We start from the raw sequence: 57,671 nt of genomic DNA, 5'->3' as shown, positions 1-57,671 counted from the left end.
TCTGGACCCTGAGACATCCAAGTCCATTATTCCGACCGATTGGCTCCAGCGCTATGAGCGCGACCAGGCCAAGGCGAAACCGATCTGGACTTGGGAGCATATGGTCATTGACTATATTGCAGGCATGACCGATGCTTTTGCTGAAAAAATTTATAATGAGTTATATGGCCTGAAGGTAGGTTCTATCTATGACCTGGACTAACGTTTTAATTTAACCCTATATAGTAGAAGAAACTTGTTTAGAACGGATAGAAGGGAGAGAAAAAGGCGCATATGCAACCTCAGTCTTTAGCTACTAACTCGTTGAATCTCGGTGTGCTTGATATGGTACCGCTGCTGTCTGGCAATCGCCCGGAGCAAGCAGTTCAATGGGCGGTAAAGCTGGCGAAACAGGCGGAAGCATGGGGATATACACGCTACTGGACCTCCGAGCATCATGACATGGAGGGGCTGGCTTCTTCCAGTCCAGAAGTGCTGTTGTCTCATATCGGGGCGGTGACGACGACCATCCAACTGGGTGCGGGTGCTATTTTGCTCCCGCATTATAGTCCAGTCAAGGTCGCCGAATGGTTCCATCTGCTGGCAGCTCTCTATCCGGGCAGAGTCGAATTGGGCCTGGGGAGGGCCCCTGGTGGGGGACCTCATGCTTCGATGGCACTAAGCGGCAATTTTCTTCAACATGTGACCGAGCTGCCACAGAAGATGGAAGCTCTATTGGCTTTGTTGGAAGGCTCATATGAATATGAACAGACCCCCGTGTTTGCCCGTCCAATGCCAGAACAGCCGCCAGCGCTGTGGATGCTGGGTACCAATCGAAAAAGTGCCGAATATGCTGCGCAGTATTCAACGGGCTATGTATTCGGCCAATTTATGAGTGAACAACATACGGAAGAAATGCTAAGTATTTACCGCTCCAGCTTTCAGCCATCCACACGGATGGACAAACCACGTACTATGGTTGCTGTAGGAGCAGTATGTGCCTCGACAGATGAGTTGGCGCAGCAATGGGCTGCTCAGATTTCATTAGGCGATCCGGCGATACGGGCCAGTTGGCTGGTGGGAACACCATCGCTTATTGCCGAACGGTTGCGTAGCTTGCAGGTCAAATATGATAATGATGAGTTTCTGTTGGTCACGCCCATTCCCGATTATGAGCAGCGGCTTCATTCCTACCAACTGATAGCGGAGGCTGTGAATTGTAGTCTTGATTCCAAATGAAAAGATGAAAAGAGATCTGACATGAATAAACACAAAATTAATACAGATGAAATGAAACCAAGCTACATATATACCTATGCGTATCATGAAACCGAGCGTGAGTTGTGTCTATTGGAACTAAAATGCTTGTTCGGTCAGCAGCCTGTGCATAGTTCCATGCTGTTGTCCCATCTTCGGCTGGAGCCGGGGACCAGTCCGTTTATCCATCTTCGTCTGGATATCGTCACCGATGCGGACACGCTGGAAGAGCTATGCGAAGCGGCTTCCAGGTTACAGCTTGAGGAAGGAAAGACCTTTAAGGTGCTGTGCCTTAAAGAAGGGGACAATGAGGCTGACTATGACGAGCGGCGCGGGATAGAACGCCGGATTGGCGCACGTATTCAGGGGCAGGCGCAAATGAAGACACCGGATGTAATCCTAGGAGTCATACGAGTAGGAGAGCGATGGCTAATGGGCATATGCGAGTATAGCGACAGATCGTGGCAGGAACGTCGTCAGAAACCGCAAAACTATTCTACTGGCCTACCCGTTCTGGTAGCTAGAGCACTTGTGAATTTGGCAGCAAATGATCAATTTGCATCTAAGGGAAAGTCAGACTCCTTGAAACTGCTGGACCCGTGTTGTGGTATGGGCAATGTGATGATTGAGGCATTGAGTATGGACAAGAATATTCGCGGCTGTGATATCAATCCGTTGGCGGTACGTGGGGCACGAGTAAATTTACGTCATTATGGGTATGAAGAAGATCTGGTGAAACTGGGGGATATGAATATGCTCGCAGGCACATACGATGCGGCTATCTTGGACATGCCCTATAACCTGTGCTCCGTGCTCCCTGCTGAAGAACAAAAAAAGATGCTGCGCAGTCTGAGACGCCTGGCCGCGCGGGCAGTGATCGTGAGCACGGAGCCGATGGCAACATTGCTATCCGAGTCAGGTTGGACCATTACGGAGCAATGCCGTATATATAAGACAGGTATGAGTCGGGAAATCTGGATCTGTAAGTAGCTTGTTAATACTGGGTTTTGTAGTTAACCAAATTCAGCGGCAGCTCCTGACCAGTAGCATAGGCTTTTAAATTAGTAAGAAAAATATCTACCGCTCGTTCAGCATATCGGTCTGTATCCCCTGCAATATGCGGCGTAATCAGGACGTGCTCTAGGCCCCATAGTGGATGTGACGCAGGTAGCGGTTCTTCCTCGAATACATCCAGTCCGGCAAAGGCAATATGTTTTTGTTCCAGAGAACGTACAAGCGCATCTGTATGAACAGTCTTGCCGCGACCGACATTAATGAAGAAGGTTCCTTTACGCATCGCTGCAAATGCTTTTTCGTCAAAAAAGTGATGGGTCTCTTCAGTGAATGGTAAAATATTAACTACAATATCCGCAACGCCCAATGCTTCATGTAATTGTTCGTTTGTGTACATGTGTTCTACATGGGGAGCTTCCTTGCCGGAACGGCGAACCCCGATCACCCGCATGCCAAAGGCTTCTGCAATTCGAGCGGTTTCACGGCCAATTTCGCCAACACCTGTAATCAACAGCGTTTTGCCACGTAATTCCGTCAGTTGACCTTCCGGTGGCTGCCATGTTTTCTGACGCTGTAAGAGAGCCGCTTGCTGTAAATAACGGGTATGCGATAGCAGCATTCCAAAGATCTGCTCTGTGATTGGAATTGCATGCACACCACTCGTATTCGTGAGTGCTATGTTGCGCTTTTCCAGTTCGGTAAGCGGGAGCTTATCAATCCCAGCCGACCAGGTTTGTATCCACTTCAGCTTGCTGTCTGGATGTAATGCCTCCTCGGCAATATGCTTGGACCAGCCTAGAATAACCTCGGCCTCACGGATTTGTTCAGACTCCAATTCCTGGGCTTTGCCAATAATCAACTCGTAGCCCGGAGCCGCTGCACGAACCTGTTTTTTTTGATCTTCCGTCAGTTGATGTAAACTTAAAATGCTTCCCATGATTCATAGCCTCCTCGATGTTTGATTCCTTGGAGTTTCCAATATATTCTGGCGAACCATCCCTTCAAGGATAACAGATTGCCGAAAAATTTGCATAATAAGGGTAGAAACAAGCTCGCGGTGTCATTATATATAACAACAAGTGGCTTTACCCTGATCAGGGACCAACCAAACAGCTACTTTTTGGGATAGGTACAGGATATGTATAAGAAAGGAGAAGAGGTTGATGAAAGATGAATCGCAAAGGCTCTTTACAGCGATCGCTCTCCCGGACGAGCACAAGAAGAAGTTACGTCATTGGGTGGAGCAGGATTTGAATCATTTGTCTTTTCGCAAATGGAGTGACTTCAGAGATTATCACGTGACACTTCAGTTTCTGGGTGATGTGGAGACCTCGGTTATTCCAAAACTTGAGCAGGCTTTAGTTCATGCTGCAGCTGAGCATCGCCCGTTCACGCTTGGCATGGGTGAAGCGGGCTTTTTTGGACGTGAAGACTTTCCGCGTGTACTGTGGAGGGGGGTGACCGGACAGCGAGAGTCGCTGGATCAGTTGCACCAGTCGATACTTCGAGCTACCGAGCCGCTGGGTTTTAAACCCGAGGAACGACCTTATCGACCCCATATCACCGTAGCACGTTCGTATACAGGAGGGGAGCCTGTTTCAGCATCTATGTGGCAGTCAAATGACCGAAGCGGCGAGCCTTGGGAAGTGGGGGAATTTGTGTTATATGCAACACGAATGGGGCAAAAACCAATGTACCAAATAATTCAAACATTCCCATTAATGAGGTGAAACCCTTGATCTATCAGCAAATTTAGTGATATAGTGTTTCAGCGTTATTCAAAAAGCGCATTTTGGGTTACATATCTGAGGAATGTGCTTAAAGTTAACGGGAGGAACATTATGGAAATCGTTAAAGAACATCGTTGGTTTGCACCTCTTTTGAGTGTGCTGCTTGTTTGTATATTGGGGATAGGCCTCTACGCTGAGGTTCAGCAAACACAGAATAATCATAAAAATGCACCTATGCAATCTCTGAGCTGGTCAGGGAACACTTCGGTTCCTACATATGGTGACAGGATGGGGACCCATAACGGGTCAAACAGGACAAGCCCCATCTTTGTCGCTGCTCATGGGCAGCCAAGCTGGAAAGAAATCATGCCGACTCCGTTACCCGCTTCCCAGATGAAGCAGGTGGAACAAGCTCGGAATAACGCTGTTACAGGCAAGAAAAAGCCTGAGGTCCAGCATAGCAAGTCCGCAATCCTAACCCCTCCTACAACCATCTACTTTACGAAGACAAAAATGCTCACTCAGGATGACAAGGCGTTGTCTACCTGGAGCTATCCTGTCTCCGCTAAAGAACTGCTCCTGCTGCAAAAAATAGTGATGGCAGAAGCAGAAGGCGAACCGTACGAAGGCAAAGTGGCAGTTGCCAACGTTGTCTTAAACCGGCTGCGGTCAGCCTCATTTCCCGATACGATTCAGGCAGTGATTTATCAAAAAGCGCAATTTAGTCCGGTTGCGAACGGGCGTCTTCGTCGTGTTCAGCCTAACCAGGACTGCATCCGTGCAGTTACGGCCGCTTTGAATGGTCATAAAGCCGTGCCTGATAACACCTGTTTTTTCCTTTCGCTTACGTTGGCCCAGGACCTTACGGTTCATCATTCGCGTACCAAGGTGAAAACAATCGGTCATCATACCTTTTATAAATGAGCATTTTGTATAAATCCCAAAAGCGACAAATAACAGCCCTTTCTAAACAACAGGGTTCAGCTTTGTGAGCGTATTTTGTGTGCGCAGGTGAAGCCAGTATGCAAAAGAGGTATAATTGGTAAAGGAAAGTAACCTAAATAATGAAAGTGATAAAGGAGACGTAAATGTTATGAAAATCACATATTATGGACATTCAGTTGTGTTGGTGGAGGCAGAGGGGAAACGGATTATTATCGATCCTTTTTTGACGGGGAATCCTAAAGCAACCATACAGGCCGAAGATATTCAGGTGGATGCAGTGCTGTTGACACACGGTCACGCCGATCATTTTGGGGATGCAGTTGAAATTGCCAAGCGCAATGATTGCCCTGTGATCGCGGTGGCGGAACTGGCTGAATATTGTTCATCCTTGGGGACCAAAGCTCACGGTATGAACCTGGGTGGAGGTCACCAATTTGACGGTTTTCATGTGAAATTTACGCTGGCGTTCCACAGCTCCTCTTTGACAGTGAACGGACAAACCATCTACATGGGAGAGCCAGCGGGGATTTTATTGACCATGGGAGGCAAAACATTTTTCCATGCAGGGGATACTGGCTTGTTTGGCGATATGCGTCTCATTGGAGAAACCAACTCCATCGATGCCGCAGTATTGCCGATCGGAGATGGTTATACAATGGGACCGGAGGATGCCTTGCTGGCAGCGAAATGGCTGCGGGCAAGCCGCGTGATACCGGTGCATTACAATACTTTTCCCGGTATAGAGCAGGACGGAGATGGCTTCTGTGACCGTCTTCATAAAGAAGGTATTGAAGGGAAAGCATTGAAGCCCGGCGAAAGTCTCGAATTTTAATACGGTTTATCGCTTTGCGGGAATATACATGATGGTCCGTATGTACATCAAAATTCCTTTGTCAGCCTTTTCTATTCTTTAAGGGATAGAAAAGGCTGACTTTTTTAATGAATATTTATACATAAAAATGATATATTCTTGCATTGATACGTTGAAGCTGTAATGTAAAAGATTTATTATCACAATCATAAAAACTTTGAATTGCTAACACAATAGGTCAATGATAAAATGATAGAACTAATTAGATTCATCAGTGGAATCGACGTGTTTTTCAAGTCAAGCCATTGCATAATTATTGAAAAACATACGCATTCGGCGGACCGTACCGCCTTGAATACGTTTTATGTTTTTGTCCCCCATTCCTCGTAGTTGTTCTTTGATTTACCTCTTGTTGCCACTGTCTTCTATTCGGCCGCCTGTATTTCAGGCCAGCATGACTTTATAACAGAAAGGTTGCGTTCCATGAGACAGACAGGTTTACCACCCAAACAGGGACTATATGATCCCCAATTCGAAAAAGACGCCTGCGGCATGGGCTTTGTTGCCCACATCAAGGGAAAACCATCGCACGATATTGTAAGTCAGGCTTTGACCATGCTCGTAAACATGGAGCATCGGGGCGGTCAGGGAAGTGAACCAAACTCCGGTGACGGAGCAGGGATCATGATTCAGGTTCCTCATTTGTTTTTTCAAGAGGAAGCAGAGCGATTGGGCTTCAAATTGCCAAAGGCCGGACATTATGGCGTAGGCATGCTTTTTGTATCCAATGATTCAAAAGTTCGTGAGATGCATGAGCAGAAGCTCAGAGAAATCATTATGGACGAAGGTCAAAACTGTTTGGGCTTTCGCGATGTTCCAACTTATGACGAAATGCTGGGTAAATCGGCAAAAGCAGCTAAGCCAGGTGTGCGTCAGGTGTTCATCGGCCGCAGTAGCGATTTGAAGGAAGAGCTGGACTTTGAACGGAAACTGTATGTCATTCGTAAACGTGCAGAGCTTGCTATTCGCTATAACCAAGAGGATGTGAATGGTGAGTCGTTCTATATTCCAAGTTTGTCATGTCGCAAGGTTGTATACAAAGGAATGTTGACAACCGAGCAGGTAGGCAAATTTTATCTGGATTTGCAGGATGAGCGAGTGACATCGGCGATTGCGCTGGTCCATTCCCGTTTTAGCACAAATACGTTCCCCAGCTGGGATCGTGCGCATCCTTATCGTTTTATGATTCACAATGGTGAAATTAATACCATGCGTGGCAACGTAAACTGGATGCATGCGCGTCAGGCACAGTTTGAAAGTGAAGCGTTTGGTAACGATATCAAGAAGGTAAAACCTGTCATCAACCCAGATGGCTCGGATACAGCCATGTTTGATAATACGCTGGAGTTTCTGTATCTGAGTGGCCGTTCGCTTCCTCATGTAGCCATGATGATGGTGCCTGAGCCTTGGAACAAGCATGAAACCATGGATCCGAAGAAGCGGGCATTTTATGAATATCACAGCACCATGATGGAACCGTGGGACGGACCTGCTGCGATGGCGTTTACAGACGGTATCCAAATCGGGGCGATTCTTGACCGCAACGGCCTGCGTCCTGCACGTTATTATGTGACCAAGGACGATCTGATCGCACTGTCATCTGAGGCGGGTGTATTGGATATTGCTCCTGAAAATGTGCTTTATAAGGATCGTCTCCGTCCAGGGCGTATGCTACTGGTGGATACCCAAGAAGGCCGCATCGTTTCTGATGAAGAGTTAAAGGAGCGTATCGCATCCGAAGAACCCTATCAGCAGTGGCTGGATGAGCATTTGATTGATCTGGATGATCTACCTGAAGCACTGGAGCAGCCAGAGCCGAAACATGAAAATGTAAATCAGTTGCAGCTCGCTTTTGGGTATACGTTTGAAGAACTGCGCAAACTTCTGGAGCCGATGGCACTTACAGGTGCGGAACCGATTGGCTCAATGGGGTATGATGCTCCACTGGCGGTATTGTCTGACCGTCCGCAACGTTTGTACAATTACTTTAAACAAATGTTTGCTCAGGTTACCAACCCGCCAATTGACGCCATTCGCGAAGAGATAGTGACGTCAACTGCAACGACGATTGGACCAGAGCGCAATTTACTACACCCAGAACCGGAAAGCTGTCGCCAGATTCGGTTGGATTCACCGGTGTTGTCTAATGAAGAGTTTGCCAAAATTCGTCACGTACACCGTCCAGGCTTCAAATCCATGACCATTCCGATCTTCTTTGAAGCAAAAGAAGGTGCTGAGGGCTTATACAAGGCGCTGGAAGGACTGTTTGAGGCAGCTGACCGTGTCATTGACAAAGGTCATAATATTCTGATTCTGTCTGACCGTGGAGTGGATGCGGAAAATGCAGCCATTCCGGCGTTGCTAGCTGTATCCAGCTTGCATCACCATCTGATTAAGCAGGGTACACGCACACGTGTGAGCATTTTGCTGGAATCCGGAGAGCCAAGAGATATTCACCATTATGCGGTGCTTCTGGGCTACGGTGTGAGCGCGGTTAATCCGTATCTGGCGTTTGAAACGCTGGATGTCATGATTCAACAAGGCTTGCTGCGCGGCATCTCACACGAAAAGGCAGTTAAAAATTATATTAAAGCGGCAACCAAGGGCGTCGTTAAAATATTGTCCAAAATGGGTATTTCCACGATTCAGTCGTACCGTGGAGCGCAAATTTTCGAGGCCGTAGGTCTGAAGCAGGATTTTGTTGACCGTTATTTCACTTGGACACCTTCCCGCATTGGCGGTATTGGTCTGGAGGAAGTGACGATGGAAGCGTTGGCCCACCATAACCGTGCTTTCACTGATAAGGACGGCAATGACAAGGTGCTCGATTCGGGCGGTGAATACCAATGGCGCAACGATGGAGAAGAGCATTTGTTTAACCCGCAAACGGTGCATTTGCTCCAGCAATCGGTTCGTTCGGGAGACTACGAGCTTTACAAGAAGTACACCAAGCTGGTACAGGGTGAATCTGAACAACATTTGACGATCCGTTCCATGCTTCAGTTGAAGCCTGCTGGTGAGCCTGTGCCGCTGGATGAAGTGGAATCTGCTGCATCGATTATGCGTCGCTTTAAAACAGGGGCTATGTCTTTCGGCTCCATTAGCCAGGAAGCGCATGAAGATTTGGCGATTGCAATGAATCGAATCGGTGGCAAAAGCAACACGGGTGAGGGCGGGGAGAACCCTGCGCGTTTTACCCCGGATGCTAATGGCGATTCACGTCGCAGTTCGATCAAGCAGGTGGCCTCTGGCCGATTTGGTGTAACGTCGAACTACTTGGTGAACGCCGACGAAATTCAGATCAAAATGGCGCAAGGCGCGAAGCCGGGCGAAGGTGGACAACTGCCAGGACGCAAGGTGTATCCTTGGGTCGCCGAGGTACGCGGTTCCACGCCAGGAGTAGGCCTGATTTCGCCACCACCGCATCACGATATTTATTCTATCGAGGATTTGGCAGAGCTCATCTACGATCTCAAAAACGCCAATCCACGTGCTGACATTAACGTAAAGCTGGTATCAGAGGTAGGCGTAGGCACGATTGCTACAGGGGTAGCCAAAGGCCGTGCTGACATTATTCTGGTCAGCGGTTATGACGGTGGTACAGGCGCTTCCCCGCAAGGCTCCATCCGCCATGCGGGTATGCCTTGGGAGCTAGGGCTGGCTGAGACGCATCAGACGCTCATGCTGAACAACCTGCGCGACCGCGTGGTGCTGGAGACAGACGGCAAAATGCTGTCTGGACGTGATTTGGTAGTAGCTGCCCTGTTGGGTGCGGAAGAATACGGCTTCTCAACAGCGCCGCTCGTAGCGTTGGGCTGTATTATGATGCGGGTATGCCAAATGGACACCTGTCCGGTTGGTGTGGCTACGCAGAATCCGGAGCTGCGCAAAAATTATATGGGTGATCCTGCCCATGTGGTGAATTTTATGCGTTTCATCGCAGAAGATGTCCGTGAAATTATGGCGGAGCTGGGATTCCGTACGATTCAGGAAATGATTGGCCGTACGGATTGTCTGGATACCGTGAACGCCGATTCGCATTGGAAGAAGAAGGGTGTAGACCTGAGCTTGCTGCTGCATGTTCCTGAGTTGGAAGACGGAAGTGTACGTTACCGCGTACAACGTCAAAACCACGGACTGGAAGAAACACTCGATATGCTGAAGCTCGTACCGATGGCTGCGGAGGCACTGGAGAGCGGAACGCCTGTAGAGGGTACCTTGCCTATTACAAACGTGAATCGGGCAGTAGGTACGATTCTGGGCAGCGAGGTCACACGTAAGTATGGGGCGGCAGGTCTGCCTGAGGATACGATTCGCTTTAACTTCATTGGATCGGCAGGTCAGAGCTTTGGAGCGTTTATTCCGAAAGGCATCACGCTGAGCGTGGAAGGCGATAGCAATGATTATGTCGGTAAAGGGCTATCTGGTGGTAAAGTTATTGTAAAGAAATCTCACAAAGCGACCTTTAAGGCAGAAGAGAACATTATCATCGGAAATACAGCCTTGTATGGAGCGACCAGCGGTGAAGCTTATATTAACGGAATCGCAGGCGAGCGCTTTGCCGTTCGGAACTCCGGCGCACGTATTGTTGTTGAGGGCGTTGGTGATCATGGCTGCGAATACATGACGGGCGGACGTGTAGCTGTATTGGGTGGAACCGGACGGAACTTTGGAGCCGGGATGTCCGGAGGTATTGCATACGTCTATGATCCTGAGGGGACGTTCCTGAGCCGTTGTAATCTGGAAATGGTGTTGCTGGAAGATGTGGAAGATCCTGCAGAAGCAGCGGATTTGCGCGGCTTGATCCAGCGCCATGTCACTTACACGGGTAGTGAAGCGGGACAACGTATTTTGGATGAATGGCAGACTGCGATTCAGCAATTTGTACGGGTGATTCCAAAGGATTACAAGCGTATGGTTGAACAGATTCAAAAAGAAGAGGCGACCGGTTTGAGCGGGGATGAAGCTCTACTGGCAGCATTTGAAGCCAATATGCGTGAATTGGCGCGTACCGGGGGCTAAAAAGCAGATCGCCAAATTCACTAAAAGGACTTGCTGAATACCGCTGTTATAGTCACGGCGGTACCAGCAAGTCCTTTTTTCAGGCTAACAAAAATGTGATTTATCACCTTGACAAACGTCATAAATTCTGACATTACCCCCAAAATGTTTTCCTGAAACGGTAAATATGTTATAAAAAGTACCAAATTTTTTGGAATGTAACCGTTTACGTAAGAGTTTATGTCTTGTTATTTATTTTTGGATTGGTTATGATTTTTTTAGAGTACGCAAACAAACCTAATATGCCCATCGTCCCTTCAAAACACAGAATAGGGTGACAGGATGAAGTTGAAGAAGTCAGCAGAAGACAAAATGATTTTTTTATACCGATATGTATCATTATCTTTAACATCACTTGTTTTTCTGTTCGAAACATCTAGATTAATGGTATGGCAGAAGCTATTACTGATTGTTTTTCTATTTTTATCCGTTACAGCATTTACTTGGATTTACCGTAAATACAGACTTCATGATATGGTATTGAAATGCAGTATTGCACTAGAAACCGCAGGGATCATTTTGCTGTTATTCCCAACCGGAGGGATCAATAGCCCGTTCAAATGGTATGTGATTACTCCCATGCTGGTAGCTTGTGCTCATCTATCCATGAGGTACAGCTGGACGCTCCTACTTTCTTATATCGGTTTGGTGCTCACATTTTGTTATATCTTTTTTACACCAGGTCAATATTTTTTGTGGGATCTTATATTGCAGAACATTAATCTGTTTCTGGTATTGATCGTAACCACAATGGCAATGCAGGTTATTCGCGTCATGAAGGACGAACTGAAGGTGGCTAAAGAACAAGCCAATGAGACGATGGATCATATCAAGTCGATTTATCACATCATGGAGACGACCAGCCATAATGAGGCATTAAATCTGGGTCAGGTCATCTCGGATTACACTGTCAAGCTAACCAAGCAGAGCCGTGCATTTTTCTGGCTGGATAGTCAGGAGGAAGATGCACCGGCAAGCAGCCAGACAGGCTGGACGGTAGAGGAAGAGGAGCAGCTATTCGAGGAACTGGAGAATTACCGGGAGGAGTTCAGGGAACAGCGTGAACCATTTTTCAGACACCTGCCGGAATGGGGCGACTTTCTCATGATCACCGTACCGATGACGACCCGCTTTGTAGCGACGATTGGCCTCAAGCTGGGACCGGATCAAAGTTTGACAGGAAGACGCTGGCTTGTGCAACAACTGATATTCTTAGCTGAGCTGAGTGCTGTGTTTTTGGAACGCTATGAGCTGGAGCGTATTGAGAATCAGTTGATTGTGACGAATGAGCAGAACCGGATTGCAAATGAAATGCATGACAATGTTTCACAAAGTCTTTTTGGTATTGTGTACGCAACCCATTCTCTCCGGCAGACTTGGTGCCATCAGCCTAAGGAGCAGGTGGAGGAGCAAATTGATTTAATTCAGCAATCGGCCAACCAAGCGGTTAGAGAGCTGAAGGGGGCAATTCATAGCCTAAGCTCGAAAAAAAGCGGAGGCTCAACTTGGTTGGGTACGGTGAAAAGCCATCTGCATACACTCTCCAAGCTGAACCATGTACAAATTGATTTTGATATCCATGGTGATCATTATTCACTTCCGTATTTGTACCAAAAGGCTTTGTTCCGCATCATTTCCGAAGCGGCGGGGAACGCAATCCGTCATGGATTGGCCAAGCGAATTGATGTGAAGTTAAAATTGACGCCCCAAGTGATTAGACTGTCTATTCATGACGACGGAGTAGGGTTTGAGACGGCGAGAATGGTAGCAGGAGGTGAGGCGGTCAGTGCAGGCGGGGGCCTGGGCATGATGAATATGGAATATTTAGCTCAATCGATGGGAGGGGAATTTGATATTTCAAGTCGAATCGGAGAGGGAACACAGATTCGATTGTCCATTCCGGTAAATGCTTATGAATGAGGATTTTGCAAAATCCTTGAATACAATGTGTGAACATTCTGCAATACAAAATCTGCGGTAACAATCGGATACATAGGGATTATGCAAATCCTGAACTGTAGACAGGAGGCCGAATCATGAAAATTGTCATTGTCGATGATCATCCTTTAGTACGGAAAGGACTCGCTGCGGTTATATCCATGCAGCCTAATGTTCAGTTCGCGGGAGAGGCCCAGAATCAACAGGAAGCACTTGCAGTGATCGAGGAAACGGATCCAGATTTGGTGCTGCTGGATTTGAAATTAGCTGATGAATCAGGTCTGGATATTATCAAGATAGCGCGCGGACGCGGGTTCAGAAGCAAATTTATTTTGCTGACCTCTTCTGCAACACGTGAAGATTTTCTGAAAGCGGAGGAAGCCTCTGTGGACGGTTATGTGCTTAAGGAGGCTTTGCCTGAGGAATTAATTTACGCGATTCATCTTGTCAACAAAGGACGAAAATATTATGATCCGGCTATTCTCGAAAATAAGCTACGTGAAGATGCGGGCAATCTCACGGACGACCTAACACCAAAGGAAAAAGAAGTGCTGGTCGAGCTGGGGCAAGGGGCTTGCAATCGTGAAATAGCATCCCGTTTATTTATCAGTGAGTTCACCGTCAAAAAGCATGTCAGTCAGATCTTGGCCAAGCTGCGACTGGCAGATCGTACGCAGGCAGCATTATATGCCAATGCGATTGGTCTAGCGAAGTACGAGCCAACCAATATGATGATGCGCTAACCCCATAAGCTACGCAGTAGTTTTATATGCAAGTGGCATAGAGAAAACCTCAAAATCACCAACTTTGGTGGTTTTGAGGTTTTTTTCATTTCTATTTACCATAATCGACAAAGTATGGTACAAAAGTATACCATGCCGTGTCCAAAAGTATACATCCCCCTTCCTCTGTAGTGAGGGAGAAAGTGCCGTTCGGTTCCATGTCGTCTATACAACGGATTGTTACAATTAGATCATACTTAAAATAAGAAGAGAAATTGTGTGGGAGGGAGGATTTTTGTGGAGAAAACCATTTTGGATTATCTAGTCCTAATCAAAAAAAGATTGTGGCTGATTGCGATTTTTGTCATTCTCTCATGCGTAACGACTTACATTGTGAGCGACAATGTCGTAAAGCCAGTCTACTCCGCTTCAAGCCAACTGCTGGTTAATCATATTTCCGCCAAGCAGGGGAGTAACAATCTGAATGACGTCAACACAAGTCTTAATTTGGTGGAAAGCTACAAGCAAATTCTCACTTCGCCTAAAATTATGGACGCTGTGGTAGCGACTCATCCTGAGTTCAATTTGACGTCGCAAAAGTTGGCAGAGAAGCTGCAGATTAAATCCTCGGATAAAAGTCAGGTGATTGGCTTGACGTTTGAGGCAGGGAATTATCCTCAGGCCGCAGCGGTTGTAAACGCAGTAACCCAGAAATTCGTGCAGACGGTTCCTGGATTGATGGAATTAAATAATGTGAAAATTTTAAATGAAGCGGACCCGCAGGCCAATCCTGACCCGATTAATGGGAATCCGCTCATGAATATTGCGATTAGTTTTCTCGTATCGCTGATGATTGCGCTGGGCACGATTGTGTTCCTGGAAAGCATTAACGGCACGCTACGTACGGAAAAAGAAGCGGATGCAGACATCGGCATTCCTGTAATTGCATCGATTCCCGTCATTCGCAAGAAGGACATCGATGGAGTGGCCGGAAATTCCAAAGAACGGGTAGGGGAGCGTAAATATGCTGCGATTGAATGACATGTTGATTACAGAAAGTAATCCATCATCGTATATCTCGGAATCATTTCGATCCCTCCGTACATACATCCGGCAGCAGGTGATCGGACAAAAGGACCGTGGGACGGTTCTTTTGTTAACCTCGCCGGAAAGCGGAGCGGGAAAAACAACAATGATCGCCAACATCGGAGTTTCCTTTGCTCAAGAAGGCAAGAAGGTGGCTCTGGTGGATTGCAATCTGCATAGACCAGCGCTGCACGAGATATTCGGTATGGAGAATACCGGAGGTCTATCGGCTTATTTGCGCGGTGGGGCTTCTTCCAAATCTATCGTTAGGCATGGTGGACTGGAGCTATCGGTTGTTCCTGGTGGGGACAGTCTGTATAACGCAGCAGATCTGCTCGGTAGCGAACGTATGGCAGAGCTGATGGAAGAGCTTAAACGTGAATATGACATCATCTTACTCGATTCGGCGCCAGCGCTGAATTATACGGATGCTCGCCTGATTGCAGGCTTGACGGATGGTGTGATTCTCGTTGCCAAGCATGGCCGGACCAAACGGGAAGATCTACGCAAAACAAAGCAACTCATGGAGCAGGCTAGCGCGACGCTGGTTGGAATTGTGATGAATCAGGTGAAGTAAGCAACACCAAAATTCGATGAAGCAAGGAGAATGAGTGCGATGATGAAAAAAGTGAAAAAGGCCATTATTCCAGCAGCAGGATTGGGAACGCGCTTCCTCCCTGCTACCAAAGCAATGCCTAAGGAAATGCTTCCGATTATCAATAAGCCTACGATTCAATATATCGTGGAAGAAGCGATTGCTTCTGGTATCGAGGACATTATTATCGTTACGGGTAAAGGTAAACGTGCCATTGAGGACCACTTTGACAACGCATTTGAGTTGGAATCAAAGCTGCTCGAGGACGGTAAGCTGAAGCTTCTGGAGGAAGTACAGCGTTCTTCGGGAGTGGAAATCCATTACATTCGCCAGAAAGAACCGAAAGGTCTGGGACATGCGGTGTGGTGCGCAAGACGCTTTATCGGGGACGAGCCATTTGGTGTGCTGTTGGGCGACGATATCGTAACAGGTCAAAAACCTTGCCTGCGCCAGCTGATGGATCAATATGAGGAAACACAAAATTCTGTGATCGGCGTGCAGCGGGTACCACAGGAATTCACGAACCGGTATGGCATCATTGAACCGGACCAACAGGACGGACGATTGTACCGAGTGAATAATTTTATTGAAAAACCGGCTCCAGGCACAGCCCCATCCGATTTGGCTATTATGGGGCGTTATGTGTTCTCGCCGAAAATTTTCAAATATCTTGATCTTCAGGAAAAAGGAGCTGGCGGCGAAATTCAGTTGACGGATGCGATCCAAAAGCTGAATCAGAGTGAACGTGTATACGCCTATGACTTTGAAGGCACGCGTTATGACGTAGGTGAACGTCTTGGATATATTTTAACCACTCTTGAATTTGCACTTGCCAGCGATGATTTGAAGTATCCGGTTATGGAGGCCATGAATGAATGGCTGAAAAAGACCGAGAAAGCAACCACTGTGGGTTGAGAGGAGGTACGTCAGCATGAGCATGGAAAATTTACCGGAGGATGGCGAGGCTGTCATGTCAGGTAAAGCGTTTTACATGCCATACGGAAATACACAAATTCAGGATAAAACGTCCTACCTGGTCACAAAACGCCTCCTTGATATGCTGCTGTCTTTCGTGGGCTTAATCGTCTTGCTCCCGCTGTTTGCAGTGGTGGCCATTCTGATTAAGCTCGAAGACCCAAAGGGAAGTGTGTTTTTCAAGCAAACTCGGGTGGGCAAGAATGAGAAGTTATTCGATATGTATAAATTCCGTTCAATGGTGTCCAATGCCGAGGAACTGAAAAAGGACTTGATGGAGCTGAATGAAGTGAGCGGCGCCATGTTCAAAATTAAAAACGATCCTCGGATCACGAAAATTGGCAGTTTTCTACGCAAGACGAGTATTGATGAGATTCCGCAGCTGTGGAATGTGTTGGTTGGAGACATGACTTTAGTCGGTCCGCGCCCGCCGTTGCCCAGCGAGGTTGAGCAATACTCCGATTATGACAAGCAACGTCTGATTGTAACGCCGGGATGTACGGGTTACTGGCAGGTGAGCGCACGTAACAGTGTAGGCTTCGAAGAAATGGTGCAAATGGATTTGAAGTATATTCATGTTCGCAATACGTGGCTCGATCTGAAAATCATCATGAAAACAGGCGTTAAAATGCTGTTCTCCAAGGATGCTTACTGATGGATGCATTTAAGCGATGTCCCGCAGTGTCCGTCGTTATTTGCACCTATAACCGGGCGGACCTGCTGGAGAAAACGTTAATGTCTCTGCTGAAGCTGGAAGACCTTGCACTGGCTGAGATCATTGTGGTCGATAATCGATCTACCGATCATACAGCAGCAACGATCAAAAGATTTACCGTTGCACATGGCCAAGACATTCATCTTCGGTATCATTATGAGCGCGAACAAGGACTGTCTGCCGCTCGTAATGCCGGCATTACGTTATCAAAAGCAGACGTCATTGCTTTTCTGGATGATGATGCAATTCCGTGTGTTACATGGCTGCAAACGATTATGTCGGCCTTTGGGAACAATCCCGAGCTGACGGCTATGGGTGGGAAAATTGATCCTAAGTTTGAAACGGAACGGCCGAACTGGTTGACAGGGCCACTTGAACTGCCTTACACGATTATTGATTTGGGGAAATCCGTTCGTGAATATCCGGCGGGACTGAATCCATTTGGAGCGAATATGGCTATGCGCAAAACGGCTTTCGCCGCCGTCATGTTCCCGCTTCACTTGGGCAGAAAGGGAGATATCCTACTATCTGGTGAAGAATCGTGGGTATTCGAGCAAATCCGTAAAAATGGTGGAACGATTATGTATCATCCACACATGGCTGTAGAACATTTTGTTCCGGCTTCACGCTTAACGAGAGAATGGATTATGAATCGCTACTATTGTCAGGGTATGTCTAATGCTGCTCAGGCTACAGGTCTGCGCGGCAACGCGATGCTGATGGCAAAAGTGGCAGCCAAAGTGTTATACATCACGGTGGATTCCCTGCTGGCACGTACTGAGGGCAGGAAGCTGTTGAACCGGTGCAGGCTTGAAAATATCCGCGGAACGCTGGATACACTGCGCAACCGGAAAAGCGAGTCAGCTGCGGGGTGAAAGATTGAACATGAGTAACTATCCTTGGACTTCCAGAATAAACACCATACAGCATGTTTTTATTTTTCTACTAGGCGCTCTTGCTGTAGGAATTGCAGCTACCTATCAACCTGTGGTCAGTATTGCAGCGGTATGCTTACTGCTTTTGTTGGCTGTCTCTATCCATCATCCAGAGCGCATCAGCTATGCAGTTTTGCTAAGCACAGCGGTCTCGGTCGATTCTCTGTATCAGGGTGGCGTGTTCGGCATTGAGATATTGTCATTGTACAAATTGGGCATCTTGGCTCTGCTAGTGCCTTGCATGCTCGTATATGGCATTCGTCTCAAGTTCAGCTATCCAGTCTGGGCATTGGTGATCATGCTGGGGATTACATTTGGATTTTCAGCATGGCTGCCTTTGTTAACGACCTCGATTGCCGTCAAGGCGTTCGTGGGACTATCACTGCCCTTCTTTTTTTTACTGATCCAGTGGAAAAAGGATGTGGCGGAAAAGCATATTCGGTTGATCAGCCTGTTGCCGATTATTAGTGTGGTCATTGGATTAGGCTTGCAGGTTTTAGGGTTGCATTCATTTACGGATGTGGAATTTACGGGCGCAGTCAGAGTACAAGGAGCGAATATACCGCCGCATTTGGCAATGCTCTCCTTTCTCGGAATTGCCGTCTCGCTGATTGAGGTCAAGCGCAAACCTAGGCAAGCTGCCTTTTATTACACGGTGTTGGCACTGAACTTTTTAATCCTGATCGCCACCGGTACACGTGGGCCGATTCTGGCATTGTTATTAATGTTTGCTGTGTATCTGTTTGATATTGCCCGTCAATACCTCAAGGGAAAAGTCAATTATTTGCTACCGCTGGCCGGATCGTTTTTGGTTGCTCTGGGGGCGGTGGCCCTGCAATGGAACAATTTAAAAAAACGCTCCTTCGAACGGGAGACCGACACAGGCATTGACCTATCGGGACGCTCGGAGGCATGGGAATATTTTTTGAACAGAGTACATGATTACCCTTGGTCAGGCAGAGGACTTGGCGCGGTAACGGTTGCGAACGACGGGACGTTATTCAATGGTTTTGTTGTACCGCATAACGAGTATATACGCTTTTATTTTGATACCGGATATATCGGTTGCGGGCTCTTAATGCTTTCATTACTGATTGTGTTCGCTCTTATTTACCGGTCACTTGCCAAGTCTATTAAACCTTATTTTGCAACTTTAATTGCAGGTTTTTTGATCTACTCGTTTTCAGATAATACGTTGTCGACGGTTCAGATGATTATTCCGTTTTGCTGGTATTTGAATGCATTATACCAAACATCTACTCAAACCGATTTTCGCAAAGAGAAGTGATACGATGAGCAGAGTGAACATGTTCGATGTCAACTTTGATAATTACGATTTTAATGATCTACTCGAATTTATAGATACTTCTATTGAGCATCAGCGTCATTCCTACATTTTGACCTGTAATGTCGATCATGTGATCAAGCTTCGCAAGGATGATGAATTCCGCAAGGTATATTCGGATGCCGGAGCTGTAGTGGCTGATGGAATGCCTATCATTTGGGCGTCTAAGTTACTGAAAAAGCCCCTCAAACAAAAGGTGTCAGGCTCCGATTTGTTCACCCGGCTGGGAGAGGCATTTGAGGATCGAGGCTATCGTTTATTTTTTCTGGGTGCAGCTGACGGTATTCCTGAGAAGGCTATGCTTAATCTCCAGGAATCCTATCCAAACATGAATGTGGTGGGCTGCTATTCTCCTTCTTATGGCTTTGAGAAAAACGAAGAGGAGAACAGATACATTATCCAGTTGCTCCAAGAGGCTCGCCCAGACATCGTTTTTGTAGGTGTAGGAGCACCAAAGCAGGAAAAATGGATTTACAGATATTATGAGACTTACCGCGCTCCAGTTTCGATTGGGGTGGGAGCGACCTTTGATTTCCTGTCGGGGAATGTAAAGAGAGCACCGGAGCTGATGCAGAAGACAGGATTTGAATGGTTTTGGAGGTTGTCTCAGGAGCCTAAACGATTGTGGAAAAGATATTTGATTGAGGATTCCCAGTTCCTCGTTCTGCTGTTTAAAGAGATGTTCAAGCGGAAGCGGATGAAGGGAGGCCAGGGGTGAGAAACATGAGTCGGTTGGCAGATCAGCAGATTTCCTTCTGGCTAGGAAGTCGGCGTGGAATCGGCATGATTGGTATGGGGGTGCTGGCTTGTATGCTGCCACTCGCCATCGGATTTGTCAGCGCCAAGATGAATCCCACCACGAGCCAGCAGGGAGCCATATTGCTGGCGATCGTTTTTCCGGCCTTCCTGCTGGCGATCTTGCAATCACGGCTACTGATTTCTTACACACTGGTGGTGTGGGCAGTAGGCCCGGAAATCCGCCGCATTGCAGATTGGTTGGAGGGAACGTATCACTCGGTTTCCTTGTTGAGCGTGGCGCCGCTGCTGGTAAGCAGCATGCTGATCATTCCTGTGCTGCGGGGTATTCATCTGGCGGAAAAGCCATTAACCCGAATTGCTGTATTTTTCGGCATAGAATTGGCCTACGGAAGTGTGGTCGGGTTATTCAAAAATGGTATTGTTTTTGCTTATGATTTGGCCAATTATGTGGTTCCATTGCTTCTATTGCCTTATCTTGCGATTAAGCCAATGAAAGCAAAGGAGCTGGACCGACTGCTGTATTCATACGCCAACATTGCTGTTCTTGTAGCGATATACGGCATTATTCAGTACTTGACGGTGCCTCCTTGGGATGCATTTTGGATGAATCATGTGGAAATGAATTCCATTGGGGTGCCAGAACCGCTTCAAATCAGAGTGTTTTCTTCCATGAACTCGCCCGGCCCATGCGCTATTTTCCTGGCAATGGCACTTGTACCGATGCTGATGGAGAAACGGTGGCGAGGCACTTTGGGATGGATTGGAGTCCTGCTAACAGTTGTTTGTCTTTTGGTCACGCTCGTACGTTCAGCCTGGCTGATTGCATTCGTCATGTTGCTGGCTTACATTCTCAGCTCATCCTCCAAAGGAAAGTGGAAGACTCTGTTTCAACTTGCTATCGTCGGCCTTCTTCTCTACATCATCGTTCCAAAACTTCCGGGGGCAGAAGGTTTGGTGGCTCGCATGCAGACGTTGACAGATATTCAACAGGATCATTCGTACAATGAACGTTTGGATCTACTGCATACAATGCTTCCGGCGATTACTAGCAATCCGGTCGGGCAGGGGATCGGGAGTGTAGGAATCGGAACCAAGCTTGATAACGGCGGCGATCTCGGTGAACTTGGGATTATGGATAATGGATATATTGCCATTTTCCTCACCTTCGGTATTTGCGGAGCATTCTTTTTCTTCGGTGGTCTGTTCGTTATCATCAAGCGCCTTCTCGTCCGTATTGCCGAACGGAATTCCAGTCAGCCTTATATCAGACTGGCGTTGGCTACATGGGCCGGAGCTGTAGCCAGTCTCATATCGGATAATGGTTTCCCCGGTATGCGCGGCTATTTGATCTGGATGATGATCGGAATAGGACTATGGGCAAAAGATGTCATCGCGGAAAGAAGGTAAAGGCTGTGCAAAACTTACAAGCATTATCCGCACCTGTCCGGACACTATGGTCCACGGTGATTCGGTTTGCCAAAAGCAAGGATAACAGCTCTGCAGCAGTAAAAACGATGATATTCAGTATGCTGATTCTCGTTGTGAATATGCTGACTGGTGTGCTGACGGCACGATTCTTGGGTCCTACTGGACGCGGAGAACAGACAGCGATGGTGAACTGGTCCCAATTTCTTGCCTTCTGCATGAGCTTCGGTGTTCCATCTGCATTGATTTACAATGCCAAAAGGAAACCTGAGGAAACGGGGAAGCTGTATGGTCTGGCCTTGCTGCTGGCTACGGTGTTCGGGGGGATGGCGACACTCATCGGAGTATTTCTAATTCCTTATTGGCTGCGCTCTTTTTCTTCATCGGTCATACTTTTCGCGCAGTGCTCCATGATGATGTGTCCACTCATAGCGATTTCACAGATCAATAATGCATTGCTTCAGGTTCGCTCGGAATATAAACAGTACAATTTATTTCGGTATCTGGTACCACTAAGTACGCTGCTTGGACTGGCGATTCTGATCCTAACGGGAACGATGAATCCGTACACCTCAGCATTGGCCTACTTACTGCCAGGCTTGCCGATCTATATCGGTGTCACGATACGAATGATTCGGCTGTACAAACCAAAGGTGAAGAACAGCTGGACGCAATTTAAAAATCTCTTTACCTACGGTATGGGTTCATACGGGAATGATCTCATGGGGCAGGTTTCCACTTACATTGACCAGATTTTGATTGCGGGTCTGCTCAGACCTGCAGATCTCGGTTTATATGCGGTAGCGGTCAGCCTGGCCCGGATGGTGAATGTATTTTCAACTTCGATCATTGTCGTGCTGTTTCCCAAAGCCTCCGGGCTGGATAAGGAAGAGGCGGTGGCCATAACATTTCGGGCATTTCGAGTGACTTCAACGGCAACCTTTCTGGCTGCGGTGATGTTAATGCTGGTTGCTCCGTTCGTATTCACATTGTTATATGGTCAAGAGTTTAAACAAGCGCTTACGGTATTCCGGTTTCTGGTGCTTGAGGTTGCTATCAGTGGAGGTACCATGGTGCTGGCACAACAATTTATGGCGTTGGGTAAGCCCAAACTGGTTACCATTCTACAGGGTGTCGGATTGGCGCTCGTCATTCCATTGCTGTCCATACTCGTGCCGAGATATGGATTGACGGGTGCAGGGATAGCAATGCTGTCTTCGGGGATTTTACGGTTCGTTTTCATTTTATGTAATGTTAAGTTCGTTCTGAAAATGAAAATTCCAAGACTGGTTATTTCCAAACAAGATTTTCAATGGCTCCGATCAACGATGTCACACTACATCCGGAAAAAGCCAGTTAACGGTTAGATAAAGAAGGAGGCACCCGCTAATGAACCACATGTCTAGCGTTCCCGCGGACAACCGGATATCCGTAGTTATTATCGCTCAGGATGATGGCATTCGAATTACAGCTGCCATCAAATCCTGCCAGCCCTTTGCGGACGATATCGTCGTCATTGACGGAGGGAGCAAGGACAATACGATTCAGGTAGCTGAATCATTGGGCTGTCGGGTGTTTTCCAACCCATGGCCCGGTTATGCCAAACAGCGCATGTTTGGTGTTGATAAAGCGGAATTTGATTGGATTTTCCTGATTGATACAGACGAAGTAGTGGATGCAGAGTTGCTTGGTGACTTATTGAAAGTAAAGGAAACGCTCCACGATCCGGCCAAAGCCTATTCCGTATTTCGCATTGGCGATTTTCTCGGCAAATGGATGAACAAAGGCGAGTATTTGGTTCGTTTGTACAATCGGCGAATTTATGGCATTACGAATAGTCTTGTTCATGAAATGCCAGATGTAGCCTCTTCTCAGATCATCAATCTGGAGGGCGTGTTATGGCACTATGGATTCCGCAGCATCAGTGATCATATGACCCGTTTTAACAAATATACAGATCTGGAAGCAGAGACGGCATTTAACAAAGGAAGATCCTTTCGAATTACCAGACTGTTGTGGAGGCCCCCCGCCCGCTTTGTACAGAAGTATTTTGTTCAAGGCTTATACCGCAAGGGGTTAGCGGGTTTTGCTGTAGCCGTTTTCTGGGTGATGTATGAGTTTCTCGTCTGTTTCAAGCATTATGAGTTAACCAAGCGGCGAAAAAAGATAGAAGTCGTGGATGGCGGACAGACCGAGCAGAAAGGAGAAACCAGCTATGTCGTACAATAACGGATTTCGTATCGCAGCAACGGGGTTGAGCTGGCCGTCCTTACAGCCAGGAGGTCTCAACACATATTTCAAATCCATCTGTGAGCAGCTTACGCTAGAGCGCAATACGCTGGATGCTCTAATTTGTAGTGATGAGCAGCCTCAGGCGCCTGAACGTATTCGTATTCATTCGATTGGCAGCAAGCAGCAATCCATCTGGAAGCGCCGAGAGCTGATGCAAAAATATGCAGCAGAACTGTTCGACAAGCAACCGATCGATGTGCTGTATTCCCATTTTGCTCCCTATAGTGTCGGACCGGCACTGGAGGCGAAAAAAAGAGGAATCCCTGTCGTTACCACCTTCCACGGACCGTGGACGGAGGAAATGAAGATTGAAGGACAGGGAATTAAGCATTTTCTTAAAACGACGTTGGCCAAATCCATTGAAATGAAAGCTTATGGTCTGGCGGATAAATTTATAGTGCTAAGCGAGACTTTTCGGGATATTTTGCACGAGCACTATAAAGTACCACTTAGCAAAATTCATATTATTCCTGGTGCGGCGAATGTAGAAAGGTTTCATCCGGCAGAGGATCAGGAGGCTGTACGTAAGCGGCTGAATTTGCCGCAAAATGCGACGATTGTGCTAACCGTTCGTCGTCTTGTTAATCGCATGGGACTGCTACAGCTGCTCGAAGCATGGCGGCGAGTAACCGAGCGACACCCTGATCATCTGCTGCTGATTGGTGGAAAGGGGCCCTTGATGGAGGAATTGGCTTCCAAGGTGGCGGAATACAATCTTCATAACCATGTAAGGTTGCTTGGTTATGTGTCGGATGAGGAGCTGCCCCTATACCATCAAGCCTCGAACTTGTTTGTTGTGCCAACACAGGCACTAGAGGGTTTCGGTCTGATCACAGTTGAGGCGATGGCCTCGGGCCTACCGGTGTTGGCCACTCCTGTAGGCGGCAACAAGGAAATCTTAAGAGGATTCCGTCCTGAGCTATTGTTCCAAGGGACGGACAGTGAAGCTATTGCTGCAGGGTTGCTGCGTGTGCTGGATCATCGTGAACTTCTACCGAATGCACGGGAATGCCGGGACCATGTCCTGAGCAGATATACATGGGGACATGTAGCGGAACAGGTAGAAGAGGTGTTCCGACAGGTCCTTGACAGAAAGGCGGCGGCGAAATGATGAGAGTAGCTTATATTGACCATACGGCAAGATGGAGCGGCGGCGAAGTTGCTTTGTATAACATACTGACGAATATCGGGGAACATATCGACCCGCTCGTTATTTTGGCGGAGGAGGGCGATTTGGCGGATCGGCTTCGGCAGCGTGATATTGATGTGCGCATTGTTCCACTAGATGATTCGATTCGTAATCGGGGACGAAATGCCGTCAATCTGGGTGCGCCTGCAGCAGCCTTTCGCTTGCTGGCTTACGGCAGGAAACTCGCACCATTGTTGCGCGAGGAAAAAGTCGTGTGTGTGCACACGAACTCACTCAAATCTGCACTGTATGGTGCAGTAGCCGCCAAATCGGCGAAGCTGCCGTTGATCTGGCATATCCGTGACCACATCGGTCCGCCGTATCTGAAGCCGATTGTAGCCAAAGGGATTCGGCTCATGTCCCGCTTTTTGCCTAACGGTGTGATTGCCAATTCCAAATCCACGCTGAGTGCATTGGAATTACCCCCGGACAAAAAGACGCTCGTCGTCTACTCCGCTTTTGCCAAAGCGATTACGGCTCGTGATTCGGCTGCGCAATTGCGTGGCGATGACTCGTTTAACGTCGTGTTGGTCGGCAGATTGGCGGAATGGAAAGGACAACATATTTTACTGGAAGCGGCACGTTCTTTTTTACCAGATCAGCGTGTGAAATTCTGGCTGGCTGGAGATGCGTTGTTCGGAGAAGAGGAATATAAACAACGATTGGAATCCACGATGCGCGAATATGGGTTGACCAACGTCAATCTGATGGGACACGTTGACGACATTCAGGGTCTGATGCAGCGCTGTGATCTGCTAATTCATACCTCCATTACACCGGAACCATTCGGTCAGGTCATTATTGAGGGCATGGCTGCAGGTTTGCCAGTGATCGCTTCAAACGAAGGTGGTCCCAAGGAAACGGTGGTACCCAATGAAACCGGGCTGCTCATTGAACCGGGAGACCCGGCCAAGCTGGAAGAAGCCATCCGCTGGATGCTGGAGCATCCACAGGAACGTCAGCAGATGGGTGAGAGAGGGATGGAACGGGTCAAGAAGCATTTTGTCATCGAGAACACTGTTAAGGATATAGTTCATTACTATAAGGGTTTGTTGGCAGGAGTCTGACCGACATTCGCGTTAAAGGATGATTCAGATGAAAATAGCGATAGCACATGATTACTTAATCCAAATGGGCGGAGCGGAAAGGGTAGTAGAGGTATTCCATGATATGTATCCGGAGGCTCCCATCTTCACAACGGTGTTCAGCGACGAGCGTCTGTCGCGCAACTTGAAGGATGCGGATATTAGAGCCACTTGGCTACAAAACATCCCAGGAGTGAAGGCCAACTTCAAAGGAGTGCTGCCGCTGTATCCCATCGCTATCCGTGATTTTGATTTTAGGGATTTCGACATTGTTTTAAGCTCTAGCAGCGCATTTATGAAAAGCATCCAGGTACCCAAACATACGTTTCACATTTGTTACTGTCACACACCGATGCGGTTTGCCTGGGATTACGATACATATATGGCCCGGCAGTCCAAATCCAACCTGCTCAAAAATATGCTAAAGCTGTACATGAACAGGCTGAAAACATGGGATGCCAAAACTTCTCGCAACGTAGACCAGTTTGTCGCCAATTCTTCCGTCGTCAAGCGGAGAATTCTGCACTATTACCAACGGGAGGCAGATGTTATTTTTCCTCCTATCAATACATCCCGTTTTAAACGTGCTACAAGCATCGGTGACTATTATCTGATCGTATCTCGTTTGGTGTCCTACAAGCGCATTGATCTCGCGATTGAGGCATTCAAACGTAACGGTCTTAAGCTACGCATCGTTGGCGAAGGACCGGATCGTAAACGACTCGAAGCCATGGCTGCCCCGAACATTGAGTTCCTCGGCAGGCTTGAAGACGAAGAGGTTAACAAGCTGATGGCCGAATGCCGGGCACTTGTTTTTCCGGGGGAAGAGGACTTTGGTATTACGCCTTTGGAGGCGAATGCGGCCGGACGGCCCGTTATCGCTTTTCAGGGTGGGGGAGCGCTGGATACGATTGTTCCTCATGTGAACGGCGTATTTTTCCGCAAGCATCAAGTAGACGATGTGCTGGAGGCCGTCGAAAAGGTTGAGCAACATGCATGGAATGTGGACGATATCATTACCCATGCCCGCAAATTTGATGAAGATAACTTCAAGGATCAATTGAAAAAGTATGTAGAACAAGCCTATGTGAACTTTCTAAAAGGAGGATGAACGGAATGAAACTGGCTGTAATCGGTACTGGATACGTTGGACTCGTCTCGGGTGTATGTTTTGCGCAAAAAGGTAATGAGGTAATTTGTGTCGATCTGGAGCAGTACAAAATCGATATGTTGAACCGTGCGGAATCTCCGATTTATGAACCAGGTATTGAAGAATTGATCGCGTTGAATCTGGAAGCTGGCCGTTTAGAGTTCACCTCGGATTTGGCCGATGCGGTACGTCGCTCGGATATCGTCATTTTAGCGGTAGGTACGCCTTCACTGGCTAACGGCGAGGCGAATTTGTCCTACATTGAACAGGCGGCCGCCGATGTCGGGAAAGCCATGAACGGGTACAAGATTATTATGACTAAGAGTACCGTACCTGTCGGAACGAACGAAAAGATTAAGGACGTAGTGGCTCGTCATACGAGTTTGTCTTTTGATATTGTATCCGCGCCGGAGTTCCTGAGAGAAGGCTCAGCCATCAATGATACGCTTCATCCAGATCGCGTCATTATTGGTTTGGACAATACAGGTTTGCGTGAAACAATGGTCACTCTGCATCAGGTATTCACGGATAAAATCTATGTGACGGATATCCGCAGTGCTGAAATGATCAAATATGCCTCCAATGCGTTCCTGGCAACTAAAATTTCGTTTATTAACGAGATTGCTAATATTTGTGAAAAGGTTGGCGCGGACGTTACCTGTGTGGCTGAAGGTATGGGCATGGACAAACGGATTGGTTCCTCTTTCCTGCAAGCAGGGATCGGATACGGGGGCTCTTGCTTCCCGAAAGATACGAATGCGCTCATCCAAATTGCGGGTAATGTAGACTATGAATTTAAGTTGTTAAAATCGGTGGTAGAGGTAAATACCGACCAGCGCTTTATGATTGTATCCAAGCTGCGTGAATCGCTGGGTCAGCTAAACGGCGTATCGATTGGCATTTGGGGCCTCGCCTTCAAGCCCAATACAGATGATATCCGCGAAGCTCCAGCACTGGAAATCGTAGAAACGCTCATTCAGGCAGGTGCTATTGTCAAGCTGTATGATCCCATTGCGATGGATAAATTCAAGGAGCGCGTGGATCACCCGAATATTATATGGTGCTCCTCCCCGCAGCAAGCCGCCGAAAGAAGCGATGCTGTGTGCCTGCTGACGGATTGGGAAGAGTTCAAAGAAGTTGATCTCGTGCAATTGGGCTCCATTCTACACAAGCCAGTTCTGATTGACGGTCGCAACGTATTCACCGAGGAACAGATCCAAGGCTCCGGGCTGGAATACTACTCCGTGGGTCGTCCGCGGATGAGTGGGTGGAACAGAGATAAAGTGGAAGTTTAAAAGTGACAGATTAAAAAGTGACTGTGGTGATGTGGGAGGCGCTGAAGGCGCTGCGCGTGCAGATTGTTCTTCCGATTGCTGTTACCCCCGGATTTTCTGGATTGTATTAAACATTCCAAGGTTAAAATCCGGGGATAAAGGCAAACGCTGACGCTTCTTCAGAACAATTCTGCCCGCTCCGCTGCTTTTACCGCATAGAGTCACGATGTTTAATCTCCCACCTTATGGGATGGGAGTAGAAGGGCGTATCAGAAGGAGCGGCACAGTTGAAGCCGCTCCTTCCGATTAAGACGCCATTGCAGTTGTCGTAGCAATCTTGGCAAGGCGTTACGAAACCTCGATTACTAGAAGCTTGCAAGCACAGCGGGCAAGCGCCGAAAGTGTGAGATTTTAACAGGCTGACCGGACTTAATAATGTCCGGTCGTGCCTTTTGCACCACAAGGTATGATCGATATGATGCATATTTGAGTAGCGCAGGAATGGATTTGAATCTGGAGAAGCGATAGCGTTCGCCTTTGGACAGGGATTCAAACCTTGATACGATTTTATACAATCGAATGAATCCCGGTCCAACAGCGATCATAAGATCAAATCCAGCCCGTAGCGGGTCACTCAACCTTGCCCCATTCGATCACCAACCAATATAGAGAGGAAGTGGAGATTTATGAAGCTCGTACTTTTGTCTGGTGGTTCCGGTAAAAGATTATGGCCGTTATCCAACGATTCCCGTTCCAAACAATTTTTGAAGGTCCTGGAGAGCCCGGAAGGGATTTCGGAATCCATGGTACAGCGGGTATGGAGACAATTGGGAGACAACGGATTATCCGAATCCTCGTTTATTGCGACAGGGAGAGCGCAGGTCGAAATGATCCAGAGTCAGATCGGATCGAATACGCGCATCATTGTTGAGCCGGAACGCAGAGATACCTTTCCTGCGATTGCGCTGACAGCGACTTATCTATATTCCATTGCGGGTGTTTCGCCTGATGAAATTATAGCTATATTGCCTGTAGATCCTTATGTAGAGGATGCTTTCTTTGCTTCCGTAGCCCAACTCGAACATACACTTCAGGAGAGTGAAGGAAAGCTTGCACTAATCGGGGTTGTCCCTTCCTATCCTTCAGAGAAATACGGTTATATTATTCCGAAAAACGATGCCACTCAAGGTAGCACAGGCTACCGCGAAGTGAGCCATTTTCAAGAGAAACCCGACCGGGAGCAGGCGGAGCGTCTAATGGAACGCAATGCTCTATGGAACTGCGGGGTTTTTGCATTCAAATTAAGCTATTTGCTGGATATTTTGGCATCCAAGGGCCTGCCGCTGAATTATGAAGAAATGCAAAAACAATATGCGTCTCTGGAAAAAATCAGCTTTGACTACGAAGTAGTCGAGAAGGAAAAAGACATCGTGGTGCTTCCGTACGATGGTTTTTGGAAGGATCTAGGAACCTGGAATACACTCACAGAAGAGATGTCTCATCAGCAAGTGGGTAGAGGGGTAGTAACGGAAGATTGCGTCAATACGAGTCTTATTAATGAGTTGGACATTCCTGTGGCGATCATTGGAACGAATGATCTGATTGTAGCCGCTAGCCCAGATGGCATTCTTGTGACCAATAAGGCAGAAAGTCCACGCATCAAGGAAGTGCTCAAGGCTCATGATCAGCGTCCAATGTATGAAGAACGTCGTTGGGGACAGTATCGGGTTGTAGACTATGTAAAGTATGACGAGGGTAATGAGGTACTGACCAAACGAATCCGCGTACACAAAGGTAAAAATATCAGCTACCAGCTTCACTTCAAACGAAGTGAAATCTGGACCATTATTAGCGGCGAAGCGGAAATTATTTTGAATGAGAAGCTGCATAAAGTGAAGGCCGGTGACGTAGTTCGCATCCCTGAAGGGACGAAGCATAGCATTTTGGCTGTAACCGATGTGGATTTGATTGAAGTTCAGACTGGCTCTGAGTTGGTTGAAGAGGATATTGTACGCTTTTGTATGGATTGGAATGAAATTTCTCGTCATCAATTTATCTCGTAATTATTTGCGTAAAAACGTAAAAAAGAAGATTTGATGAAAAATAATGGCCCAAACTGTCGAAATTGGGCGAAAACCTGTAAATTCATGAACATGACCTATTAAATTTTGGTAAAAAAAAGTCGATACTTAGGGTAAGAAGGAATCCAAACTCCTTCCAACGATAAACGCAGCCCTGTCGAAAGACTGGTACGCAAAGCTAAAGGGCCTTCCCGTAAGGATGGCAGCCTGGCTACCGAAAGGAAGAGCTAAAGTGAGATTCAATTTTATTCCTCTGTATCGACTGATACGTCATGTACTCCCCGTTGTTATACTTTTTTCTTTGTTTCCCGTCGGCTTTGGTGATTCTCTGTCTGTGGTGAATGCCGCTTCATTACAACCTGTTAATTCGGACGCTTCTACTCAGGCCCGTGAACTATACAATTATTTACTCAGCATCTCTGGAAAGAAAACAGTCACTGGTCAGCATGATTATTTGGAAAGTCCAGATGAATTAAGCAACAAGGTCCAAAAAATCAGCCAGGCGTATGTGGGTCTGCACGGCTATGAGATGGGAGCCATCTCTGGTCAATCCGACACTACAGAAGCAGCACAACGTAAAAATGTCGTCGATAGCGCTATTCGTTGGAGCAGAGCTGGTGGCATTGTGACGATGACTTTTCATGAAGCGTTGCCGGGTAGACCGCTGACTTGGGCCAATGTGCAGGCGAAAGTAAGTCAGGCGGAGTTCAATAAATACGTGACACCAGGCACTACGCAGTATAACCTCCTCATTGCCGATCTGGATAAGGTCGCTGTATCGTTAAAGCAGCTTCGTGATGCAGGTGTTCCAGTATTGTGGAGACCTTATCATGAAATGAATGGTGACTGGTTCTGGTGGGGAAACAAAAACAATTTCAATCAGCTATGGAATATCATGTACGACCGTTTTGTAAACACGCATCAGTTGAACAATCTGCTGTGGGTGTGGAGTCCCAATGCTCCCAATTCCTACACTGTCCCGTATACCCCGAAATATCCGGGGGATGACAAAGTGGATATTTTGGCAGTAGACATCTACAACAATGATTTTAAGCAAAGTCATTATGAAGGACTGCTCGGGTTGGCACGGAATAAGCCGATTGCCATTGGCGAGCATGGTGAGATTCCTAGCTCTGAGGTGTTGCAGGCACAGCCCAAATGGGTGTATTCCATGACTTGGGGCAAGATGCTGACTGAGAATAACACAACCAATCAAATACAGGATTATATGAACGATTCGAGGAGTTTGACACGGGATGATGTGAAAAATGGGCTGGCAGCAATCCAACAACCTGGGGCAGATGTGCCGACTTTACCGGATGAGGGACAAAGTGAGCCTATCCCGGTTCCGCCAGTAGTAATCGTACCCCCAGCTCCGACTCCTCCTTCTGTTCCTGATGTAGTATATGTGAACGGGCTGCGGGGCGAATATTTTAACAATATGAATGTGAACGGCAGTCCTGTTTTGATCCGTACAGACAGCAAGCTGGATTATAACTGGCGCGCCGTTGCTGCTGATCCCAAGGTAAATGCCGACCAGTTCTCGGTTCGCTGGACAGGTAAAATCAAACCACATTACAGCGAGACCTATACATTTACAACGATATCCGATGATGGTATTCGCGTATGGGTAGACGGCAAGCTGGTGATTGACAGTTGGTTCAAACAAAGCTGGACAGAGCGTAAAGGCAGTATTGCTTTGGAAGCAGGTAAAATGGTAGATCTAAAAGTGGAATACTATGATGAAAAAGGCGATGCGATGGCTCGTCTGATGTGGGAAAGTCAGCATGAAGCGAAAGCGGTGGTTCCCGGAAACGCTTTGTTTCTTCCTTGATAGATACTCTTTCCCGGTCATAAATTTTGAGGAGAGAGGGTGTATCATATGATGAAAAAATGGTTGACCCATAGGTATACGGTCGTATTATCCGGATTACTAGGTGTCGCAGCTCTAGCCATGATCGCTTGGTTTATATACACGCCTTCAAAAAGTGCAGAATTGCAGACGGATAAGGTAGCGGCGGCCAGTCCAGTATGGAAGCTGGGCCAGAGGGATGACTCTTCAGCGGAATTTAAAGGAGTAGTCGGTAGGGATAATATCGAAATTTCTGGAGCAGCAGCTTCTACTGAATCCTCTGCTAAAGGAACATTCTCGGCGTTGTCGGAAGCAGAGAGTACAACAGTTCCGGTATTGCTCAGCAGTGGTGATATTCCTCCAGGTTTGAATGCATCCACGAATCCAGAACTGTCACTTCAGTATAAACTGAATCAGGTTCCTCCCAATGGTATGATATTCCGTGTTCGGATTTTGGATGCGGGCAAAGCGGTGCCGCAGATGGCTGTCTTTTCAAATCACCAGCTGTCTGGAATTATTCAGATTGCCGGGGTATCCGGTACTGGGAGTACCTATAACTTCAAAAATAACTACGAGCTGTATATCCCCAAAGAACAATTGCAAAGCGGTGTTAACGTACTCAAGCTAAAGACAGCGCGCTGCCTATACTGCTCCTCTGCAGAAGATAAAAATGTGTGGTGGACTTGGGATGACTTGAGCTTGGAGACGTTAGCTTCCCCTGCGGCCGAACCAGTACATGGGAAATATATACTGACTGGTACGAATGTGAATAATAAAGAATTTTATTATGATCAGGGTGCAGTTAAGCATCTACCTTACGTTCTCAAATGGCTGGGAATTGCTTATAGTGGCAACGTCATGAGGGTAACTTGTGCCAGTAATGTAGGCAAGGCATGCACAGATGTGGATGATTACTATCAAACGTTAAAGCAGTATAATATGCAATCGTCTGCTTTGTATCTATACACAGGTGATATCAAGCTGCAAAAAGATGGTACTCTGCCAGAGACGGCCAAGCAAAAGTTGCGTGATTATGTAAAAAAATACGGTTCATACCTTCAATATTATGAAGTAGATAACGAACCTGGATTGTTTAACCGTTCCAAGGCGGTAGACCTGGCTGTGGCTAAGTGGTTGAATACGGAAGGCAAGCAATTGGCACCGCATCTCAAAACCGTAGCGCCGGGTTGGGCCTACTGGCCGACATACTCTACCAAGGCGTGCAAAAATCAAACCGGAGGTACGCAAAAATGCGGTGATCCGGATGGATGGGAACGGGACCCGGCGCAGCGTAAACAGCTGGAAGAAGTCACCGACCTGACCAACGGACATGCCTACGGTGAATCGTATAATGAAGAGGGCGGGGGCAGCTTCGTTCAGAATTTGAAAACCTTCGGTGGTTCGAGCAACGGACTGGCGAAAAAGATGCTAAACACGGAGTTTGGTACTAACGATACGCATCGAGACAATCCTGATTACGGGGCTAGTCAGCCACAAGCAGCTGCATTCGATCGGATTATGCGATCGCAAATCGGGTTTGCCGATATGTTTATCCAGCACGCTGCTTTTTATAAGGATTATACGCTGTTTAAAACGGGCTTTGATCTGCAAAGTCACAACCCGGCTAACACGGAAATTTATCCGTTTGGGCAAGGACAGGACACTCGCGTTAAGATCATGAGACGCTTGAGTCTAGCGTATGCTACGCATGGTAAACCGCTGACTTATACCATACTGAATCCAGAGGAGACGAAGGATAAGATGGTCTATGTTCGCGCGGTGGATACATCCAAGCTTAAACCACTGTCAGGTAGCGGCGCTACCTCGAACAAATTGCTGGTGAACCTAGTGAATTTTGAATCCACAACGCAGACCGTTCGTGTGCGGGTAACGATGCCGAAAGCTGGCTTGTACACGGGGGAACGTTTCGGAGCGGGTTCCACCTACTCTCAGGCGCAGCGATCCATATCAGGTCTCAAGGCTTCTCCTGCCCTTGATTTCGAAGAAAAGCTGGGTCCTGGCGAATCGGTACAATATATTTTGGAACTAAAAAGTACAGATCAAACCACGGCCTCTGCCCCAACAGAGGTAAAAGCAGCCTCAATTCAGGATGGGGCGGTAAAGATTAATTGGCTTCAAGCAGAAGGCATATCATCCTATGATGTGCTGCGTGCTGACCGTACAGACGGTGCCTATCAGGTGATTGCCTCGCAAGTAGAAGGAAGCACGTATACGGACCGCACCGTAAAAGCTGGAAGTCATTATGTCTACAAAGTCCGAGCGACCGGAGGTACTCAGGTTTCTCAGGCAGCCGAGGTTGCTTAGTTACACCGGAATGCATATAGGACCTTACCTCATGAATATCTAACATCATTCCGAAAGAAAGCAAAAAAGAACCTATCAGGAGAAAATAGGACCTGACAGGTTCTTTTTTATTTGTAAATCGTTCTGAATTGCCAATACTTTACGTATAATGGAGAAAAAAATAAGAAAATCCTTTTATATTCTCGTCATAAGACGACAACATTGCAGGTATGTATTCATATATAATAGTTTTGTTCATGACTATACATACATGGTTTGTAGGGAATTTCTTTCCGGTGACCAAGACTAATAAAGTGAGGTTAGTGCTGAATGAACAAGGAAACAGAATTAGGGGGGGAATGGCCCTCTTCTTCGAGACAACGCACGGAAAGCAGGCAAAGCAGCCATCCACTTGGACATCCGGAACATTTTGCTCCAATGTGGGATCACGACACCAGAATGGCTGGAGGGCGATGCTGATAGAACGAAGTACCGGAAAGACAAGCGCGTGTAATTTTCAGTTGCTGGTCCTACTTGAGCAAAACATCAAGCAGCGGCGCGTTCCTTATTCCATCATTCGTTCCATTCGAACAAACGCGATAAAACGTTTGGCTTCTTCCTCAGACAAGGTGCGTCCGTCAATCGTCAGGTTAAAACGTTGCAGGATATTCTCGTCGGACAGTTCAAGCTGATCCACAAATTCCCTCACATCTGAATCCAATATTGCTGTCGGGTGGCTCGTACGTCCCACCAAATAATCGATGGTTACCTCGAAAATATCAGCGAGCTTGGTCAGGGTCTCAAAGTCTGGCTTGCGTCTATTTTTTTCATAGTGAGAAAGAGCCGCCCGCGTAATTCCGAGGGATTGCGCTAATTCCTCTTGTTTTAGTCCCTTATGTTCTCGTAATTCAGCGATGCGGGTTCCATAATTCATCTGTTTTTCCTCCTGAAGGCAAGGTTAAGAGAGGTAAGAAAAGCAATTTTGCGCTTGACAAGATACAATTTGTATCATAAATTAATTATGTAAGTTACATAACGTATCTGTATTTCATAGTTTTCACTGATATCTTCATTTATATACCCTTAAGAGGCCAACGATGATTGAGCATTTTGTGCTTATTCGCTGGCTAGACCTTCTATGCGCTATTATACAACATTTTACTATAGATTAGAGGGTCATGCATCGTTCTTTTCCCCGTCATGCAGAGGATCAGTACAAGCGTTATTCATCGAAAACAAGTCAAGCAGGGAGGACTGGTCTTGTGCAGTTGAAAGAGTACATCCGTTTGATCCGCAAAAGAATGTGGTTGATTGGTAGCATTGTACTGCTGGTGTGTACTGTAGTAGGCATAAAAAATGTATATTTTACCCCGCAGGTTTATGAAGCTACCGCCAAGCTCATTATTAATCAGACGCCACGACCGGACCGTGCAGGTGTCGTCGATTACAGTGTGGTGCAAACCAACATAGCCTTAACGAACTCCTATAAGCAAATTATGATCTCCTCGGCGATTATGGACCAGGTGGTCGCCAGCTTCCCCGATCTCAAGGTTACTCCGTCAGCTTTGGCGCAAAAATTGAGAGTGAACACCGCAGGTGACTCACAGGTCATGGATGTAACAGTCCGCGACTTGTCGTATACAAAGGCTGTGAAAACCGTCAATGCGGTAGCCAAAGTATTCAAACGGCAAATCCCCTCTATCATGAAAATGGACAATGTCACCATCCTAAGCGAAGCCAGCCTGAATGATCCAGCAGTTCCCGTGAACAATAATCCCGCTATACAGATTTTTATTGCTTTTGCCATTTCTTTATTGCTGGGAATAGGCTTGGCGTTTTTGCTGGAGGTATTGGATGATACATTTAAAAATGAGGAAGATATTGAAAAAGAACTTGGTCTGCCTACCCTATCCCTGATTACAAAAATGAAAAAAGAAGATAGACGCTCTGACAGCTCTACTACAACTCCTAAACAGGTAGGTGAGGGACAATATGCCGCGATTAATCAATAATCAGCTCGTTACATCCTTGCATGCTCAGTCTTCCGTGTCGGAGGAGTACCGCATGCTCCGCACTAACATCCAGTTTTCTTCTATAGACGAGCCGATTGAGGTGATGATGGTGGCGTCCGCTCAGGCGGGTGAAGGCAGAACAGTCACGATTAGCAATTTAGCTGTAACCTATGCACAAGAAGGAAAAAAGGTGCTGGTTATGGACATGGATTTGCGTCGGTCCTCCTTGCATCATATGTTTGGTTTGCGCAATCATACAGGGCTTACACGGGTACTTGCCAATCAACAGACATGGCAGGATGTGGTTCAGGAAACCGGGATTGATCATCTGCATGCGATCACGGCTGGACCGAATCCACCCAATCCGTCCGAGATGCTCAGTTCCCGTAGAATGAAGGCTCTACTAGTTGAGCTCAAAGAACATTATGATGTGATTCTGATGGATACGCCACCCCTGCTGTCTTTTCCGGATGGCCTCATTGTAAGTGCCATGTGTGATGGTGTCATTTTGGTAGTGCAGGCAGGGAAGGTCAAAAAGGATGTCGTTAAGAAGGCGAAGGCAAATTTGGAAAGAGTAAAGGCGCGCATTTTGGGTGTAGTGCTCAATAACGTGAAGCGCCGCGCCGAGCGTGGTATGGAGGAACGCAATCTGACATGAATAAATCGGGGGAAATAAGAGTATATAAAATTCTTTTAACAATGGATAAATAATATTTATCAATAAAGAGTGAGGTGATGAGACGTGTCTTCTTCCCGCTCGAACGAGGCCAAAGTGCTGAGCGCGTCAGTGGATGTATATTCGGTCGCTCATGGGCTTGAACGACGACAAGGATGGAGCGTATATCCGTTCGTGAAGCGAAGTATGGACATTATACTGTCTTTTATTGGAATCATCGTACTGTGCCCGGTATTTCTGCTCGTCATTTTGTTGATCAAGCTGGAGGACCCCAAAGGAAGTGCATTATTTTATCAAATCCGTATTGGTAAACATGAGCGACCGTTTCGCATGATCAAATTTCGTTCAATGGTGTCTGATGCCGAGGCCAGATTGTCTGCATTGCTGGTGGAAAATGAAATTGAGGGTGCGATGTTCAAAATGCGGGACGATCCCCGAATTACCCGTGTGGGCCGCTTTCTTCGCAGAACGAGCATCGACGAACTACCGCAACTCTTCAATGTACTGCGTGGGCATATGAGCCTTGTAGGACCCAGACCCCCATTGCCAAGAGAAGTTCATGATTACACCATGAGGGATAAGCTGCGTCTGACGGTCACACCGGGCTGCACCGGACTATGGCAGATCAGCGGTCGTAATCATCTAAGCTTTGACCAGATGGTAGAACTGGATTTGGAGTACATATCTAGACGCAGTTTTCGCACGGATATGATCATCATGCTGAAAACATTCCGTGTGCTGCTGGGCTCCAAGGATGCATATTAAAGTCATTTTAACAAAGAGGGGTAGGAGAGAAGGATGGAGCTTCATTCCAACATTTATGTAGCAGGGCACAATGGACTGGTAGGTTCCGCTATTGTCCGAGCGCTTCAGAAAGCGGGATATCGTCATATTATTACTCGCACAAGCCGTGAACTGGATCTGCGCAATAAAGAGGCCGTAGATCATTTTTTTGATACAGAGCCCGTGGATTATGTATTTCTGGCAGCAGCCAAGGTGGGCGGGATTTTGGCCAATAACGAATATCCGGCTGATTTTATCCGTGACAATCTGCTTATACAAACAAATGTGATTGATGCGACATACCGGAAGAATGTAAGCAAGCTGTTATTCCTAGGCTCTACATGTATCTATCCCAAATTTGCTCCGCAGCCGTTGCGAGAAGAATATCTGCTTACAGGTGAGCTTGAGCCTACCAACGAGGCCTATGCGGTTGCTAAAATTGCCGGGATCACAATGTGTCAGTCCTACAACCGTCAGTATGGAACCCGTTTTATTTCGGTGATGCCTACGAATTTATATGGTCCGGGCGACAATTTTGATCTCCAAACCTCTCATGTGCTACCTGCGCTGATCCGCAAGTTTCATGAGGCTAAGCTGAATCAATCTCCGACTGTAGAAGTATGGGGCTCCGGTACGCCTCGGCGAGAATTTCTTCATTCGGATGATTTGGCTGATGCCTGTCTATTCCTGATGAATAACTATGAGGGAAATGAGATTGTAAATATTGGTGTGGGTGAGGATATTTCCATCCGTGAGCTAGCTGAACGAGTCAAAAATGTAGTCGGCTATGAGGGCGAAATTACTTTTAATACTTCCGTTCCTGACGGAACGCCGCGCAAGTTGGTAGATGTATCTCGGATTTCCGGGCTGGGCTGGTCGGCGCGTATTTCACTAGAAGAAGGATTAAGGTCTGTATACCAGGCATTTCAAAGTCTGGATCTGGTTGAACAATAAATAACGGTGGGGGAATTGGAATGAAAAAAGCGCTGATCACTGGGATTACCGGACAAGACGGGTCTTATCTGGCTGAGTTGCTGCTGTCCAAGGATTACGAGGTGTACGGGGTGCGCAGACGAACCAGCACACCGAACTTTGAAAATGTAGCGCATATCCAGAATGACATTCACTGGCTTTCTGGTGATATGACCGATCTGGCTTCGCTGATCGAAGCCGTCCGTCAGTCCAACCCGGATGAAGTCTACAACTTGGCTGCTCAATCCTTTGTAGCGGCCTCATGGCCGCAGCCCTTGGCTACAGGGCAAATTACAGCATTATCTGTCACCAATATGCTGGAGGCGGTTCGAATTGCCAAGCCGGAGGCGCGCTTTTATCAGGCTTCAAGCAGCGAGATGTTCGGTAAGGTACTGGAGACGCCGCAGACAGAAATGACCCCGTTTTACCCACGTAGTCCTTATGGTGTCGCCAAGGTGTACGGCCATTGGATTACAGTCAACTACCGCGAAAGCTTTGATATGTTTGCTTGCTCCGGTATATTGTTCAATCACGAATCGCCCCGCCGAGGGTTGGAGTTTGTAACACGCAAAGTGTCGGATGCAGTAGCTCGTATCAAGCTGGGATTGCAGCAGGAGCTGCGTATGGGGAATTTGGATTCCCTGCGAGACTGGGGTTTTGCAGGGGATTATGTAAAGGCGATGTGGCTGATGCTTCAGCAGGATCGACCAGATGATTACGTGATTTCCACGGGAGAAATGCATTCTGTGCGTGAACTGCTGCAAATTGCTTTTTCTCATGTAGGTTTAAATTACGAGGATTACGTCGTGATTGATCCGCAATTTGTTCGACCGGCAGAGGTAGATCTATTGCTTGGCGATTGTGCCAAGGCGAAGGAAAAACTGGGCTGGCGATTGGAAGTCGGCTTCGAGCAGCTTGTTCGTATGATGGTGGATGCAGACTTGGAGCGTGTAAAAAGGCAGGCTGCAGTCGAAGCTTCTGTCGTCGTGTAAGAGGTGGAGAGGCCACCCGCCTGGCCGGGGGGTCTCTTCGTTGTACATGATTTCAGCTGTATGACAGCTCAACAGATCATAAAGCAATGCTTAAGGTCATTTTTCAAGATGGAGTAGAACATATGACATTAGTCAAGAAACGTGCCAAACCGCGCAGAAGTTTGCTGGTGAATACATCCTGGCTGTTCGGTGACAAAATGATTCGCATGGTATTCGGGCTGGCGGTTAGCATCATCATGGCGAGAGTGTTGGGACCAGAGGAACTGGGAAAATGGAATTATGCGGAATCCTTTTTCGGGATGTTCCTGATTTTCACGACTCTTGGCTTTGATTCTATATTAGTACGCGATCTTGTCAAACACCCTAAGGATGAGCACGAGCTATTGGGTACGGCGGTTCTGCTGAAGTTGTTAGGTACTTTGGTAGCCATTGTACTGTCCTATTCCTTTATTTCACTGCTCAGACCGGAAGACAGTTCAGTACGGTTAATTAATCTGATTCTGGCTACGGCCTCGGTATTTCAGTTGTTTGATATTATCGACTACTGGTTTCGTGCACAGATGTTGTCCAAATATACGGTTGTTGCCAAGAATACCGCCTTTGTCCTCGGTTCCACCGTCAAAATCATTCTATTGTTGTCCGGTATTCCAATATGGGCAGTGGCGTTGTGTGCTCATGGAGAGTTTCTGCTGGGAAGCCTGCTGCTGCTGTATTTCTTCCATAAGGAAGGACGGCGTGTGAACAAGTGGACGTTCCGCTTCACAACTGCTCGGCGAATCATGAATCACAGCTGGCCGCTTATTTTGTCCTCCTCCGCTGTATATGTACAGGCACGGATTGATCAGGTCATTATCGGTGAATTGTTGGGAAACGAAGCAGTCGGGCAATACTCCGTTGCACTCCGACTCATCGAGGTGCTGGGCTTTATCCCGGTGGTGCTAACGACAGCCTATGCCCCGGTGGTGACGCGTTCCAAGCAGAAAGGAAGCGACGAATACAGACGGACGTTGTCTAACGTGTATCGGCTGATGTTTATATGCTTTCTTGTGACATCAGTCCCCTTATTTTTTCTATCCCAATGGGTAGTAGTTGTGCTGTATGGGAGAGAGTTTGCTGAAGCAGGCTCGCTGTTGTCATTGTTTGCGATTCGTCTATTTTTCACCAACTTTAGTGTCGCCAAAAGCTTGTTTATCACCAATGAAAATTTGTTCAAATACACGTTGCTGACCTCGGTAATAGGTGCGGTTACGAATATCGCCTTCAATTACGCGCTGATCCCATGGCTTGGGGTTCGAGGGTCCTTAGTGGCGACGATATTGTCCTTTACGATATCTGTATTTCTAATGGATTTGTTGTTTAAGGAAGTCAAAGCCAATTTGGGTTGGATGATGAAGTCAATCCTGACCTTCTGGCATGTTCATATTACAGTACCGAAAGTTGGAGAGAACAATCATGATACCGATTAAACCATTTGTTCGGCATGAGGAACAGTGCCCGCATTGTGGAGACACGTTACGTGGGGGAGAGGTACTGTGGCAGGGAATCCACGTATGTGTCAGTACTAAGTGTGAGGGTTGCGGACGTGAATATCTTGAGGATATGAGGGTCGGTCATGCGACGTATTCACCTTATCGTGTAGAAATGCCTGACTATATCCTGACCGGTGATGCGAAGTCAAGAAAATGGCTCGGAGAGCCTTTGCGGCAATCCTTGATGAATCCTTCCTATGATTTAGCAGTCGGTATGACCGTGCATAAAAAGAAAGCTTCTTCGCGTATGATCATTGTCAACACCATAGATTATTTGTATGGTCATGCGTTGCTTAAGCTGCTGAATGTTCAGCGCGAATACGAGCAATCACCGGAAATGGGGATCATCGTTATTGTGCAAAAGTCGCTGGAGTGGATGGTGCCGGCATATGTGTCTGAAATTTGGACGGTCGATGTGCCGTTCAGCAAGGCACGAAACTTTTATCCTCTGCTACATCATCGGATGATTGAGGAATTGATACGTTTTGATGAGGTGTATGTCAGCCCGGCATATTCACATCCCAGCCAGTTTGAAATTGAGCAATTTACAGGGGTCTCCCGTTATGACGAGGAAGTTGAGTCGGATCCACGCATCACCTTTGTATGGAGGGAAGACCGTTTGTGGAGCGGTAGCTATCATATTGCCAGAGCGGTGCAAAAATTCCCACAGCTCAAACGTGGCCTGAAACCGCTAATTTATCACCAACGCAGCAAAATCATTGGACTGTTCCGCAGACTGAGAGAAAGCTTTCCTGATCATCGTTTTACAGTTGCGGGACTTGGACGCACGGGAAGCTTCCCGGCATGGATTTCTGACGAGCGCGTCTCACGCTTCGATCGGGATAGTGAAATGCGGGTATGTGAGGTGTACGCAGCCAGCCGATTAGTCATTGGCATTCACGGCTCCAATATGCTGCTGCCTTCTGCACATGCAGGTATGACGATTGATTTGATGCCTAAGGACCGATGGGGCAATTATGCCCAGGACATTTTATTTCACGAAACGGATCATCGGCTTACAGCCTACAAATATCGCTTTGTACCGATGGAATCGAGCGTGACTTTGGTAGCGGATATGGCAGCCGCCCAGCTTAAAGGGGCAGACCATTTTAATATGCAGATGATGGAGGAAAGACAGCGGCAGGGGGAACATTCAAGTTGGAGGGGGAAGACCGCTTCGGGCAGGGCTTGATCTTGGAGCGTCTATTGTGGATGGAAGCCCGCTGCGGGACGGGTTTGATCTTCCGATCGCTGTTGACGTGGGATTCCTTGGTTTGAATAAGCCCTATAGAGGGCGGAATCCCACGTCAAAGGCGAACGCTGACGCTTCTTCAGATTCAAATCCTTACCCTCCGCTACGTTTCACCGCCGCCCAAAAGAATTTCTCCCTGCCTATAAGGTGGGGGAGGTAAGAGCCGCCTGGCGATAGCTGCGCCCTATCGCCGCGAACTTCACACCGAGCATGCAACCGGTGTAATTAATGCTCTGCTTAGTTCTCTCTCAAGGCGAAAGAACTTGGTGAATAGTACTCACGGCAAGCGACAGTCAAGCCTAGTTAAAGCATCTTGCTCAGCTTAGCGGTAGTATAGCCATGCTTGCTTGTGAGCGTGCCATAACGTGCCAAGCTTACAAGTTGTTTGACGAAACAACGCCCTGTATGTATTCGCACGCGTATATCGCGCAGCGATGGCACTTTATGCCCAGCATCCCCTTTTTTAAGATGGGTGACTTTATGGAAACGGGGCTCAGCAGCGGAGTGGATGGAATCGTTCTGAAGAAGCGATAGCGTTCGCCTTTATCCCCGGATTTTAACCTTTAAAGGGGTATATAAATCAGATGAAATCCGGGGGTAACAGCGATCGGAAGAATGATCCATCCACGCAGCGGGCTCTAAACCCCGCATGCCATAACTCACCCAATATGAAATGGCAGGAGTACTGATGATGATTCCAAAAATATTGTATCTTCGCAACTTTGCCAGCAAGGTGAATGGAGCCTCATACAATTTGCAGGAAGTCGGCTTGGGTAAAGCGCTCGTCCGTAAAGGCTACGATTGCGATATTGTTTACTACAATGATCGTAAGGAGACCCATCTGGAACAGGTCTACCGCCACGCAGGCTGCACCTTGCGCATTATCTGGCTGCACGGGTTCAAGTTCTTAAGCAACAGCATCTACAGAGATGTTCTCAAAGATTCTTTTCTGGCAGCTTATGATCTGGTCATTACTACAGAATACAACCAAATCATGACCTACCTGCTTTCCCGTAAATGTCCCGATAAGCTGGCGCTGTATCACGGTCCATACCGAGATAATACGCATGCGCTGATCCGCAAACTGTACGATGTTATGCTGCTGCCTAAGGTGACAAAGTCTCTACGCCGAACCTATGTCAAATCCGATCTTGCCAAGCGCTATCTGGAGAATAAAGGCTTTGACAACGTGATAACGATTGGGGTCGGACTGGATCGCAGCAATGTAGAGAGAGGATTCAACAGTGACGACAACAGTGGAGCGCGCGAGGAAAACCGTGAGGTTGCGAATGAGCTGCGTCGGATCGGAGATCGCCCGGTGCTGCTGTATGTCGGTGTGCTGGAGGAACGGAGAAATATACGTTTTATGCTGAGTACGTTCAAAAGAGTACTCCAAAAGCATCCTGGCTGCCTTTTGTTAATGGTTGGGAATGGACGGAAGATAGATACGGATCGTTATTGGGCATATGCCCAGCAACTGGGGTTGACGGATAGCATTATACATTTTCCAAGAGTGGAGCAACGTCATCTGTGGCAGATTTACGGAGCAGCGGATGTGATGCTGTTTCCGACCCAATACGATATTTTTGGCATGGTACTGCTGGAAAGCATGTTGTTCCGCGTCCCGATTATTTCTTCGGTGAACGGTGGCTCGGTTACCTTGATTGAGGACGGAGTAAGCGGAGTGATGCTGAGAAGCTTTTCGGAAGAGGAATGGGCTGGCCGTATAGGCACGTTGCTGGAGGATGCTGAGCTTAGACAAAGCCTAGCCGAGAAAGCATTTCTTACGATCAAGCGTATGTCGTGGGATCGGATTGCAGATGAAATCGTAAGCCAGCAACGGATCAAACCCATGAGCTCCAATCACGCTATGCAATCAACACAGGAAAGTGGGGCGGCCACGTGAGTCAACAGGTTAGCAGACGAATGACCCCGCCTATAAGCAAAGTACTGATCATCCATAACTTTTATCAGCAAAGTGGGGGAGAAGACAAGGTTGTCGAGCAGGAATCGGCTATGCTGCGTTCCAGAGGAATAGAGACGGAGCATTACTATGTGCATAACGACAGCATTCAAAGCAAAGGATTGGCCAACATGGCAAAGCTGGCGGTAGAGGCAACCTGGTCCTTCCCAGAATTTAAAAGGATCAAAGAGCTGCTTTTGCGAGTGAAACCGGATGTGGTACATGTGCACAATTTTTTCCCGGTCATATCCCCTTCGGTCTATCATGCCTGTGAACGGCTGAGGATTCCGGTTGTCCAGACCCTGCATAATTACAGGCTGATCTGTCCGGCGGCAACCTTTATGCGAGGGAATGAAGTTTGTGAAAAATGCCTGCACGGCACGCTGTTGCACTCCATCCGTCATGGATGTTACCGAGGCTCGCAGCTGCAGACGATTCCGGTGGCGGCGATGATTAAGTTCAACGAGCTGATCGGCACATGGCAGCACAAGGTAAGTCGCTATATTGCGCTGACGGAGTTTGCACGGGACAAATTTGCCGAAAGCGGCATTCCGCTGGACCGCATCGCAGTAAAACCGAATTTTGTCCATCATCAAACGGTGAAAGCCAAGTATGATCCCAATGATCGTTATTTGTTGTTCGTGGGGCGGATTTCAGCTGAAAAAGGGGTTCGCAATCTACTGCAAGCCTGGTCACAGCTGGAAGATCGGGGCGGATTGAGACTGGTCATCATTGGAGATGGTCCAGAAAAGGCTGAACTGGCGGCTGCTCATCAGCAGGAAGATATTCGGTTTCTCGGCAAGCAAGATGGAGACACGGTGCTGGACTGCATGAGCCGGGCCATGTATGTGATGGTGCCTTCTATTTGGTATGAAGGTTTTCCGATGACGATTGTAGAGTCCTATTCCGTGGGAACGCCGGTATTGTGCAGCCGAATCGGCGCATTGGAGGAAGTTGTGGAGGACGGGGTGACGGGTTTCCATTTTCAACATGATGATCTGGAAAATATAAAGACCGTGATTCGCCGTGCAGTAGCCTATGAGAACTATGCAGCTATGAGACAGAAGGTGGCGCAAAACTATGCTGCACACTATACGGAAGAAGTGAATGTGAAGCAACTGCTGGCGATATATAGCGAGGCTATGGAGGAATGCGATGATGAAGCAGCTGCCCCAGTATAGAGTCGGAAGGATTGCGAGCACAGATGTTGCAGCGCTGACGTTTCAGGAGACGGTACATACGCTGGAACAATGGGCAGTCGGACGAAAGGACAGCTATGTATGTATTTGCAACACCCATTCCATTGTCACGGCCGGGAATCAGCCCGAGTTCCACGAAGCGCTCACTCAAGCTGATTTGTGTACTCCAGACGGTATGCCACTGGTATGGGCGCTCAAGCTGTACGGGTTTGAGCGTCAGGATCGGGTGGATGGTCCCAGTTTGATGCTCAAGTTGTGCGAACGTGCGCCACAGACGGAGGTGAGCGTATATTTTTACGGCAGTACGCCGGATACGCTGGATAGCTTAAAAGACAGGATAGGACAGGATTACCCTGGAATTCGTATCGCGGGCAGCTTTTCACCGCCATTTCGTGAACTGCAGCCAGATGAGGAGAAGCGGATCATTGAGGAAATCAATGCCTCAGGTGCGCATATCATATTCGTCAGTCTGGGCTGCCCCAAGCAGGAAGTCTGGATGCATCGCAACAAAGATCGTATCCGAGGCGTGATGATTGGAGTAGGGGCTGCCTTTGACTATATTACAGGCAAGGTTCGCAGGCCACCGCTAATGATACAAAGATTGGGACTGGAATGGCTGTACCGTCTGATCTGTGAGCCAAAGCGTTTGTGGAAGAGGTATGCCTATAACAATCCAATGTATATCTATCGTTTTCTCAAATCCTATCGACATAATAAAAGGCTCACGCTCTATCATAATCGGCATACAGGGAGAGGCATAGAGAAGTAAAGCGGGGCAAAAGTACAGTGAAATAAGACAGCATGTAAAAAGGGGGAATTGCTTTGAAGCTATGTGTAATAGGTGCCGGGTATGTCGGACTGGTGTCAGGGGTCTGTTTTGCCGCGCTTGGCAATACCGTCGTCTGTATCGATCAGAATGAAGATAAAATTCGGCAGTTGCGTGCCGGCGGGGTACCGATTTATGAACCAGGCTTAAAGGCTCTAATTAAAGATAATGTGGAGCAGGGACGGTTGAGCTTTACAACAGATACCATAGCTTCGGTGCAGGCAGCTGATATTGTTATTTTGGCGGTAGGTACACCTTCATTGCCGAGTGGTGAAGCCAACTTGTCCTATATTGAAGAAGCAGCGTGCGAGGTGGCAGATGCCATGAATGGCTACAAGATCATTGTTACCAAAAGCACGGTTCCTGTCGGAACGAACGAGCGTATTCAAAATTGGATTGCTAGTCGCACGAACTATCCTTTTGGTGTTGCTTCGGTTCCTGAATTTTTACGAGAAGGCTCGGCGGTCATGGATACCCTACAGCCAGATCGAATCGTCATTGGAGCTTCCGATCCGCATGTATCCGCAGTACTAACTACTCTGCATGAGCCGCTGACCACAAATATCTTAACCACGGATATCCATTCGGCCGAGATGATCAAGTACGCGTCGAATGCTTTTTTGGCGACCAAAATTTCGTTTATTAATGAGATTGCAAATATTTGTGAAAAGGTGGGTGCAGACGTTACACGCGTGGCACACGGTATGGGGCTGGATCAGCGGATCGGTTCCTCCTTTTTGTCTGCTGGCATCGGTTATGGTGGTTCGTGTTTTCCCAAGGATACACAGGCTTTAATTCAAATTGCAGGCAACGTGGACTATGAATTTAAGCTGCTGAAATCCGTGGTGGAGGTGAATCAGGGACAACGTTTTAACGTGATTCGCAAGCTGAAAGAGGCACTGGGTGAGCTGGAAGGAGCTACGATTGGCATATGGGGGCTGGCATTCAAACCGAACACAGATGATGTAAGAGATGCCCCGGCGCTGGATATTATGCAGTCGCTGTTGGAGGCAGGGGCGCATATTCGTGCATATGACCCGATTGCTACTGCTAACTTCCGCCGATTGCTGGACAGCCCGGAAATAAAGTGGGCCGATAGCGCGCGGGAAGCAGCAGAAGGATGCGATGCATTGTGTCTTTTGACGGAATGGGAGGAGTTTGGTGAGGTCGGACTGGGTGAACTGAATGAGCTGATGAAGTATCCCATTATGATTGACGGGCGCAATGTGTATAGGGAAGAACAAATTAGACAATCTGCCTTTGCATACTATTCTGTTGGCAGACCACAGATGAACAATCTGGATATAGATCGTCATCATTCTGTAGTGAATCCGTAAAGGGAGGCTGACTATGAAACGATGGCTGAAGATGACATTGGGGGCTGTGGCGTTATTGGTTGTAGGAGGTGCTGCCTATACCGTCTATGTGTATCATTCCTTTAAAACAGCGGCTGATGCGATGTATCATCCGCGCAGCATCGTGCAGCCCGGAGCGGTCTCTACCCTTGCGACAGGCGGAGCAGGGCGCTCCGCAGGAACAAACACTGGAACAAGTACACCCAATCCGGCAGCCATCTCTCAGTTTAAGCCGTTCACCGTGCTGGTGCTGGGTGTAGATCGGCGACCGCACGATCCAGGACGATCCGATACGATGATCGTTCTATCTGTGAATCCCGCCAAGGGTTCGATGTTAATGTTCAACATTCCGCGTGATACACGAACAGAGTTGATCGGTAGAGGGCGTGAGGACAAAATCAATCACGCGTTTGCTTTTGGGGGCGTGGATATGTCGATCCGTACGGTAGAGCATTTTTTGAACCATCCGATAGATTACTATGTACAAATGAATATGGAAGGGTTTGCGAAAATGGTGGATCTTGTGGGGGGAGTGGAGGTCTACAATCCACTTGATTTTCAGTATGAGGGGCATCATTTTGCGCAGGGGAATTTGAACTTGAACGGAGCAGAAGCATTGGCCTATGCCCGTATGCGATTTGATGATCCGCGTGGAGATCTCGGGAGAAATGCTCGCCAGCGAGAGCTGCTCAAGCAAATTCTTGCCCAGTCCATCAGCAAGGAAGGGCTGTTGCGAGTAAAACCGCTACTGGAGGCAGCGGGGGAGCAGATTCGCACAGACATTACCTTTGATGATATGACGACCTTTCTGACCCGGATCGGCCCGTCCCTTAAGCAGATGGATACCGTTGAGGTGAAGGGACATGGGAGCAAAATCAACGGCGTGTATTATTACATCGTAGATGAGCAGGAACGCCAACGTATCCATGGAGTGCTGGAGAAACATTTGGTCACCACTTCTGCATCGCCTTAGACATCCCTTATGCAGGCAAATGTCCTATAGGGAGGACCCGCTATTCTCTTCTAAACTCACCTTGTCCTACATACATCTGTAGAGTATTCGGTATAGTCCAACAGAGGGAGGGACATATGTGCTGCTTAGAAGGAGAGCGGCTTCGGCGTTCGTCCGTAAGCTACTGTATTTTGCAATCCTATGTGGATTGCTATGGCTGCTGTGGATGGGTCTGCGTGGGGTGATGTCTACGGGGGAAGGGGATCAAGCCGTAGAAGCGCTGAACGAGTTCTACACGATGGAGCAATCGGGGAATTTTGGCGGCTCCTGGGAGCTTTTTCATTCACAAATGAAGAAGAAATTCGAGAAGTCCACGTATGTACAGCAGCGTGCGCACGTTTTTATGCAGGATATGGGGACGGATACGTTTACGTTTGAACTGGGGGAGCCGCAGGTAGAATATGACATTCGTACCGATCCGAATGGGGAAGATTTAGGGAAGGTTTACCGTATTACGGTCACTCAGCATTACAAGACCCGATTCGGTAATTTTGATATCGTACAGCCTTGTTATGTGACGCAGGAAGATGAGGAGTGGAGGGTGCTTTGGATATACAAGGAAAAGGAACAGACGTGATATGGTGTTCCCAAAGGTGTTTCTGAAAGGATAAATATGGTACAATACTTCCAAAACCGGAAATGTACAGTAAAATGGATGACAGCTTCACTCCGGATGGAAGGAGTTTCATAGCATGCAGCAAGCGACAGGGCAGGTTCCCGTCATACGTATGGAGGGTGTGAGTAAAATCATTTCCTCAAAAGCGATCGTGGACAATCTGACACTGGAGGTTCCGGCCGGACAGGTATTTGGTTTTCTCGGACCCAACGGTGCGGGAAAAACGACCACCATTCGTATGATGGTTGGCCTGATTTCGATCAGCAAGGGTGATATTCATATTTGCGGAGACAGCATCAATACCGATTTTGAAAAGGCTGTTTCCCATGTCGGTGCGATTGTTGAGAACCCGGAGATGTACAAGTTTTTGACAGGCTATCAAAATTTGCAGCATTTTGCGCGCATGTCTCCAGGGGTGACCCAAGAGCGTATAGATGAAGCGATTCGTCTGGTGGGACTCGGAAACCGAATTCACGATAAAGTCAAAACCTACTCGCTCGGGATGCGACAGCGACTCGGAGTAGCTCAGGCGATTTTGCATCGTCCGAAGCTGCTCGTGCTGGATGAGCCGACCAATGGCTTGGACCCGCAGGGTATTCGTGAACTGCGGGATTATTTGCGTCAATTAACCCGTACGGAAGGAATTACCGTGTTTGTATCAAGTCATTTGTTGTCCGAAATGGAGCTGATGTGCGACCGCGTGGCCATTATTCAAAGCGGGCGGTTGGTCGATATCAAGCAGTTGAAGAATACAGAGGGAGAAGTGCAGACGGCGGAAATTGCTTTTGAAGTCAATGATGCCGAGCAAGCTTATACGCTTGCTGGAGCAGGGCGCGTCGAAGGCAATCAACTACTGCTTCACCTGGAGCGGGAACAGATTGCAGAGATGAACAGTCTGCTGGCTGCAAATGGAGTCAAGGTGTACGCCATTAGCTCGGTTGCCCGTACGTTGGAAGATCAATTTTTGGAAGTGACGGGAGGCGGGTCCATTGGCTGATTTCTTCAAGCTGGTACATAATGAAAATCTCAAAATCTACTTGCGTGTGCGCACATGGATCATGCTGGGGCTGCTGGCAGTCATCACCGCTGTGATTCCGATGCTGATTTCTCTGGTTTCCGATCAGGTCAGTGTGTGGGATGGCATCGCATTGACAACGTTATTTACATTTTTCCTCAATACGACGTTTACGGTCATTGTAGCTGCTGATTCGGTGGCTGGTGAATTTACATGGGGAACGATTAAGCTACTGCTCATTCGCCCTTGGACTCGCAGCAAAATTCTGTTGTCCAAGTATATATCGGTGATTTTGTTCAGCTTGCTCGGAACGATCGTTTTGGTTTTGATGGTTACGCTGTCCTCTTGGCTGATGTTATCGAAGGACGCACCAGCGGGCTCTGTTCCGCTGTTCAGTGATCCGGTATCTTACGTAACGCTGAACTTTTTGTATAGCTATATCGCCCTATTCGTGACCATGGCTTTTGCATTTATGTTATCTGCGGTGTTTCGTTCGAGCGCTTTGGCGATTGGTTTGTCTTTGTTTATGATGTTCACCAAAACAGTGTATAACTCGATTGGTTTGTTCAGCACAGATCGTTTTGAATGGACCCAATACGTACTCTTTACGCATATGGATCTGAAAAAATATCTAGATATGCCGCCGGGTACAGTAACTTCCGATCTAACCTTTTCGCTCACCGTGCTGGCTGCTTATTATATGGTTTTTATCGCAATTGCCTGGGTGGTTTTCGTAAAACGCGATGTTTCAACCTAAACACGTATCTCTTAGAATGTGTGATTTAATCATACGAGGATTTTGGCAAAATGCTAAGATCACAAAAAGGAAGTCCAATGCCTAGCCATTTGGACTTCCTTTTTTGCTATATATTCTGTAAGTGGGGGTATATTGTAATCTATTTTCAGCAAGAATCAATCAATAGGGTCGGTTTGCGTTTAAAGAAGTAGAGAGAAACAGAACAGGGGGCGCATGATATGCTGCAAAATAATCGTTTTTTTCGTCTGACTTCAGGAATCGTCATGCTATTGCTCATCATTTACTTGGGCACCAAAGTAAGCTTTATATTCAGTCCTCTCGTATCCTTGGTCAGCTTACTGGTTGTACCGCTGATGCTATCTTTTTTCCTCTATTATTTATTGAGACCGATCGTAGATGTCATGGAACGGAGAAAAATCAAACGATCGATTTCCATATTACTGATTTATTTGGTCATTGGCGTGTTACTGTTCCTCTTCTCATGGGGAGTATGGCCTACGCTCCGTGATCAGGTGACCAATTTATTTGAGAATGCGCCGAAGCTCATTAAAAGTCTGGTTGATCAATTAAGCCAATGGCGGCATAATCAATCCTTGAGACAAGTGCTGCCTCCGGGTGAAGACCCGCTGTCACAACTGTCAGATACGTTAAACGAAGCTTTTTCAACGCTGTCAGATTATTCGGTAAAGCTGGTATCGTTCGTATCCTACTTTTTTATCGTATTGGCTACCTTTCCCATATTGCTCTACTACATGCTGAAGGAAGGAAGCAAGTTTGGTCCTAAAATGCTCAACTTCTTTCCTAAAAAATATCATAAGGACGCGCTGGAAGTGATGGAGGATATTGATAGTGCACTCAGCAGCTTTATCGTCAGTCGAGTGCTGATCAATGTCGCGTTGGGCTTGATGATGTTCCTTGGATTTTTGATTATTGGTTTGCCTTATGCTTTGCTACTTGCCGTTATTTCGATTTTCCTTAATTTTATTCCCTATGTGGGAGCAGTAGCTGCTTCTATACCTGTGGTTATCATTGGATTTCTCGAATCGCCTTCTATGGCGCTCTGGTCGCTGGTGGTGGTGATCGTTGCACAGCAAATTCAGGATAATTGGCTGTCACCGATTGTCTTTGGCAAGCAACTGGACATTCATCCGTTGACTGTCGTCATTTTATTGCTAGTTGGTGGCGATCTACTTGGGATCTTGGGTATCATTTTGGTTATTCCATTGTATATGTGTGGCAAAATCGTCATACGCAAGGTATACCATTTATTTTTGGAACGCAGAGTGGAGGATATTATGGAGTAAATGGAGGCTTTGCTGGAAATATAAGGAGTATAAGCCGCCCTATCCCGCTTCGGGTTGTAGGGAGGCTTGGCTGTCCTCATTGTCTTGGCTGAAACTGGATTGATTTTCATCATCTGATTTCTCTATAGCAGCTGGCGACTCTGCCTCCATAGTTTGGTTCATTTGACTCGTGCCGTTCAGTATGCCGCCTTCAGAAATGACCAATGTGGGGGTCGCCGTATTTCCATACAGTTCGCCTGTCGGTGTAATGGTCAGCCGTCCTTCCGCGGTGATGCTGCCGAATACCTTGCCGGCAAGAATGACGTCCCGTGCAATGATGTCCGAACGTACAACTGCTGATTCTCCAATGACGACAGTACGAGTGCTATAGATATCGCCCTGGAAATGACCGTCAATGCGAATGTTGGCCTCTGCCTCAATCGTACCTTCAAAGCTAGTGCCGTTAGCGAGCAGTGTATCCGTCGCCGGGGTGGAGAGCTTTTTTTTGGATTCCTTGAACATGAACGTTTTCCTCCAATCCTTTATAGTAAGTATTTTGCAAAATCCTTATTGTACATACAGCAATGGATCGACAGGTTGGTTATGCTTGACGATCTGAAAATGAAGATGAGGTCCCGTGCTTCTCCCTGTACTTCCCAGCAGGCCAATGGTCTGTCCTTTGTGAACACGGTCCCCGGGAGCTACCTGCATCCCGCTTAGGTGCATATACCAGCTTTGGAGTCCGTCAGGATGCTGAATAATGATGCACTTGCCGCGGGCGCCGCTGGAAGCGGCCTCCAGCACAGTGCCTGCCCCTGCCGCATAGACAGGATCACCGGATTGACCGGCAATGTCCACGCCGGAGTGAAAAGCGGATCTACCTGTAAATGGGTCGCTGCGATAACCGAAACTGGAGGTCATGCGCCGCGAACCAACAGGCCAAATGGAGGGTCTCCCTTGTTCAGCAAGTGCCAGTCTGCGGGTCTGGAGCAGCTGTGCGGCTTGTTGGCGCTCCAGGTTCTGCTGGACGGCATTTGCCTGTTGAATAGAGCGCGGAACCGTACGCTCCACAGTGTCTAGCAGAGCTTCGATTTCCTGAAAATCATCCATGACCTGGCGGGCTAGAAGAGCTGTATTTTCATGCACTGCGATCAATTCGCCCCCAGTATGGCCGGAAGCATCCCAGGAGAGCGGGGTTATGGTTGATTTATTGCTGCTTGCGCTGGAGGAATTTCCGTGTTTACGAATGAATTGCTGCATTTGTTGCTCCAGCTCTGTTACACGCTGGAGACGTTCGCGAATACTGGTGGCTTGATTCGTCAGCTCCATGACTTCCTGCCGCAGTCGCCCAATGGCTGCGTCTTTGTCTGCTACTGTGACCTCCATCTGCAAACTCTGGACAGCAAGATTGGTTTCCATTTGGGAAATAATATGGGAAGAACGGATTTGCAGCCCGATCACGAGCGTAGAGATTGATGCGATCACAAGGGTCGGGACGAGAATGACAGCGGCTGCGGAGCATTGTAGCTGCTTGGGCGGTTGCTGTGCATCCCGAATGACAAGCAGGGTCATCCGGCGATTTAGGCTTCCTTTTTTCATAATCGCTCCTTTCCGGACATCGCTCCTATAGTGTTTGGTTACTATCTATTCAGCTTAAGAGGCAAACATGTCAAGAAAATTGGAGCTTTGTATAAAACGTAGATATATAAGGAGGCTTAGACATGCTGTGGTTGCTGTTGGTTTTAATTATTTTTATTTTTCAGACCGGGACGATTCTGCTCTTTGAATTTCGCAAGCCGTCCAAAGCGGTAGCCTGGCTCTTTATTTTGTTTTGCTTCCCGCTTATTGGTTTTGTGGTGTACTATTTTGTTGCACAGGATTACCAGAAGCGCAAAGTGGTTCGTAAAGCAGGATCGCAGCTATTTCGTGAATTCCGTGAACGTCTGTGGGCGCAAACCAAGGTGATTGAAAATGTAGAGCAAATGCACAATCCTCATTTTAAGCATCAGGAGCGTCTGTTTAACCAGTTAATTCGTATGTCGGAAAACCCGTTGACAGGCTGCAACCGTACACGTGTGCTGACGAACGGGGAAGAAACCTTTGAGGCTATGCTGACAGCGATGGAACAGGCACAACATCATATCCATGTGGAGTTTTACATATTTCGGGCAGACGAAATCGGAAAAAAATTTCAGGAGGTCATGATCCGTAAGGCACGCGAGGGAGTTAAGGTACGATTCATTGTGGACGGCGTAGGGAGCTACAATTTACCCTATTCATTTATTCGCACCTGTAATGAGGCTGGGGTCGAATTTCATTATTTTCTACCGCCGTTTTTCGCCACGCTAGACCGCCGGATTAACTATCGTAATCACCGGAAAATCGTAGTGGTGGACGGCGCGATCGGATTTGTGGGGGGAATCAATGTAGGCGACGATTATCTCGGAAAGTACCCCAAAGTGGGGTTTTGGAGGGATACGCATTTGCAGATTGAAGGAGATGGCGTCTATTTTCTGCAAAATGTGTTTCTTAGCGATTGGAAGCTGGCTTCGGGAGAGAGGCTGATGGACGTGAATTTATTTCCTCCACATACCTGCACAGGGGATGAGGAAGTACAGATTTTGAGCAGTGGTCCCGATCAGGTATGGGACACGATTCAGGAATTGTGCTTTGGAGCGCTCACGGTTGCCAAAAAGCGGATTTGGATAACGACGCCGTATTTTATTCCCGATCCGGGGATTTATGAGGCGCTGAAGCTGGCGGCCGTCAGTGGCATAGATGTGAAAATTATTATTCCCTACCAATCAGATTCAAAACTGGTTCACCTGGCGTCACTGTCCTATGTACAAGATTTGCTTGAGGCGGGAGTGGAGTTCTACCAATATCGAAAAGGATTTATCCACGCCAAAGTGGTAATTGTGGACGATTTGCTCGGCTCGGTTGGTACCGCCAATATGGACATGCGAAGCTTTTTCTATAATTTTGAGTTGACCGCTGTACTTTTTGCGACTTCGGCGTTAAAACGGCTTTCGGCAGATTTTGTAGAGGACATTTCCAACTCTTCAAAAATAGATTTGAACGTGTTCCGCAGACGTCCTCGATCTCAAAAAATAGCTGAAATTCTAACTCGCATGCTCTCTCCCCTCCTTTAGAGGCGGTTTTCGCCGTTTTTATCAATATAATCCCGCTTTATTGTGATTTATGTGCTCTTTGCTAACTTTTTTGCGCAAAATCACAGTTTTATGATATACTAATCATATAACTAAGCGCCGTAAAGGAGAGGGGACTGCGGAGAGCAGCCCCTTTTTCGGTCTAATATACCATACTGTAACGGGGGGATTTATATATGAGTGTAGTGAGCAAGGAAGTCCAAAATCTGTCTGAGATCACAGATGTAACCGGAGAGTTGACCAAGATCAGCAAAATTCCAGCTAATCCAAAGAACAAAGTAAAACGCTTATTACAGCGTGCAGCCATGATCGTGGTTGGTGCAGCGCTGATGGCAGTGGGATTGGAAATATTCCTGGTTCCTAATGGCGTTATTGACGGAGGCGTTACAGGTATCTCCATTATGGCCTCCAAGATTACTGGTTATCCGCTCGGTATTTTCCTGACCCTGTTGAACCTTCCATTTTTACTTATCGGTTACAAACAAATCGGTAAAACCTTCGCTTTATCCACATTATTCGGCATCGTCGTTATGTCCATCGGAACTGCGTTACTTCACAATGTAAGTGCATTGACTCCTGGGGAACCGCTGCTTGGCGCTATCTTTGGGGGTGTCATTCTCGGCGTTGGGGTGGGTCTTGTGATTCGGTCCGGCGGCTCGCTGGATGGGACAGAGATCGTAGCTATTCTCGTCAGTGAAAAAACTCCTTTTTCGGTCGGTGAGATCGTACTGTTTGTTAATATTTTCATTCTGGGAAGTGCGGGTTTTGTGTTCGGTTGGCCGAATGCCCTGTATTCCATGATTGCTTATTATATTGCTATGAAAATGATTGATATTACGATTGAGGGTCTGGATCAGTCCAAATCGGTCTGGATTATTAGTGATAAATACCGTGATATCGGAGATGCCCTGACGGACCGTCTTGGACGGGGTGTAACTTACCTGGAAGGTGAAGGCGGCTTTACAGGCGAGAGCAAGAAAGTGATTTTCGTCGTCATTACCCGACTGGAGGAAGCGAAGCTCAAGAGCATCGTTGAGGATTGGGACCCGCACGCCTTCATTGCGATTGGTAATATTCACGATGTGAAGGGCGGACGTTTTAAGAAAAAAGGAATACACTAGCGCAAGGGGACAATTTCTCAGCCTATGGCTGCGGGGTTCGTCCCCTTTTTTGTGCTTCAAAGCATGGATCAGGTTGGGTGTGTTTTGGAACGCATATGCTTGAGGATGTCCTCTACAGGCTGGGGAGGAACCTTGTCGATCAAGTCGCCTATCTGGTTTAACCGTTCCTCAATATTCAGCAAATGGTAATCAAGTGGTGACACATCCTGCCGTACCTCTTCCCAGGTTAGTGGAGTGGAGACCGTAGCGCCGGGACGTGCCCGTGGAGTATAAGGAGCGGCTAAGGTTTTTCCCTGATAATGCTGCAAATAATCAAAATAAATGGCTGTTCCGCGATCCTTCTTTAATCGTTCCAGTGTGAATAGATGCGGGTGCTTTTCCGTTACAAATTGTCCAACCAACAGTCCGATGCTGCGAAGCTCGTCAAAGGTTATGCCTGGACGGATCGGGACGATAATTTGTACACCCGTGGCCCCGGAGGTTTTGGGGACAGAGTCCAACCCAAGCGAAGCTAATACTTCGCCTACAATGGAGGCAGCCTCCATAATGCGTGGCTCGA

General features: G+C 47.5%; 50 protein-coding genes and 1 riboswitch (2 of these 51 running past the window's edge). Of the genes, 44 read left to right on the top strand and 6 right to left on the bottom strand.

Features of this window, described 5'->3' with window-relative positions; translation table 11 throughout:
• From KSP24_RS09865 to KSP24_RS09855, 3 genes are all read left to right on the top strand, one after another.
• Positions 1–202 carry the 3' end of a deoxyguanosinetriphosphate triphosphohydrolase family protein gene (locus tag KSP24_RS09865; RefSeq protein ID WP_216975031.1) on the top strand. Its footprint begins 1,214 nt before the window's first position, so the window shows 202 of its 1,416 coding nt (coding positions 1,215–1,416); its start codon lies off the left edge, out of view; its stop codon occupies positions 200–202.
• A gap of 71 nt (positions 203–273) precedes the next feature.
• The gene (locus KSP24_RS09860) at positions 274–1,218 is read left to right on the top strand and encodes an MsnO8 family LLM class oxidoreductase (RefSeq protein WP_040101919.1); all 945 of its coding nucleotides are present in this window, start codon (positions 274–276) and stop codon (positions 1,216–1,218) included.
• Between the two features lie 21 nt (positions 1,219–1,239).
• Complete coding sequence (locus tag KSP24_RS09855) at positions 1,240–2,226, top strand: methyltransferase domain-containing protein (protein WP_040101918.1); 987 nt, start codon at positions 1,240–1,242, stop codon at positions 2,224–2,226.
• A gap of 4 nt (positions 2,227–2,230) precedes the next feature.
• On the opposite strand, the gene KSP24_RS09850 is transcribed toward KSP24_RS09855, so the two are convergent.
• Positions 2,231–3,187, bottom strand: coding sequence for a D-2-hydroxyacid dehydrogenase (locus KSP24_RS09850; protein ID WP_058710831.1), 957 nt, complete (start codon positions 3,185–3,187; stop codon positions 2,231–2,233).
• A 226-nt stretch (positions 3,188–3,413) separates the two neighbouring features.
• On the opposite strand from KSP24_RS09850, the gene thpR reads away from it, so the two are divergent.
• The 20 genes from thpR to KSP24_RS09750 all read left to right on the top strand — a co-directional run bounded on the left by thpR (position 3,414) and on the right by KSP24_RS09750 (position 28,363).
• On the top strand, positions 3,414–3,980 hold the full coding sequence (gene thpR / locus KSP24_RS09845) for an RNA 2',3'-cyclic phosphodiesterase (protein WP_025678637.1): 567 nt from the start codon (positions 3,414–3,416) through the stop codon (positions 3,978–3,980).
• 111 nt (positions 3,981–4,091) lie between these two features.
• On the top strand, positions 4,092–4,904 hold the full coding sequence (locus tag KSP24_RS09840; RefSeq protein WP_016821264.1) for a cell wall hydrolase: 813 nt from the start codon (positions 4,092–4,094) through the stop codon (positions 4,902–4,904).
• Between the two features lie 169 nt (positions 4,905–5,073).
• The gene (locus KSP24_RS09835) at positions 5,074–5,757 is read left to right on the top strand and encodes a metal-dependent hydrolase (RefSeq protein WP_040101915.1); all 684 of its coding nucleotides are present in this window, start codon (positions 5,074–5,076) and stop codon (positions 5,755–5,757) included.
• Between the two features lie 462 nt (positions 5,758–6,219).
• Entirely contained in the window at positions 6,220–10,818 is a 4,599-nt protein-coding gene (gltB, locus tag KSP24_RS09830) for a glutamate synthase large subunit (protein WP_216975030.1), read from the top strand.
• A gap of 321 nt (positions 10,819–11,139) precedes the next feature.
• Positions 11,140–12,777, top strand: coding sequence for a sensor histidine kinase (locus tag KSP24_RS09825; protein ID WP_216975029.1), 1,638 nt, complete (start codon positions 11,140–11,142; stop codon positions 12,775–12,777).
• Positions 12,778–12,893: 116 nt separating this feature from the next.
• The gene (locus tag KSP24_RS09820) at positions 12,894–13,538 is read left to right on the top strand and encodes a response regulator (protein WP_013369811.1); all 645 of its coding nucleotides are present in this window, start codon (positions 12,894–12,896) and stop codon (positions 13,536–13,538) included.
• Positions 13,539–13,814: 276 nt separating this feature from the next.
• On the top strand, positions 13,815–14,558 hold the full coding sequence (locus KSP24_RS09815; RefSeq protein ID WP_013369812.1) for a YveK family protein: 744 nt from the start codon (positions 13,815–13,817) through the stop codon (positions 14,556–14,558).
• Entirely contained in the window at positions 14,542–15,180 is a 639-nt protein-coding gene (locus tag KSP24_RS09810; protein ID WP_013369813.1) for a CpsD/CapB family tyrosine-protein kinase, read from the top strand. Before KSP24_RS09815 ends, KSP24_RS09810 begins: the two co-directional genes overlap by 17 nt.
• A 42-nt stretch (positions 15,181–15,222) precedes the next feature.
• Positions 15,223–16,113: a UTP--glucose-1-phosphate uridylyltransferase GalU gene (gene galU, locus KSP24_RS09805; protein ID WP_170973153.1), complete on the top strand. Its 891-nt coding sequence runs from the start codon at positions 15,223–15,225 to the stop codon at positions 16,111–16,113.
• A gap of 16 nt (positions 16,114–16,129) precedes the next feature.
• On the top strand, positions 16,130–16,828 hold the full coding sequence (locus KSP24_RS09800) for a sugar transferase (RefSeq protein WP_013369815.1): 699 nt from the start codon (positions 16,130–16,132) through the stop codon (positions 16,826–16,828).
• Complete coding sequence (locus KSP24_RS09795) at positions 16,828–17,763, top strand: glycosyltransferase (RefSeq protein ID WP_216975028.1); 936 nt, start codon at positions 16,828–16,830, stop codon at positions 17,761–17,763. Before KSP24_RS09800 ends, KSP24_RS09795 begins: the two co-directional genes overlap by 1 nt.
• Positions 17,764–17,773: 10 nt before the next feature.
• Positions 17,774–19,111 carry an O-antigen ligase family protein gene (locus KSP24_RS09790; protein ID WP_013369817.1) on the top strand — a complete coding sequence of 446 codons (1,338 nt, stop codon included), beginning with the start codon at positions 17,774–17,776 and terminating at the stop codon, positions 19,109–19,111.
• Positions 19,112–19,115: 4 nt separating this feature from the next.
• The gene (locus KSP24_RS09785) at positions 19,116–19,886 is read left to right on the top strand and encodes a WecB/TagA/CpsF family glycosyltransferase (protein ID WP_014599532.1); all 771 of its coding nucleotides are present in this window, start codon (positions 19,116–19,118) and stop codon (positions 19,884–19,886) included.
• Positions 19,887–19,891: 5 nt separating this feature from the next.
• Complete coding sequence (locus tag KSP24_RS09780) at positions 19,892–21,334, top strand: O-antigen ligase family protein (protein WP_026065389.1); 1,443 nt, start codon at positions 19,892–19,894, stop codon at positions 21,332–21,334.
• Positions 21,335–21,339: 5 nt separating this feature from the next.
• Positions 21,340–22,719, top strand: a complete 1,380-nt coding sequence (locus tag KSP24_RS09775) for a lipopolysaccharide biosynthesis protein (RefSeq protein WP_014599533.1) — start codon at positions 21,340–21,342, stop codon at positions 22,717–22,719.
• A gap of 22 nt (positions 22,720–22,741) precedes the next feature.
• Positions 22,742–23,581, top strand: a complete 840-nt coding sequence (locus KSP24_RS09770; RefSeq protein WP_013369821.1) for a glycosyltransferase family 2 protein — start codon at positions 22,742–22,744, stop codon at positions 23,579–23,581.
• Positions 23,568–24,755 (top strand): glycosyltransferase family 4 protein, encoded by a 1,188-nt coding sequence (locus KSP24_RS09765; RefSeq protein ID WP_013369822.1) that lies wholly within the window; start codon positions 23,568–23,570, stop codon positions 24,753–24,755. The genes KSP24_RS09770 and KSP24_RS09765 overlap by 14 nt, the downstream gene beginning before the upstream one ends.
• Positions 24,752–25,900, top strand: coding sequence for a glycosyltransferase family 4 protein (locus KSP24_RS09760; protein ID WP_013369823.1), 1,149 nt, complete (start codon positions 24,752–24,754; stop codon positions 25,898–25,900). Before KSP24_RS09765 ends, KSP24_RS09760 begins: the two co-directional genes overlap by 4 nt.
• Positions 25,901–25,928: 28 nt before the next feature.
• Positions 25,929–27,029, top strand: coding sequence for a glycosyltransferase (locus KSP24_RS09755; RefSeq protein WP_058829110.1), 1,101 nt, complete (start codon positions 25,929–25,931; stop codon positions 27,027–27,029).
• A 5-nt stretch (positions 27,030–27,034) separates the two neighbouring features.
• Entirely contained in the window at positions 27,035–28,363 is a 1,329-nt protein-coding gene (locus KSP24_RS09750; RefSeq protein WP_013369825.1) for a UDP-glucose dehydrogenase family protein, read from the top strand.
• A 344-nt stretch (positions 28,364–28,707) separates the two neighbouring features.
• On the opposite strand, the gene KSP24_RS09745 is transcribed toward KSP24_RS09750, so the two are convergent.
• A complete protein-coding gene (locus tag KSP24_RS09745; protein ID WP_216975027.1) occupies positions 28,708–28,980 on the bottom strand; it encodes a hypothetical protein in 273 nt (90 codons plus the stop codon).
• 48 nt (positions 28,981–29,028) lie between these two features.
• Here KSP24_RS09745 and KSP24_RS09740 point away from each other — a divergent pair, with 48 nt between their 5' ends.
• From KSP24_RS09740 to KSP24_RS09730, 3 genes are all read left to right on the top strand, one after another.
• Positions 29,029–30,405, top strand: coding sequence for a sugar phosphate nucleotidyltransferase (locus tag KSP24_RS09740; protein WP_013369826.1), 1,377 nt, complete (start codon positions 29,029–29,031; stop codon positions 30,403–30,405).
• 155 nt (positions 30,406–30,560) lie between these two features.
• Positions 30,561–30,642: riboswitch (cyclic di-GMP riboswitch) on the top strand.
• 13 nt (positions 30,643–30,655) lie between these two features.
• Positions 30,656–32,257, top strand: a complete 1,602-nt coding sequence (locus tag KSP24_RS09735) for a glycosyl hydrolase (protein ID WP_216975026.1) — start codon at positions 30,656–30,658, stop codon at positions 32,255–32,257.
• A 48-nt stretch (positions 32,258–32,305) separates the two neighbouring features.
• A complete protein-coding gene (locus KSP24_RS09730) occupies positions 32,306–34,600 on the top strand; it encodes a hypothetical protein (protein ID WP_216975025.1) in 2,295 nt (764 codons plus the stop codon).
• 544 nt (positions 34,601–35,144) lie between these two features.
• On the opposite strand, the gene KSP24_RS09725 is transcribed toward KSP24_RS09730, so the two are convergent.
• Positions 35,145–35,513: a helix-turn-helix domain-containing protein gene (locus KSP24_RS09725; RefSeq protein ID WP_013369831.1), complete on the bottom strand. Its 369-nt coding sequence runs from the start codon at positions 35,511–35,513 to the stop codon at positions 35,145–35,147.
• Positions 35,514–35,841: 328 nt separating this feature from the next.
• Between KSP24_RS09725 and KSP24_RS09720 the strand changes: the two genes are divergently transcribed.
• The 16 genes from KSP24_RS09720 to KSP24_RS09645 all read left to right on the top strand — a co-directional run bounded on the left by KSP24_RS09720 (position 35,842) and on the right by KSP24_RS09645 (position 52,842).
• The gene (locus tag KSP24_RS09720; RefSeq protein WP_013369832.1) at positions 35,842–36,591 is read left to right on the top strand and encodes a YveK family protein; all 750 of its coding nucleotides are present in this window, start codon (positions 35,842–35,844) and stop codon (positions 36,589–36,591) included.
• Positions 36,572–37,249, top strand: a complete 678-nt coding sequence (locus KSP24_RS09715) for a CpsD/CapB family tyrosine-protein kinase (protein WP_025678062.1) — start codon at positions 36,572–36,574, stop codon at positions 37,247–37,249. Before KSP24_RS09720 ends, KSP24_RS09715 begins: the two co-directional genes overlap by 20 nt.
• A gap of 84 nt (positions 37,250–37,333) precedes the next feature.
• Positions 37,334–38,032: a sugar transferase gene (locus tag KSP24_RS09710; protein ID WP_129548849.1), complete on the top strand. Its 699-nt coding sequence runs from the start codon at positions 37,334–37,336 to the stop codon at positions 38,030–38,032.
• A gap of 33 nt (positions 38,033–38,065) precedes the next feature.
• A complete protein-coding gene (locus KSP24_RS09705) occupies positions 38,066–39,004 on the top strand; it encodes a GDP-L-fucose synthase family protein (RefSeq protein WP_058710840.1) in 939 nt (312 codons plus the stop codon).
• Between the two features lie 20 nt (positions 39,005–39,024).
• Entirely contained in the window at positions 39,025–40,014 is a 990-nt protein-coding gene (gene gmd, locus KSP24_RS09700; RefSeq protein WP_013369836.1) for a GDP-mannose 4,6-dehydratase, read from the top strand.
• Between the two features lie 122 nt (positions 40,015–40,136).
• Positions 40,137–41,480, top strand: coding sequence for a flippase (locus KSP24_RS09695; protein ID WP_013369837.1), 1,344 nt, complete (start codon positions 40,137–40,139; stop codon positions 41,478–41,480).
• On the top strand, positions 41,467–42,735 hold the full coding sequence (locus tag KSP24_RS09690) for a hypothetical protein (RefSeq protein ID WP_216975024.1): 1,269 nt from the start codon (positions 41,467–41,469) through the stop codon (positions 42,733–42,735). Before KSP24_RS09695 ends, KSP24_RS09690 begins: the two co-directional genes overlap by 14 nt.
• A 751-nt stretch (positions 42,736–43,486) precedes the next feature.
• A complete protein-coding gene (locus KSP24_RS09685; protein ID WP_216975023.1) occupies positions 43,487–44,701 on the top strand; it encodes a glycosyltransferase family 4 protein in 1,215 nt (404 codons plus the stop codon).
• Positions 44,698–45,939, top strand: coding sequence for a glycosyltransferase family 4 protein (locus tag KSP24_RS09680; RefSeq protein ID WP_216975022.1), 1,242 nt, complete (start codon positions 44,698–44,700; stop codon positions 45,937–45,939). The genes KSP24_RS09685 and KSP24_RS09680 overlap by 4 nt, the downstream gene beginning before the upstream one ends.
• Positions 45,914–46,726 carry a WecB/TagA/CpsF family glycosyltransferase gene (locus tag KSP24_RS09675; protein WP_013369841.1) on the top strand — a complete coding sequence of 271 codons (813 nt, stop codon included), beginning with the start codon at positions 45,914–45,916 and terminating at the stop codon, positions 46,724–46,726. The genes KSP24_RS09680 and KSP24_RS09675 overlap by 26 nt, the downstream gene beginning before the upstream one ends.
• Positions 46,727–46,779: 53 nt before the next feature.
• Entirely contained in the window at positions 46,780–48,120 is a 1,341-nt protein-coding gene (locus KSP24_RS09670) for a UDP-glucose dehydrogenase family protein (RefSeq protein ID WP_216975021.1), read from the top strand.
• A 13-nt stretch (positions 48,121–48,133) separates the two neighbouring features.
• Positions 48,134–49,111, top strand: a complete 978-nt coding sequence (locus KSP24_RS09665; protein ID WP_216975020.1) for an LCP family glycopolymer transferase — start codon at positions 48,134–48,136, stop codon at positions 49,109–49,111.
• A gap of 118 nt (positions 49,112–49,229) precedes the next feature.
• A complete protein-coding gene (locus KSP24_RS09660; protein ID WP_025678077.1) occupies positions 49,230–49,727 on the top strand; it encodes a hypothetical protein in 498 nt (165 codons plus the stop codon).
• A 115-nt stretch (positions 49,728–49,842) separates the two neighbouring features.
• The gene (locus KSP24_RS09655; protein ID WP_216975019.1) at positions 49,843–50,763 is read left to right on the top strand and encodes an ABC transporter ATP-binding protein; all 921 of its coding nucleotides are present in this window, start codon (positions 49,843–49,845) and stop codon (positions 50,761–50,763) included.
• Complete coding sequence (locus tag KSP24_RS09650) at positions 50,756–51,538, top strand: ABC transporter permease (protein WP_216975018.1); 783 nt, start codon at positions 50,756–50,758, stop codon at positions 51,536–51,538. The genes KSP24_RS09655 and KSP24_RS09650 overlap by 8 nt, the downstream gene beginning before the upstream one ends.
• Before the next feature lie 218 nt (positions 51,539–51,756).
• Positions 51,757–52,842, top strand: a complete 1,086-nt coding sequence (locus KSP24_RS09645) for an AI-2E family transporter (protein ID WP_025364270.1) — start codon at positions 51,757–51,759, stop codon at positions 52,840–52,842.
• Positions 52,843–52,881: 39 nt separating this feature from the next.
• Here the strand turns inward: KSP24_RS09645 and KSP24_RS09640 are convergent, their stop codons facing one another.
• Together KSP24_RS09640 and KSP24_RS09635 are read right to left on the bottom strand one after the other, a co-directional pair.
• Complete coding sequence (locus KSP24_RS09640; protein WP_137078044.1) at positions 52,882–53,343, bottom strand: bactofilin family protein; 462 nt, start codon at positions 53,341–53,343, stop codon at positions 52,882–52,884.
• A gap of 45 nt (positions 53,344–53,388) precedes the next feature.
• Positions 53,389–54,420, bottom strand: coding sequence for a M23 family metallopeptidase (locus KSP24_RS09635; protein WP_058710849.1), 1,032 nt, complete (start codon positions 54,418–54,420; stop codon positions 53,389–53,391).
• 122 nt (positions 54,421–54,542) lie between these two features.
• Here KSP24_RS09635 and cls point away from each other — a divergent pair, with 122 nt between their 5' ends.
• Positions 54,543–55,973 (top strand): cardiolipin synthase, encoded by a 1,431-nt coding sequence (gene cls / locus KSP24_RS09630; protein WP_216975017.1) that lies wholly within the window; start codon positions 54,543–54,545, stop codon positions 55,971–55,973.
• Positions 55,974–56,167: 194 nt separating this feature from the next.
• Entirely contained in the window at positions 56,168–57,112 is a 945-nt protein-coding gene (locus tag KSP24_RS09625) for a YitT family protein (RefSeq protein WP_013369852.1), read from the top strand.
• Between the two features lie 68 nt (positions 57,113–57,180).
• On the opposite strand, the gene ligD is transcribed toward KSP24_RS09625, so the two are convergent.
• Positions 57,181–57,671, bottom strand: partial view of a non-homologous end-joining DNA ligase gene (ligD, locus tag KSP24_RS09620; RefSeq protein WP_090736333.1) — the 3' portion only. The gene runs 412 nt beyond the window's last position; 491 of the gene's 903 nt are visible here — the last part of the coding sequence; the start codon falls outside the window, past its right edge; it ends in the stop codon at positions 57,181–57,183.

It is taken from the genome of Paenibacillus sp. AK121, assembly GCF_019042715.1.
Classification (GTDB): Bacteria; Bacillota; Bacilli; order Paenibacillales; family Paenibacillaceae; genus Paenibacillus; species Paenibacillus polymyxa_C.
This window is presented reverse-complemented; position numbering and strand designations above follow the sequence as displayed.

What these genes read in the sequence shown, in the direction of transcription:
- KSP24_RS09860 (WP_040101919.1), top strand. Translation starts at nt 274, where the DNA reads ATGCAACCTCAGTCTTTAGCTACTAACTCGTTGAATCTCGGTGTGCTT.
- KSP24_RS09855 (WP_040101918.1), top strand. Translation starts at nt 1,240, where the DNA reads ATGAATAAACACAAAATTAATACAGATGAAATGAAACCAAGCTACATA.
- KSP24_RS09850 (WP_058710831.1), bottom strand. Translation starts at nt 3,187, where the DNA reads ATGGGAAGCATTTTAAGTTTACATCAACTGACGGAAGATCAAAAAAAA.
- thpR (WP_025678637.1), top strand. Translation starts at nt 3,414, where the DNA reads ATGAAAGATGAATCGCAAAGGCTCTTTACAGCGATCGCTCTCCCGGAC.
- KSP24_RS09840 (WP_016821264.1), top strand. Translation starts at nt 4,092, where the DNA reads ATGGAAATCGTTAAAGAACATCGTTGGTTTGCACCTCTTTTGAGTGTG.
- KSP24_RS09835 (WP_040101915.1), top strand. Translation starts at nt 5,074, where the DNA reads ATGAAAATCACATATTATGGACATTCAGTTGTGTTGGTGGAGGCAGAG.
- gltB (WP_216975030.1), top strand. Translation starts at nt 6,220, where the DNA reads ATGAGACAGACAGGTTTACCACCCAAACAGGGACTATATGATCCCCAA.
- KSP24_RS09825 (WP_216975029.1), top strand. Translation starts at nt 11,140, where the DNA reads ATGAAGTTGAAGAAGTCAGCAGAAGACAAAATGATTTTTTTATACCGA.
- KSP24_RS09820 (WP_013369811.1), top strand. Translation starts at nt 12,894, where the DNA reads ATGAAAATTGTCATTGTCGATGATCATCCTTTAGTACGGAAAGGACTC.
- KSP24_RS09810 (WP_013369813.1), top strand. Translation starts at nt 14,542, where the DNA reads ATGCTGCGATTGAATGACATGTTGATTACAGAAAGTAATCCATCATCG.
- galU (WP_170973153.1), top strand. Translation starts at nt 15,223, where the DNA reads ATGAAAAAAGTGAAAAAGGCCATTATTCCAGCAGCAGGATTGGGAACG.
- KSP24_RS09800 (WP_013369815.1), top strand. Translation starts at nt 16,130, where the DNA reads ATGAGCATGGAAAATTTACCGGAGGATGGCGAGGCTGTCATGTCAGGT.
- KSP24_RS09795 (WP_216975028.1), top strand. Translation starts at nt 16,828, where the DNA reads ATGGATGCATTTAAGCGATGTCCCGCAGTGTCCGTCGTTATTTGCACC.
- KSP24_RS09790 (WP_013369817.1), top strand. Translation starts at nt 17,774, where the DNA reads ATGAGTAACTATCCTTGGACTTCCAGAATAAACACCATACAGCATGTT.
- KSP24_RS09785 (WP_014599532.1), top strand. Translation starts at nt 19,116, where the DNA reads ATGAGCAGAGTGAACATGTTCGATGTCAACTTTGATAATTACGATTTT.
- KSP24_RS09780 (WP_026065389.1), top strand. Translation starts at nt 19,892, where the DNA reads ATGAGTCGGTTGGCAGATCAGCAGATTTCCTTCTGGCTAGGAAGTCGG.
- KSP24_RS09770 (WP_013369821.1), top strand. Translation starts at nt 22,742, where the DNA reads ATGAACCACATGTCTAGCGTTCCCGCGGACAACCGGATATCCGTAGTT.
- KSP24_RS09765 (WP_013369822.1), top strand. Translation starts at nt 23,568, where the DNA reads ATGTCGTACAATAACGGATTTCGTATCGCAGCAACGGGGTTGAGCTGG.
- KSP24_RS09760 (WP_013369823.1), top strand. Translation starts at nt 24,752, where the DNA reads ATGATGAGAGTAGCTTATATTGACCATACGGCAAGATGGAGCGGCGGC.
- KSP24_RS09755 (WP_058829110.1), top strand. Translation starts at nt 25,929, where the DNA reads ATGAAAATAGCGATAGCACATGATTACTTAATCCAAATGGGCGGAGCG.
- KSP24_RS09750 (WP_013369825.1), top strand. Translation starts at nt 27,035, where the DNA reads ATGAAACTGGCTGTAATCGGTACTGGATACGTTGGACTCGTCTCGGGT.
- KSP24_RS09740 (WP_013369826.1), top strand. Translation starts at nt 29,029, where the DNA reads ATGAAGCTCGTACTTTTGTCTGGTGGTTCCGGTAAAAGATTATGGCCG.
- KSP24_RS09730 (WP_216975025.1), top strand. Translation starts at nt 32,306, where the DNA reads ATGATGAAAAAATGGTTGACCCATAGGTATACGGTCGTATTATCCGGA.
- KSP24_RS09725 (WP_013369831.1), bottom strand. Translation starts at nt 35,513, where the DNA reads ATGAATTATGGAACCCGCATCGCTGAATTACGAGAACATAAGGGACTA.
- KSP24_RS09715 (WP_025678062.1), top strand. Translation starts at nt 36,572, where the DNA reads ATGCCGCGATTAATCAATAATCAGCTCGTTACATCCTTGCATGCTCAG.
- KSP24_RS09705 (WP_058710840.1), top strand. Translation starts at nt 38,066, where the DNA reads ATGGAGCTTCATTCCAACATTTATGTAGCAGGGCACAATGGACTGGTA.
- gmd (WP_013369836.1), top strand. Translation starts at nt 39,025, where the DNA reads ATGAAAAAAGCGCTGATCACTGGGATTACCGGACAAGACGGGTCTTAT.
- KSP24_RS09695 (WP_013369837.1), top strand. Translation starts at nt 40,137, where the DNA reads ATGACATTAGTCAAGAAACGTGCCAAACCGCGCAGAAGTTTGCTGGTG.
- KSP24_RS09690 (WP_216975024.1), top strand. Translation starts at nt 41,467, where the DNA reads ATGATACCGATTAAACCATTTGTTCGGCATGAGGAACAGTGCCCGCAT.
- KSP24_RS09685 (WP_216975023.1), top strand. Translation starts at nt 43,487, where the DNA reads ATGATTCCAAAAATATTGTATCTTCGCAACTTTGCCAGCAAGGTGAAT.
- KSP24_RS09675 (WP_013369841.1), top strand. Translation starts at nt 45,914, where the DNA reads ATGATGAAGCAGCTGCCCCAGTATAGAGTCGGAAGGATTGCGAGCACA.
- KSP24_RS09665 (WP_216975020.1), top strand. Translation starts at nt 48,134, where the DNA reads ATGAAACGATGGCTGAAGATGACATTGGGGGCTGTGGCGTTATTGGTT.
- KSP24_RS09655 (WP_216975019.1), top strand. Translation starts at nt 49,843, where the DNA reads ATGCAGCAAGCGACAGGGCAGGTTCCCGTCATACGTATGGAGGGTGTG.
- KSP24_RS09645 (WP_025364270.1), top strand. Translation starts at nt 51,757, where the DNA reads ATGCTGCAAAATAATCGTTTTTTTCGTCTGACTTCAGGAATCGTCATG.
- KSP24_RS09640 (WP_137078044.1), bottom strand. Translation starts at nt 53,343, where the DNA reads ATGTTCAAGGAATCCAAAAAAAAGCTCTCCACCCCGGCGACGGATACA.
- KSP24_RS09635 (WP_058710849.1), bottom strand. Translation starts at nt 54,420, where the DNA reads ATGAAAAAAGGAAGCCTAAATCGCCGGATGACCCTGCTTGTCATTCGG.
- cls (WP_216975017.1), top strand. Translation starts at nt 54,543, where the DNA reads ATGCTGTGGTTGCTGTTGGTTTTAATTATTTTTATTTTTCAGACCGGG.
- KSP24_RS09625 (WP_013369852.1), top strand. Translation starts at nt 56,168, where the DNA reads ATGAGTGTAGTGAGCAAGGAAGTCCAAAATCTGTCTGAGATCACAGAT.